This window comes from Pseudomonas sp. B26(2017) (assembly GCF_002113045.1).
Lineage (GTDB): Bacteria > Pseudomonadota > Gammaproteobacteria > Pseudomonadales > Pseudomonadaceae > Aquipseudomonas.
In genome coordinates, this window is the sequence record NZ_NEJJ01000005.1 from 284,292 (window position 1) to 329,557 (window position 45,266).

At 56.4% G+C, this 45,266-nt stretch carries 54 protein-coding genes, 4 tRNA genes and 1 rRNA gene (1 of these 59 only partly in view); 6 read left to right on the forward strand and 53 right to left on the reverse strand.

Going from position 1 to position 45,266, the window contains the following annotated elements; genetic code table 11:
• The 5 genes from CAF79_RS10030 to CAF79_RS10050 all read left to right on the forward strand — a co-directional run.
• A protein-coding gene (locus tag CAF79_RS10030) for a PspA/IM30 family protein (RefSeq protein ID WP_007955625.1) crosses the window boundary here: on the forward strand, nt 1-209 show its 3' end. It extends 490 nt beyond the left edge of the window; 209 of the gene's 699 nt are visible here — the last part of the coding sequence; its start codon lies off the left edge, out of view; it ends in the stop codon at nt 207-209.
• Nucleotides 210-332: 123 nt separating this feature from the next.
• A complete protein-coding gene (locus tag CAF79_RS10035) occupies nt 333-983 on the forward strand; it encodes a DUF2491 family protein (protein ID WP_085697670.1) in 651 nt (216 codons plus the stop codon).
• 13 nt (nt 984-996) lie between these two features.
• Nucleotides 997-1,422 carry a DUF350 domain-containing protein gene (locus CAF79_RS10040; RefSeq protein ID WP_085697671.1) on the forward strand — a complete coding sequence of 142 codons (426 nt, stop codon included), beginning with the start codon at nt 997-999 and terminating at the stop codon, nt 1,420-1,422.
• A gap of 17 nt (nt 1,423-1,439) precedes the next feature.
• Nucleotides 1,440-2,132, forward strand: a complete 693-nt coding sequence (locus tag CAF79_RS10045) for a DUF1190 domain-containing protein (RefSeq protein ID WP_085697672.1) — start codon at nt 1,440-1,442, stop codon at nt 2,130-2,132.
• 2 nt (nt 2,133-2,134) lie between these two features.
• Nucleotides 2,135-3,292: a glutathionylspermidine synthase family protein gene (locus tag CAF79_RS10050; protein ID WP_085697673.1), complete on the forward strand. Its 1,158-nt coding sequence runs from the start codon at nt 2,135-2,137 to the stop codon at nt 3,290-3,292.
• A 76-nt stretch (nt 3,293-3,368) separates the two neighbouring features.
• Here CAF79_RS10050 and CAF79_RS10055 read toward each other — a convergent pair whose 3' ends face one another.
• On the reverse strand, nt 3,369-3,887 hold the full coding sequence (locus tag CAF79_RS10055) for a single-stranded DNA-binding protein (protein WP_007966163.1): 519 nt from the start codon (nt 3,885-3,887) through the stop codon (nt 3,369-3,371).
• Nucleotides 3,888-3,896: 9 nt separating this feature from the next.
• The gene (locus tag CAF79_RS10060) at nt 3,897-5,294 is read right to left on the reverse strand and encodes an MFS transporter (protein WP_085697674.1); all 1,398 of its coding nucleotides are present in this window, start codon (nt 5,292-5,294) and stop codon (nt 3,897-3,899) included.
• Between the two features lie 191 nt (nt 5,295-5,485).
• Between CAF79_RS10060 and uvrA the strand changes: the two genes are divergently transcribed.
• A complete protein-coding gene (gene uvrA / locus CAF79_RS10065; protein ID WP_085697675.1) occupies nt 5,486-8,320 on the forward strand; it encodes an excinuclease ABC subunit UvrA in 2,835 nt (944 codons plus the stop codon).
• A gap of 65 nt (nt 8,321-8,385) precedes the next feature.
• Here uvrA and bfr read toward each other — a convergent pair whose 3' ends face one another.
• The 51 genes from bfr to rrf form a co-directional block, all read right to left on the reverse strand.
• A complete protein-coding gene (gene bfr, locus CAF79_RS10070; protein ID WP_085697676.1) occupies nt 8,386-8,853 on the reverse strand; it encodes a bacterioferritin in 468 nt (155 codons plus the stop codon).
• Between the two features lie 149 nt (nt 8,854-9,002).
• The gene (locus CAF79_RS10075) at nt 9,003-10,457 is read right to left on the reverse strand and encodes a catalase (RefSeq protein WP_085697677.1); all 1,455 of its coding nucleotides are present in this window, start codon (nt 10,455-10,457) and stop codon (nt 9,003-9,005) included.
• Between the two features lie 238 nt (nt 10,458-10,695).
• Nucleotides 10,696-11,082, reverse strand: coding sequence for a 50S ribosomal protein L17 (rplQ, locus tag CAF79_RS10080; RefSeq protein ID WP_007955635.1), 387 nt, complete (start codon nt 11,080-11,082; stop codon nt 10,696-10,698).
• Nucleotides 11,083-11,124: 42 nt separating this feature from the next.
• Nucleotides 11,125-12,126 carry a DNA-directed RNA polymerase subunit alpha gene (gene rpoA / locus CAF79_RS10085; protein WP_003186012.1) on the reverse strand — a complete coding sequence of 334 codons (1,002 nt, stop codon included), beginning with the start codon at nt 12,124-12,126 and terminating at the stop codon, nt 11,125-11,127.
• A 22-nt stretch (nt 12,127-12,148) separates the two neighbouring features.
• Nucleotides 12,149-12,769 (reverse strand): 30S ribosomal protein S4, encoded by a 621-nt coding sequence (gene rpsD, locus CAF79_RS10090; RefSeq protein WP_003176404.1) that lies wholly within the window; start codon nt 12,767-12,769, stop codon nt 12,149-12,151.
• 18 nt (nt 12,770-12,787) lie between these two features.
• Nucleotides 12,788-13,177: a 30S ribosomal protein S11 gene (rpsK, locus tag CAF79_RS10095; RefSeq protein WP_002555466.1), complete on the reverse strand. Its 390-nt coding sequence runs from the start codon at nt 13,175-13,177 to the stop codon at nt 12,788-12,790.
• A gap of 30 nt (nt 13,178-13,207) precedes the next feature.
• Nucleotides 13,208-13,564 carry a 30S ribosomal protein S13 gene (gene rpsM / locus CAF79_RS10100; RefSeq protein ID WP_009045849.1) on the reverse strand — a complete coding sequence of 119 codons (357 nt, stop codon included), beginning with the start codon at nt 13,562-13,564 and terminating at the stop codon, nt 13,208-13,210.
• A gap of 130 nt (nt 13,565-13,694) precedes the next feature.
• On the reverse strand, nt 13,695-13,811 hold the full coding sequence (gene rpmJ / locus CAF79_RS10105) for a 50S ribosomal protein L36 (protein WP_002555468.1): 117 nt from the start codon (nt 13,809-13,811) through the stop codon (nt 13,695-13,697).
• Nucleotides 13,812-13,838: 27 nt separating this feature from the next.
• The gene (secY, locus tag CAF79_RS10110) at nt 13,839-15,167 is read right to left on the reverse strand and encodes a preprotein translocase subunit SecY (protein ID WP_003228718.1); all 1,329 of its coding nucleotides are present in this window, start codon (nt 15,165-15,167) and stop codon (nt 13,839-13,841) included.
• Nucleotides 15,168-15,605, reverse strand: a complete 438-nt coding sequence (gene rplO / locus CAF79_RS10115) for a 50S ribosomal protein L15 (RefSeq protein ID WP_011336169.1) — start codon at nt 15,603-15,605, stop codon at nt 15,168-15,170.
• Nucleotides 15,606-15,608: 3 nt separating this feature from the next.
• Nucleotides 15,609-15,785, reverse strand: coding sequence for a 50S ribosomal protein L30 (gene rpmD, locus CAF79_RS10120; protein WP_003176408.1), 177 nt, complete (start codon nt 15,783-15,785; stop codon nt 15,609-15,611).
• A 2-nt stretch (nt 15,786-15,787) separates the two neighbouring features.
• The gene (rpsE, locus tag CAF79_RS10125) at nt 15,788-16,288 is read right to left on the reverse strand and encodes a 30S ribosomal protein S5 (protein ID WP_007955637.1); all 501 of its coding nucleotides are present in this window, start codon (nt 16,286-16,288) and stop codon (nt 15,788-15,790) included.
• A 3-nt stretch (nt 16,289-16,291) separates the two neighbouring features.
• Nucleotides 16,292-16,642: a 50S ribosomal protein L18 gene (gene rplR / locus CAF79_RS10130; protein WP_003186037.1), complete on the reverse strand. Its 351-nt coding sequence runs from the start codon at nt 16,640-16,642 to the stop codon at nt 16,292-16,294.
• Between the two features lie 10 nt (nt 16,643-16,652).
• A complete protein-coding gene (gene rplF, locus CAF79_RS10135) occupies nt 16,653-17,186 on the reverse strand; it encodes a 50S ribosomal protein L6 (protein ID WP_085697678.1) in 534 nt (177 codons plus the stop codon).
• A gap of 12 nt (nt 17,187-17,198) precedes the next feature.
• Nucleotides 17,199-17,591: a 30S ribosomal protein S8 gene (gene rpsH, locus CAF79_RS10140; RefSeq protein WP_011336171.1), complete on the reverse strand. Its 393-nt coding sequence runs from the start codon at nt 17,589-17,591 to the stop codon at nt 17,199-17,201.
• A 208-nt stretch (nt 17,592-17,799) separates the two neighbouring features.
• Nucleotides 17,800-18,105: a 30S ribosomal protein S14 gene (rpsN, locus tag CAF79_RS10145; RefSeq protein ID WP_007955639.1), complete on the reverse strand. Its 306-nt coding sequence runs from the start codon at nt 18,103-18,105 to the stop codon at nt 17,800-17,802.
• 13 nt (nt 18,106-18,118) lie between these two features.
• Nucleotides 18,119-18,658, reverse strand: coding sequence for a 50S ribosomal protein L5 (gene rplE / locus CAF79_RS10150; RefSeq protein WP_003194642.1), 540 nt, complete (start codon nt 18,656-18,658; stop codon nt 18,119-18,121).
• A gap of 20 nt (nt 18,659-18,678) precedes the next feature.
• On the reverse strand, nt 18,679-18,993 hold the full coding sequence (rplX, locus tag CAF79_RS10155; protein ID WP_003186046.1) for a 50S ribosomal protein L24: 315 nt from the start codon (nt 18,991-18,993) through the stop codon (nt 18,679-18,681).
• An 11-nt stretch (nt 18,994-19,004) separates the two neighbouring features.
• Entirely contained in the window at nt 19,005-19,373 is a 369-nt protein-coding gene (rplN, locus tag CAF79_RS10160) for a 50S ribosomal protein L14 (RefSeq protein ID WP_002555479.1), read from the reverse strand.
• A 23-nt stretch (nt 19,374-19,396) separates the two neighbouring features.
• The gene (rpsQ, locus tag CAF79_RS10165) at nt 19,397-19,663 is read right to left on the reverse strand and encodes a 30S ribosomal protein S17 (protein ID WP_003194644.1); all 267 of its coding nucleotides are present in this window, start codon (nt 19,661-19,663) and stop codon (nt 19,397-19,399) included.
• A 2-nt stretch (nt 19,664-19,665) separates the two neighbouring features.
• Nucleotides 19,666-19,857 (reverse strand): 50S ribosomal protein L29, encoded by a 192-nt coding sequence (gene rpmC / locus CAF79_RS10170; RefSeq protein WP_002555481.1) that lies wholly within the window; start codon nt 19,855-19,857, stop codon nt 19,666-19,668.
• Nucleotides 19,857-20,270, reverse strand: coding sequence for a 50S ribosomal protein L16 (gene rplP, locus CAF79_RS10175; RefSeq protein ID WP_003228729.1), 414 nt, complete (start codon nt 20,268-20,270; stop codon nt 19,857-19,859). Before rplP ends, rpmC begins: the two co-directional genes overlap by 1 nt.
• 12 nt (nt 20,271-20,282) lie before the next feature.
• Nucleotides 20,283-20,969, reverse strand: coding sequence for a 30S ribosomal protein S3 (gene rpsC, locus CAF79_RS10180; protein ID WP_085688068.1), 687 nt, complete (start codon nt 20,967-20,969; stop codon nt 20,283-20,285).
• 13 nt (nt 20,970-20,982) lie between these two features.
• The gene (rplV, locus tag CAF79_RS10185; RefSeq protein ID WP_003103908.1) at nt 20,983-21,315 is read right to left on the reverse strand and encodes a 50S ribosomal protein L22; all 333 of its coding nucleotides are present in this window, start codon (nt 21,313-21,315) and stop codon (nt 20,983-20,985) included.
• Nucleotides 21,316-21,326: 11 nt separating this feature from the next.
• On the reverse strand, nt 21,327-21,602 hold the full coding sequence (gene rpsS / locus CAF79_RS10190) for a 30S ribosomal protein S19 (protein ID WP_003228731.1): 276 nt from the start codon (nt 21,600-21,602) through the stop codon (nt 21,327-21,329).
• A 16-nt stretch (nt 21,603-21,618) separates the two neighbouring features.
• Nucleotides 21,619-22,443 carry a 50S ribosomal protein L2 gene (rplB, locus tag CAF79_RS10195; protein ID WP_007924198.1) on the reverse strand — a complete coding sequence of 275 codons (825 nt, stop codon included), beginning with the start codon at nt 22,441-22,443 and terminating at the stop codon, nt 21,619-21,621.
• A 14-nt stretch (nt 22,444-22,457) separates the two neighbouring features.
• Nucleotides 22,458-22,757: a 50S ribosomal protein L23 gene (gene rplW / locus CAF79_RS10200; protein WP_002555488.1), complete on the reverse strand. Its 300-nt coding sequence runs from the start codon at nt 22,755-22,757 to the stop codon at nt 22,458-22,460.
• On the reverse strand, nt 22,754-23,356 hold the full coding sequence (gene rplD, locus CAF79_RS10205; RefSeq protein ID WP_003228735.1) for a 50S ribosomal protein L4: 603 nt from the start codon (nt 23,354-23,356) through the stop codon (nt 22,754-22,756). Before rplD ends, rplW begins: the two co-directional genes overlap by 4 nt.
• A gap of 12 nt (nt 23,357-23,368) precedes the next feature.
• The gene (gene rplC / locus CAF79_RS10210; RefSeq protein WP_007955641.1) at nt 23,369-24,004 is read right to left on the reverse strand and encodes a 50S ribosomal protein L3; all 636 of its coding nucleotides are present in this window, start codon (nt 24,002-24,004) and stop codon (nt 23,369-23,371) included.
• 80 nt (nt 24,005-24,084) lie between these two features.
• Nucleotides 24,085-24,396 carry a 30S ribosomal protein S10 gene (gene rpsJ / locus CAF79_RS10215; protein ID WP_003186070.1) on the reverse strand — a complete coding sequence of 104 codons (312 nt, stop codon included), beginning with the start codon at nt 24,394-24,396 and terminating at the stop codon, nt 24,085-24,087.
• Between the two features lie 157 nt (nt 24,397-24,553).
• Nucleotides 24,554-25,747: an elongation factor Tu gene (gene tuf / locus CAF79_RS10220; RefSeq protein WP_028614144.1), complete on the reverse strand. Its 1,194-nt coding sequence runs from the start codon at nt 25,745-25,747 to the stop codon at nt 24,554-24,556.
• A 33-nt stretch (nt 25,748-25,780) separates the two neighbouring features.
• Nucleotides 25,781-27,928 carry an elongation factor G gene (fusA, locus tag CAF79_RS10225; RefSeq protein ID WP_085697679.1) on the reverse strand — a complete coding sequence of 716 codons (2,148 nt, stop codon included), beginning with the start codon at nt 27,926-27,928 and terminating at the stop codon, nt 25,781-25,783.
• 30 nt (nt 27,929-27,958) lie between these two features.
• Entirely contained in the window at nt 27,959-28,432 is a 474-nt protein-coding gene (rpsG, locus tag CAF79_RS10230) for a 30S ribosomal protein S7 (RefSeq protein WP_007957592.1), read from the reverse strand.
• A 109-nt stretch (nt 28,433-28,541) separates the two neighbouring features.
• Nucleotides 28,542-28,913, reverse strand: a complete 372-nt coding sequence (gene rpsL, locus CAF79_RS10235) for a 30S ribosomal protein S12 (RefSeq protein ID WP_003186084.1) — start codon at nt 28,911-28,913, stop codon at nt 28,542-28,544.
• A gap of 215 nt (nt 28,914-29,128) precedes the next feature.
• On the reverse strand, nt 29,129-33,328 hold the full coding sequence (gene rpoC, locus CAF79_RS10240) for a DNA-directed RNA polymerase subunit beta' (protein WP_085697680.1): 4,200 nt from the start codon (nt 33,326-33,328) through the stop codon (nt 29,129-29,131).
• A gap of 63 nt (nt 33,329-33,391) precedes the next feature.
• Nucleotides 33,392-37,465 carry a DNA-directed RNA polymerase subunit beta gene (gene rpoB / locus CAF79_RS10245; protein ID WP_085697681.1) on the reverse strand — a complete coding sequence of 1,358 codons (4,074 nt, stop codon included), beginning with the start codon at nt 37,463-37,465 and terminating at the stop codon, nt 33,392-33,394.
• 220 nt (nt 37,466-37,685) lie between these two features.
• Nucleotides 37,686-38,051 (reverse strand): 50S ribosomal protein L7/L12, encoded by a 366-nt coding sequence (rplL, locus tag CAF79_RS10250; RefSeq protein ID WP_003255496.1) that lies wholly within the window; start codon nt 38,049-38,051, stop codon nt 37,686-37,688.
• 79 nt (nt 38,052-38,130) lie between these two features.
• On the reverse strand, nt 38,131-38,631 hold the full coding sequence (gene rplJ, locus CAF79_RS10255; RefSeq protein WP_007957597.1) for a 50S ribosomal protein L10: 501 nt from the start codon (nt 38,629-38,631) through the stop codon (nt 38,131-38,133).
• Nucleotides 38,632-38,829: 198 nt separating this feature from the next.
• On the reverse strand, nt 38,830-39,525 hold the full coding sequence (rplA, locus tag CAF79_RS10260) for a 50S ribosomal protein L1 (RefSeq protein WP_011336175.1): 696 nt from the start codon (nt 39,523-39,525) through the stop codon (nt 38,830-38,832).
• A complete protein-coding gene (gene rplK, locus CAF79_RS10265; protein WP_003228756.1) occupies nt 39,525-39,956 on the reverse strand; it encodes a 50S ribosomal protein L11 in 432 nt (143 codons plus the stop codon). Before rplK ends, rplA begins: the two co-directional genes overlap by 1 nt.
• A 117-nt stretch (nt 39,957-40,073) precedes the next feature.
• Nucleotides 40,074-40,607 (reverse strand): transcription termination/antitermination protein NusG, encoded by a 534-nt coding sequence (gene nusG, locus CAF79_RS10270; protein ID WP_007957598.1) that lies wholly within the window; start codon nt 40,605-40,607, stop codon nt 40,074-40,076.
• Between the two features lie 9 nt (nt 40,608-40,616).
• Nucleotides 40,617-40,985: a preprotein translocase subunit SecE gene (gene secE, locus CAF79_RS10275; RefSeq protein WP_007957600.1), complete on the reverse strand. Its 369-nt coding sequence runs from the start codon at nt 40,983-40,985 to the stop codon at nt 40,617-40,619.
• Between the two features lie 45 nt (nt 40,986-41,030).
• Nucleotides 41,031-41,106, reverse strand: a tRNA-Trp gene (locus CAF79_RS10280).
• 53 nt (nt 41,107-41,159) lie between these two features.
• A complete protein-coding gene (gene tuf, locus CAF79_RS10285) occupies nt 41,160-42,353 on the reverse strand; it encodes an elongation factor Tu (protein ID WP_085697682.1) in 1,194 nt (397 codons plus the stop codon).
• 85 nt (nt 42,354-42,438) lie between these two features.
• A tRNA-Thr gene (locus CAF79_RS10290) sits at nt 42,439-42,514 on the reverse strand.
• 26 nt (nt 42,515-42,540) lie between these two features.
• Nucleotides 42,541-42,614 (reverse strand) — tRNA-Gly (locus tag CAF79_RS10295).
• A 25-nt stretch (nt 42,615-42,639) separates the two neighbouring features.
• Nucleotides 42,640-42,724: transfer RNA gene (locus tag CAF79_RS10300), tRNA-Tyr, on the reverse strand.
• A gap of 144 nt (nt 42,725-42,868) precedes the next feature.
• Nucleotides 42,869-43,309 (reverse strand): hypothetical protein, encoded by a 441-nt coding sequence (locus CAF79_RS10305; RefSeq protein ID WP_085697683.1) that lies wholly within the window; start codon nt 43,307-43,309, stop codon nt 42,869-42,871.
• 7 nt (nt 43,310-43,316) lie between these two features.
• Entirely contained in the window at nt 43,317-44,066 is a 750-nt protein-coding gene (locus tag CAF79_RS10310; protein ID WP_085697684.1) for a pantothenate kinase, read from the reverse strand.
• Entirely contained in the window at nt 44,056-45,009 is a 954-nt protein-coding gene (birA, locus tag CAF79_RS10315; protein WP_085697685.1) for a bifunctional biotin--[acetyl-CoA-carboxylase] ligase/biotin operon repressor BirA, read from the reverse strand. The genes CAF79_RS10310 and birA overlap by 11 nt, the downstream gene beginning before the upstream one ends.
• A 132-nt stretch (nt 45,010-45,141) precedes the next feature.
• A 5S ribosomal RNA gene (rrf, locus tag CAF79_RS10320) occupies nt 45,142-45,258 on the reverse strand.
• Nucleotides 45,259-45,266: the final 8 nt, after the last annotated feature.

Below are 45,266 nucleotides of genomic sequence, written 5' to 3' on the forward strand. Positions count from 1 at the left end.
ACGGCAAACTGGAAACCGCTGTCGGCACCCTTAACCGTCTGCAAGCCAAGCAGCAGCAACGCGCGGCCGAGCTGAGTGCTGCCGACGAACTGGCCGATGCGTCGACCGGCAACGACCTGGATCGCAAGCTGCGCGAAGCCGGCATCACGCCGAACGAAGGCAGCGCCAACGCTATCCTCGAGCGTCTGAAGCAGAAGTCCGCCCAGTAACGGCGGCAAGAAAAAAGAAGGGCACCGGGTGCCCTTCTTTTTTGCCTGCCGGTTTGTCACGACGCCGGTACACTAGCGGCGTTTTGCCAACGAATACCTCCACCCGCTTCAAGGAATGTACCCATGGGATGGTTCAAAGATTTGCTCGGCACCAGCAACTGGCAGTCGGCCGCACCGGCGTCCAGGTCTGCCGGCGGCCCGCTCGGACTGGCGCAGGGCAAGGCGATCCGCTTCGACACGACCCTCGGCCTGTTGCTGGAGGGCAGCACCTCGGTACGGGTTCCCGACGCCCAGGCCATCTGGAGCGCCGGCTGGATCGACCTCGGTCAGTCGAACAAACTGCATCGCTACTACCTGAACGATGAAGAATTCTGGGTACAGGTCCATGTCACCGGTGACGACCAGATCGAGTCGGTGACGCTGTTCAATTACGTCAGCTATGTGACGGTCAACAGTAACGCCGAACTGCAGCGTCTGGCCGGCCCGAACAGCCTGATCGGCCTGCCGACCTATCGCCATGAAGGTGTCGAATACACCCGTGAATGGGGCACCGAACGCGGCCAGACCGAACTGGTGCCGCTCACCGAACAGGTGATCAACCCCGACGAGTCCTACACCATCAACCATCACTCGATGCTCTACGCCCGGGAAACCGGCCTGACCGATCGCCGCGAGCTCTTGCTGTTCTCCGTCGAGCAGGACGAAGAAGGCACGGTCAGCCTGAGCACTTCGCTGGGCATCTCGCTGTACACCACCGACTTGAGCACTATTTAAAAGGAAGTTTTCCATGCTGGAAGCGTTGTCCATTTCCCTGAACAAAGCCGCACTGGTCGGTTTCGTCGCCTACCTGATCGGCGCCGTGCTGCTGTTCATGCTGTTTCAGTTCGTCTACACCCGCGTCACGCCGCACAAGGAATTCGAGCTGATCCGTTCCGGCAACGTTGCCGCCGCCATCGCTCTGTCCGGCGCAATCATTGGCTTCGCGATTCCGGCGAGCAACGTGATCGCTCACTCGATCAACGTCCTCGACTTCGTCCTCTGGGCGGTGATCGCGGCGGTGGTGCAATTGCTGGCCTTCCTGGCGACCGGGCTGGTGCTCAAGGGCACGTCCCAGCGTATTGCCAACGGTGAAATCGCCTCGGGCATTTATGTGGCGGCGGTGGCGATCAGCGTCGGTATGCTCAACGCCGCATGCATGACCCCGTCCTACTGATCGGCAGGAAGCCTGAGATGAAACGAAGCAAGTACGTTCAACTGTCGCTGGCCGCTTCGGTGGCCCTGGCGATTTCCGCTGAAGTGGCCGCCCAGGAACAGCAACGCAACTTCCAGAGCGTCGAACAATGCGTCGACGCCGAAGTGGCACCGGATGTCTGCTCGAACGCCTATGTCGCAGCCCTGGCCGAGCACCGCCGTATTTCCCCGGCCTACGACGACAAGGCTGCCTGCGACGCGGACTTTGCCGCTGACTGGTGTCAGAAAAATTCCGCCGGCCGTTTCGTGCCGAAACTCGGCGGCTTCAAGGTGCCGCAGGACGGTGAGCCGGCGCAGAACCTCGATGCGATCGCCAATGCCCAGATGCCCGCCGGCGACGCCGCCGCCGTGCAGAGCAATCAGACCAGCACTTCGCACTCGTCCAGCGGTGCAGGCAACGGCTGGCTCACCGGATGGCTGATCGGCAATGCCATGAGCAACAACCGCGCGAGCGACTCGCGGCCGGTTTACCGTGAGCGCAATACCCGCCAGACCTACGACACCTCGACGCTGAACCGCCGCATCGAATCGGCGCCGAGCCGCAGCCAGCGGGACTACGACAGCGATTACCGCAAACCGGTCAACGTCGCTGCGTCCACCTCCCGTGGCGGCTTCGGCAGCCAGTCCAGCGCACGCAGTGGTTGGGGCGGCTGGGGCCGTTCGAGCAGCTGACCATGAAGAAGATCCACTGCGCCGAGCGCCACGACTGGAAACAGACTGCCGAAAGCCTCGGCTTTCTGTTTCACACCATCGACGACGAGCCGTACTGGGACGAGAGCGCCTACTACCAGTTCACGCTCGCGCAGATCGAGAACGATCTGGAGGATCCAACCACCGAGCTGCACGAGATGTGCATGGACCTGGTCGACCGCGTCGTGCACAGCGAAGAACTGCTGGATCGTCTGAGCATTCCGACGCCGTACTACGACATGATCCGAACGTCCTGGCTGGAAGGTCATCCGCATCTGTACGGGCGCATGGACTTCTCCTACAGCGGCAACGGCCCGGCGAAGCTGCTCGAACTCAACTACGACACGCCCACCAGCCTTTATGAGGCGTCGGCGTTCCAGTGGGGCTGGCTGGAGCAATGCATCGAGCGCGGGCTGCTGCCGCGCCATGCCGACCAGTTCAACAGCATCGACACCCGTCTGCACGAAGCCTTTGCCCAACTGAAACTCACGCGGCCGTTTTACTTCGCCTCGATGAAAGACTCGGTGGAAGACAAAGGCACCACGGATTATCTGCGGCTGATCGCAGAGAAAGTCGGCATCGAATCGCGGCATATCGACATCGAAGACATCGGCCTGAGCGCTGACGGTCGTTTCGTGGATCTTGAGGATCGCTGGATCCCGCACCTGTTCAAACTGCACGCCTGGGAATTCATCTTCCACGAGCCGTTCGGCGCGGCGATTGCCGGGTGCGACACCCAGTTTTTTGAACCGGCGTGGAAGTCGATCCTCTCCAACAAGGGCGCCCTGCCCCTGCTATGGGAGTTGCACAAGGGCCATCCGAATCTGCTGGCCGCGCACCTCGACCCGAATCCGGGCAGCGCGGTGCCCAAGGGCTGGGTGCGCAAACCGTACTTCTCCCGGGAAGGCGCCAACATCGAGTTGCAGACCGCCGAAGGTCTGATCGTCAAAGAGGATGGGCCCTACACCGATGCGCCCTTCATCCTGCAGGAATTTGCCCCATTGCCGAAGTTCGACGACAGCTACACGTTGATTGGCTCATGGGTGATCGGCGATCAGGCGGCGGGGATTGGTGTGCGGGAAGACAACAGCCTGATCACCAAGGATTCGAGCCGGTTTCTGCCACATCTGATTCTCGATTGAAAAACCTGCGCGCATGAAAAAGGCCCGTCGCATTCAGCGACGGGCCTTTTTTGTCTGGAGCGGATTCAGCAGCGAATCAGAACGGAATGTCGTCATCGAAGCTGTCGAAATCCGGAGCCGGTTGCGGTGCGGCCTGCTGCGGAGCCGGGGCCGGACGCTGCTGAGGTGCCGACTGCTGCGGACGCGGAGCCTGTTGGCGTGGCGCCTGCTGCTGATAATTGTTGCCACCGCCTTGTTGGTCGCCCTGTTGTGGACGGCCGCCGAGCAGTTGCATGGTGCCTTGCATGTCGACCACGATTTCGGTGGTGTAACGCTTGATACCGTCTTTTTCCCACTCACGGGTCTGCAGCTTGCCTTCGATGTAAACCTGCGAACCCTTGCGCAGGTATTCGCCGGCGATCTCGGCAACCTTGCCGAACATCGATACGCGGTGCCACTCGGTCTTCTCGACCTTCTGACCGGTCTGCTTGTCGGTCCACTGCTCGCTGGTCGCCAGACTCAGGTTGGTCACGGCGTTACCGTTGGGCAGGTAGCGTACTTCGGGATCCTGGCCGCAAGTACCGACCAGAATGACTTTGTTAACCCCACGGGCCATAACGTTCTCCTAGGCTTCGCACGCAGTCTGCGCCGGGTTGTTCACCAGGCGTTCGAGAGTGGTGCGATCCATTAATTCGGTGTCCAGTTTGATGTAGATCGCCGCTTCATCAGCAACGATCACTGCATCAGTTACCCCTACGAGGGCCTTGAGACGCTCGACCAGACCCGCTTCGCGGATCGCTTCGGGCGACAGCGGCAGGCGCAGGCTCGTCACGTAGGGAGGTTCGCGCATGGTAACAGCAAAGGCCAGCCAAAGTGCAGCCAGCCCGGCACATCCGAGGAACACAACCGACAGACCGCCATGCTGGAACATCCAGCCGCCGAGAATCCCGCCGAGTGCCGAACCGAGGAACTGACTGGTGGAATACACGCCCATGGCCGTGCCCTTGCCACCCGCCGGTGAAACCTTGCTGATCAGCGACGGCAGCGAAGCTTCCAGCAGATTGAACGCAGTGAAGAACACCACCGTCCCGATCACCAGAGCCCGCAGGCTGTCGCCGAATTGCCAGAAGAATAGCTCAGTGAGCATCAGCGTCATCACGGCGCCGAGCAAAACTCGTTTCATTTTGCGTTTCTTCTCGCCGTAGATAATGAACGGGATCATGGCGAAGAAAGAGATCAGCAGGGCTGTGAGGTAGACCCACCAGTGCTGTTCCTTGGGCAGACCGGCCTTTTCGACCAGCGCCAGGGGCAGAGCGACGAAGCTCGACATCAACATCGCATGTAACACAAAAATGCCCAGATCCAGCCGCAGCAGGTCCGGGTGCTTGAGCGTCGGCATCAGCGCCTGGCGCGCAACACCGGACTCGCGATGACTCAGCGGCCCGGTGGATTTCGGCACCATGAACATCACGATCACGATCCCGAGCAGCGCCATGCCGCCGGTGGCAAGGAACAGGCCGGACAGGCCGAACGCACGGGTGAGCAGCGGGCCGACCACCATCGCCACGGCGAACGAGAGGCCGATGGTCATGCCGATCATGGCCATGGCCTTGGTGCGGTGCTGTTCACGGGTGAGATCGGAAAGCAGCGCCATGACCGCGGCGGAAATAGCACCGGCGCCTTGCAGGATCCGCCCGGCAATCACGCCCCAGATCGAATCGGCCTGAGCCGCCAGCACGCTGCCGAGGGCAAAGACGATCAGCCCGAGGTAAATCACCGGACGCCGGCCGATGCGGTCGGAAATGATCCCGAACGGAATCTGGAAAATCGCCTGGGTCAGGCCGTAAGCGCCGATCGCCAGCCCGATCAGGGCCGGGGTCGCTCCCGCCAGATCCATGCCGTAGGTGGCCAGTACCGGCAACACCATGAACATGCCAAGCATACGGAAGGCGAACACCAGGGCCAGACCGCTCGCCGCGCGGGTCTCGCTGCCACTCATGCGTTCGCTGTGGGGATCGTGCATGGAAAAACCTCGTGTGAACCGGCGGCGATTCTACCAGTCCCATCGAGAGACGGGGTATATCGCGACGCTTTGACGCGTACAGATGAAACTCTCTTCATGTAAGGCAAAAAACCCTTCATTTGATAGTGTGCATCCATCCAGTATTTGGCCGTATACTCCTGTGTTTTCGACGCCCGCCGAGCGAGGCCATTTTGGACAAGATCCTGATTCGTGGGGCCCGCACCCACAACCTGAAGAACATCGACCTGACCCTGCCACGGGACAAACTGATCGTCATCACCGGCCTGTCCGGATCCGGCAAGTCGTCCCTGGCCTTCGACACGCTGTACGCCGAAGGTCAGCGCCGCTATGTCGAATCCCTGTCGGCCTATGCCCGGCAGTTCCTGTCGATGATGGAAAAACCCGACGTCGACACCATCGAAGGCCTGTCGCCGGCGATCTCCATCGAACAGAAGTCGACTTCGCACAACCCGCGTTCCACGGTCGGCACCATCACCGAAATCTACGACTACCTGCGCCTGCTTTATGCCCGCGTCGGTACGCCGCGCTGCCCGGATCACGACATTCCGCTGGAAGCACAGACTGTCAGCCAGATGGTCGACCTGGTGCTGGCTCAGCCGGAAGGCAGCAAGCTGATGCTGCTGGCGCCGGTGATTCGCGAGCGCAAGGGCGAGCACTTGTCGGTGTTCGAGGAACTGCGCGCTCAGGGCTTCGTCCGTGCCCGGGTCAACGGCCGGCTCTGCGAGCTGGACGAACTGCCGAAACTGGATAAACAGAAGAAGCACACGATTGAAGTCGTGGTCGATCGCTTCAAGGTACGCGCCGACCTGCAACAGCGTCTGGCGGAATCCTTCGAGACCGCGCTGAAGCTGGCCGACGGCATCGCCCTGGTGGCGCCGATGGACGACGAGCCGGGCGAAGAAATGATCTTCTCCGCGCGCTTCGCCTGCCCGATCTGCGGCCATGCCATCAGTGAGCTGGAACCCAAGCTGTTTTCCTTCAACAACCCGGCCGGTGCCTGCCCGACCTGCGACGGTCTGGGCGTGAAGCAATTCTTCGACATCAAGCGCCTGGTCAACGGAGAACTGACCTTGGCCGAAGGCGCGATCCGCGGCTGGGACAGGCGCAACGTCTATTACTTCCAGATGCTCGGCTCACTGGCCGCACATTACGGTTTCAGCCTGGAGCAGCCGTTCAACGAGCTGCCGGCCGACCAGCAGAAATACATTCTGCACGGCAGCGGTTCGCAGAGCGTCGATTTCAAATACCTCAACGACCGGGGCGACATCGTCAAGCGCTCGCATCCGTTCGAAGGCATCGTGCCGAACCTCGAGCGCCGCTACCGCGAAACCGAATCGGCGAGCGTGCGCGAAGAACTGGCGAAGTTCCTCAGCACCCAGTCGTGCCCGGATTGCCGTGGCACCCGCCTGCGCCGCGAAGCGCGACACGTGTGGGTCGGCGAGAAAACCCTGCCGGCGGTGACCAACCTGCCGATCGGTGACGCTTGCGACTATTTCGGCGCGCTGAAGATGACCGGTCGCCGTGGTGAAATCGCCGACAAGATTCTCAAGGAGATCCGCGAGCGCCTGCAATTCCTGGTCAACGTCGGTCTCGACTATCTGTCGCTGGATCGTAGTGCCGATACCCTGTCCGGCGGCGAGGCACAGCGCATTCGTCTGGCCAGCCAGATCGGCGCAGGCCTTGTAGGTGTTCTCTATATCCTCGATGAACCCTCCATTGGTCTGCACCAGCGCGACAACGATCGCCTGCTCGGCACCCTCAAGCATCTGCGCGACATCGGCAATACGGTGATCGTGGTCGAACATGATGAAGACGCGATCCGTCTCGCTGACTACGTAGTGGATATCGGCCCCGGCGCCGGCGTTCATGGCGGGCAGATCGTCGCCGAAGGCACGCCGGACGAGGTCATGGCGCACCCGGACTCACTGACCGGTAAATACCTGTCGGGCCGCGTCAAGATCGAAGTGCCGGCCAAACGCACACCGCGCAACAAGAAGCAGGTGCTGTCGCTCAAGGGCGCGCGGGGCAACAACCTGCGCAACGTAGACCTGGAAATCCCGATCGGCTTGCTGACCTGCGTGACCGGTGTCTCCGGCTCCGGCAAATCGACGCTGATCAACAACACGCTGTTCCCGCTGAGCGCCACGGCACTCAATGGCGCGACCACCCTGGAGGCGGCAGCCCACGACAGCATCAAGGGCCTGGAACATCTGGACAAGGTCGTCGACATCGACCAGAGCCCGATTGGCCGTACGCCGCGCTCCAACCCGGCGACCTATACCGGTCTGTTCACACCGATCCGCGAACTGTTCGCCGGCGTGCCCGAATCCCGCTCCCGTGGTTACGGCCCGGGGCGTTTCTCGTTCAACGTCAAGGGCGGTCGTTGCGAAGCCTGCCAGGGCGACGGTCTGATCAAGGTGGAAATGCACTTCCTGCCGGACATCTACGTTCCGTGTGACGTGTGCAAGAGCAAGCGCTACAACCGCGAAACCCTGGAGATCAAATACAAGGGCAAGAACATCCACGAAACCCTCGAGATGACCATTGAGGAAGCTCGGGAGTTCTTCGACGCGGTACCGGCGCTGGCGCGCAAGCTGCAAACACTGATGGATGTGGGCCTGTCGTACATCAAGCTCGGGCAGTCGGCGACCACGTTGTCTGGTGGTGAAGCGCAGCGGGTCAAGTTGTCCCGTGAGCTGTCCAAGCGCGACACCGGCAAGACCCTGTACATCCTCGACGAGCCGACCACCGGTCTGCACTTCGCGGACATCCAGCAATTGCTCGACGTACTGCATCGCCTGCGCGACCACGGCAATACTGTGGTGGTGATCGAGCACAACCTCGACGTGATCAAGACAGCCGACTGGCTGGTGGATCTCGGTCCCGAGGGTGGTTCGAAAGGTGGGCAGATCATCGCCACCGGTACGCCGGAGGAAGTGGCCGAGATGAAGCAGTCTCACACCGGGCATTACCTCAAGCCGCTGCTGATCCGCGATCGCGCCTGATCGCCGGACATGAAAAAGCCCCTGTCACTTCGTCAGTGACAGGGGCTTTTTTGTATCCGTTGCGATCAGGAGGCGTGCGACTGCAGATAGTTCTGGATACCGATCAGCTTGATCAGACCCAGCTGCTTTTCAAGCCAGTAGGTGTGATCTTCTTCAGTGTCGTTGAGCTGAACGCGCAAGATTTCGCGGCTGACATAGTCGTTGTGTTGTTCGCACAGTTCGATGCCTTTGCACAGCGCGGCACGCACCTTGTACTCAAGGCGCAGATCCGCTTCGAGCATGGTCTCTACCGTGGTACCAACATCCAGGTCATCCGGGCGCATGCGCGGGGTGCCTTCGAGCATCAGGATCCGGCGCATCAGTGCATCGGCGTGACCGGCCTCTTCTTCCATCTCGTGGTTGATTCGTTCGTAGAGCTTGGTGAATCCCCAGTCCTCATACATCCGCGAGTGAACGAAATATTGGTCACGCGCGGCCAGTTCGCCGGTCAGCAACGTGTTGAGGTAATCGATAACGTCTGGGTGGCCTTGCATCGCCCTACATCTCCCTGCTTGAAAGTCCGTAGTTTGAACCAACCTGACTGGAAGGTCACCCACTTCGCGCAATAAAAGCGAAGATATCCTGAGAAAAGCAGCCTAAATAACGCAAAAACCGCCCGAATGAGGGCGGTTCTGCTTCTCGTTTAGACTTCGCTAAGCTGTACGTTAAGCAGCTTTGCGATTGCTTCTCCGTACGCCGGATCGGCCTTGTAGAAATGCTGCAACTGACGGTCGACGACATCACTCGACACACCTGCCATCGCGCCGGCGATATTGCTGACCAGCAACGCTTTCTGTTCCTCGCTCATCAAGCGGAAGAGCGCACCGGCGTGGCTGTAATAGTCAGTATCTTCACGGTGATCGTAGCGATCAGCCGCACCGTTCAACGCCAGCGCAGGCTCGGCATAGTGCGGCGCTTGTTTCGGCGACTCTACGTAGCTGTTCGGCTCATAGTTAGGCGCTGCGCCGCCATTGCTGCCAAAAGCCATCGAACCGTCGCGCTGGTAAGTATTCACCGGGCTGCGCGGGGCGTTCACTGGCAGTTGCTGGTGGTTGGTGCCTACGCGGTAGCGGTGGGCATCGGCGTATGCGAATACACGACCCTGCAGCATGCGATCCGGAGACAGACCTACGCCAGGCACCATGTTGCTTGGACCGAACGCTGCTTGCTCGACTTCAGCAAAGTAGTTGAGCGGATTACGGTTCAGTTCCAGCTCACCCACTTCGATCAGTGGAAACTCCTTCTGCGACCAGGTTTTGGTTACGTCGAACGGGTTCTCGTAGTGAGCAGCAGCCTGGGCCTCGGTCATGATCTGGATGCACACGCTCCATTTCGGGAAGTCACCACGCTCGATGGCTTCGAACAGATCGCGCTGGGCGTAATCGGGGTCTGTGCCCGCCAGACGTGCCGCGTCTGCCGGCGCGAGGTTTTTGATCCCTTGCTTGGTCTTGTAGTGCCACTTCACCCAATGCCGCTCGCCTTGAGCGTTGATAAGGCTGTAGGTGTGGCTGCCGAAGCCGTGCATGTGGCGATAGCCGTCCGGGATCCCGCGATCAGAAAACAGAATGGTGACCTGGTGCAGCGCTTCAGGCGAATGCGACCAGAAGTCCCACATCATCTGCGCGCTTTTCAGGTTGCTTTGCGGCAGGCGTTTCTGGGTGTGGATAAAGTCAGGAAATTTCAGCGGATCGCGAATGAAGAACACCGGCGTGTTGTTGCCAACGATGTCCCAGTTGCCTTCTTCGGTGTAGAACTTGAGGGCGAAGCCACGCGGATCGCGCTCGGTGTCGGCCGAGCCACGCTCGCCACCCACCGTCGAAAAACGCAGGAAGGTCGGCGTCTGTTTGCCGACAGCAGAGAACAGCTTGGCGCTGGTGTACTGCGTAATGTCGCGAGTGACCGTGAAAGTGCCGTATGCGCCCGAACCCTTGGCGTGCACACGACGCTCAGGGATGTTTTCCCGGTTGAAGTGAGCAAGCTTTTCGATCAGATGAAAATCATCGAGCAACAACGGACCACGAGGGCCGGCGGAGCGAGAGTTCTGGTTATCGGCGACAGGTGCGCCACTGGCGGTCGTAAGCGTCTTGTTCTGGCTCATGCGATCTTCTTCCTCTATCGGTCTTGAACTGCCGGCTAATCGGCTTGTTGGGGAGTATCGATCATCAATATGACAGCCACAAATTCATTAACTCGTGGTCAGCAATAGAGAAAAACTAACGACATATCCCCGCACATAGTGCAGACCCAAACAGGGTAGATGCTTGTACGAACGGCGCATTTCTTACAGGCACAAAAAACCGGGCACTGGGCCCGGTTCCTTGTTTCAGACTGATGTCTTACTCAGCGGATACAGCTTCACCGCCGACAGCACGATCAACCAGTTCGACGTACGCCATAGGCGCGTTGTCGCCAGCGCGGAAACCGCACTTGAGGATGCGCAGGTAGCCACCCTCACGGGTAGCGTAACGCTTGCCCAGGTCGTTGAAGAGCTTACCAACGATAGCTTTCGAACGAGTACGGTCGAAAGCCAGACGACGGTTAGCAACGCTGTCTGTCTTGGCCAGAGTGATCAGCGGCTCGGCAACGCGGCGCAGTTCTTTGGCTTTTGGCAGAGTAGTTTTGATCAGCTCGTGCTCGAACAGCGACACCGCCATGTTCTGGAACATGGCCTTGCGGTGCGAGCTGGTGCGGCTCAGGTGACGCCCACTTTTACGATGACGCATGGTTCATTCCTTACCAAACACTACGTTCGGTGATTACGACGATCAGGCAGTCGCCTTGTCGTCCTTCTTAAGACTTGCAGGCGGCCAGTTGTCGAGGCGCATGCCGAGGGACAGACCGCGGGAGGCCAGAACGTCCTTGATTTCAGTCAAGGATTTCTTGCCCAGGTTCGGAGTCTTCAACAGCTCTACTTCGGTACGCTGAATCAGGTCGCCGATGTAGTAGATGTTTTCCGCCTTAAGGCAGTTAGCCGAACGTACAGTCAGTTCCAGATCGTCAACCGGGCGAAGCAGGATCGGATCGATCTCGTCTTCCTGCTCGACAACCACTGGCTCACTGTCACCTTTGAGGTCGACGAACGCAGCCAGCTGCTGTTGCAGGATGGTTGCAGCGCGGCGGATAGCCTCTTCAGGATCCAGAGTACCGTTGGTTTCCAGATCAATAACCAGCTTGTCCAGGTTGGTACGCTGTTCGACACGGGCGTTTTCCACCACATATGCGATACGGCGAACCGGGCTGAACGAAGAGTCAAGCTGCAAGCGACCGATGCTGCGGCTTTCGTCTTCATCGCTCTGACGCGAGTCTGCTGGTTCATAACCACGACCACGAGCTACGGTGAGCTTCATGTTCAGGGCGCCGTTAGACGCCAGGTTAGCGATTACGTGATCGGGATTAACGATCTCGACATCATGATCCAGCTGAATATCGGCAGCGGTAACCACCCCCGAACCCTTCTTCGACAAGGTCAGCGTAACTTCGTCACGACCGTGCAGCTTGATGGCCAGACCTTTAAGGTTCAACAGGATTTCAATTACGTCTTCCTGTACACCTTCGATGGCGCTGTACTCGTGGAGCACACCGTCAATCTCGGCCTCGACTACTGCGCAGCCGGGCATTGAGGACAACAGGATGCGGCGCAGCGCGTTGCCCAGGGTGTGGCCAAAACCACGCTCGAGAGGCTCGAGAGTGATCTTGGCGCGGGTTGGACTGACAACCTGCACATCAATGTGGCGGGGTGTCAGGAACTCATTTACCGAAATCTGCATGGATGCACCTATTTTCTAGCCCTTACTTGGAGTAGAGCTCGACAATCAGGCTTTCGTTGATGTCGGCGGACAGATCACTGCGAGCAGGAACGTTCTTGAAAACGCCCGACTTCTTCTCAGTGTCTACTTCTACCCATTCTACGCGGCCACGCTGGGCACACAGATCGAGAGCTTGGACAATGCGAAGTTGGTTTTTTGCTTTCTCGCGAACAGCAACCACGTCACCAGCACGAACCTGGTAGGACGGAACGTTCACGGTCTGACCGTTAACGCTGATCGACTTGTGCGATACCAGCTGACGGGATTCGGCACGAGTCGAACCAAAGCCCATACGGTATACAACGTTGTCCAGACGGCATTCGAGCAGCTGCAGCAGGTTCTCACCGGTTGCACCTTTCTTGCCAGCAGCTTCTTTGTAGTAGCCGCTGAACTGACGCTCGAGAACGCCGTAGATACGACGGACCTTCTGCTTTTCACGCAGTTGGGTGCCGTAGTCGGACTGGCGACCGCGGCGTTGGCCGTGGATACCAGGTGCTGCTTCAATGTTGCACTTCGATTCGATCGCGCGCACGCCGCTCTTCAGGAAGAGATCGGTGCCTTCGCGACGAGCGAGTTTGCATTTTGGACCAATGTAACGAGCCATTCTTTACAATCTCCTGGATTACACGCGGCGCTTCTTCGGCGGACGGCACCCGTTGTGCGGGATTGGCGTCACGTCGGTGATGCTGGCGATCTTGTAGCCACAGCCGTTCAAAGCGCGGACTGCGGATTCACGACCTGGACCTGGACCCTTGACGTTCACGTCGAGGTTTTTCAGGCCGTATTCCAGCGCAGCTTGACCAGCACGCTCAGCAGCTACTTGAGCAGCGAACGGGGTGGACTTGCGGGAACCGCGGAAACCCGAACCACCGGAGGTAGCCCAGGAAAGAGCGTTACCTTGACGGTCGGTGATGGTCACGATGGTGTTGTTAAAAGAAGCATGGATGTGGGCGATGCCATCAACCACTGTCTTTTTAACTTTTTTACGAGGACGAGCAGCAGGTTTTGCCATGATTAAATTCCTGTCGATTCGCTGGGGCGATTACTTGCGGATCGGCTTACGCGGACCTTTACGGGTACGCGCGTTGGTCTTGGTACGCTGACCGCGTACTGGCAGACCACGACGATGACGCAGACCGCGATAGCAACCGAGGTCCATCAAGCGCTTGATTTTCATGTTGATTTCGCGACGCAGGTCACCTTCAGTGGTGAACTTCGCCACTTCGCCACGCAGCTGTTCAATCTGCTCGTCGCTCAGATCCTTGATCTTTGCGGCTGGGTTTACCCCAGTCTCTGCACAGATCTTCTGTGCAGTAGTGCGACCAACACCATAGATGTAGGTCAGCGAGATAACAGTATGCTTGTTATCTGGAATGTTAACGCCTGCAATACGGGCCATTCAGTGGGACTCCAATTGACAGCTACCTACGCCCCGGAAGCCAAGAAATAGGGCGCGAGATAATATCGCTGTAATAACAAATAATCAACCCGGTAGCGCACTAGCTACCGGGCTTGAAGCACAATCACACTCAGCCTTGGCGCTGTTTGTGACGCGGTTCCGCGCTGCAAATTACTCGAACAACACCTTCGCGGCGAATAATCTTGCAGTTACGGCACAGCTTTTTCACCGATGCACGAACTTTCATCACCAACTCCTCGAACCTTATGGGTACTCAGCGCAACATGCCGCTGCCGTAACCCTTCAGGTTGGCTTTCTTCATCAGGGATTCGTACTGGTGCGAAACGAGGTGCGATTGTACTTGGGACATGAAGTCCATCACAACCACGACCACGATCAGCAACGAGGTCCCGCCAAGGTAGAACGGAACGTTTGCTGCTACCACCAGGAACTGGGGCAACAAGCACACGGCCGTCATGTAAAGAGCACCGAACATGGTCAAGCGAGTCAAAACGCCATCAATATAGCGCGCGGACTGCTCACCTGGACGGATGCCCGGAATAAAGGCACCGGACTTCTTCAGGTTTTCCGCTACGTCTTTCGGATTGAACATCAACGCCGTATAGAAGAAGCAGAAGAAAATAATCCCTGCACTAAACAGCAGAATATTCAACGGCTGACCAGGAGCGATCGACTGCGAGATGTCCTGCAACCAGCCCATACCTTCAGACTGACCGAACCAGGCACCCAACGAAGCCGGGAACAGCAAAATGCTGCTCGCGAAAATAGCCGGAATAACACCGGCCATGTTCACCTTCAGCGGCAAGTGGCTTGTCTGCGCAGCAAAAACCTTGCGGCCCTGCTGACGCTTGGCGTAGTGAACAGCGATACGACGCTGACCACGCTCAATGAACACCACGAAACCGATAATCGCTACTGCCAGCAAACCGATGGCAACCAAAGCGAAGATGTTGATATCGCCCTGACGCGCAGACTCGAAAGACTGCCCGATTGCTCTCGGAAGACCGGCGACGATACCCGAAAAAATCAACATCGAGATACCGTTGCCTACACCACGCTCAGTAATCTGCTCACCCAGCCACATCATGAACATCGCGCCAGCCACAAACGTGGAGACCGCAACGAAATGGAAGCCAAAGTCACCAGTGAACGCAACGCCCTGCCCCGCCAGACCAATGGACATGCCAATGGCCTGAACGAGAGCGAGGACGACGGTGCCGTAGCGGGTGTACTGGCTGATCTTGCGACGGCCAGCTTCACCTTCCTTCTTCAACTGCTCCAGCTGCGGGCTGACGGCGGTCATCAACTGCATGATGATCGATGCCGAAATGTACGGCATGATCCCCAGTGCAAAGATGCTCATCCGCTCCAGCGCGCCGCCGGAAAACATGTTGAACAAGCTAAGAATGGTCCCCTCATTCTGTCGAAACAGGTCCGCGAGTCGATCCGGGTTGATACCTGGAACCGGGATGTGTGCGCCTATTCGGTAGACGATAATCGCCAGGAACAGAAAACGCAGACGAGCCCAAAGTTCAGACATACCGCCTTTGCCGAGCGCAGAGAGAGCACCTTGCTTAGCCATTTATTCCTCGAACTTGCCGCCAGCTGCTTCGATAGCCGCACGCGCACCTTTGGTGGCGCCGATTCCCTTGCCGATAGTGACAGCGCGAGCCACTTCACCGGACAGCATGATTTTCACGCGCTGTACGTTGACGTTGATCACGTTGGCATCTTTCAGGGACTGCACGGTGACGATGTCGCCTTCCACTTTAGCCAGCTCGGACAGACGCACTTCTGCGCGGTCCATGGCTTTCAGGGAAACGAAACCGAACTTCGGCAGGCGACGATGCAGCGGCTGTTGACCGCCTTCAAAGCCTGGAGCGATGGTGCCACCGGAGCGGGAAGTCTGACCTTTGTGACCACGGCCACCAGTCTTACCCAAACCACTACCGATACCACGGCCCGGACGATGCTTTTCGCGACGGGAACCCGGCGCTGGACTCAGATCATTGAGTTTCATCGATTAACCCTCGACACGCAGCATGTAGTAAGCCTTGTTGATCATCCCGCGATTCTCGGGAGTATCCTGGACTTCTACAGTGTGACCGATGCGACGCAGACCCAGACCCTTAACGCACAGTTTGTGGTTAGGGATGCGGCCGGTCATGCTTTTGATCAGCGTAACTTTAACGGTAGCCATGATTACTTGATCTCCTCAACACGCAGGCCACGCTTGGCTGCAATGGATTCAGGAGACTGCATAGCTTTCAGACCCTTGAAAGTGGCGTGAACCACGTTTACTGGGTTAGTCGAGCCGTAGCACTTGGCCAGAACGTTCTGAACGCCAGCAACTTCGAGGACAGCACGCATAGCGCCGCCAGCGATGATACCGGTACCTTCAGAAGCAGGCTGCATGTACACCTTCGAAGCGCCATGGGCAGACTTCATTGCGTACTGCAGAGTGGTGCCGTTCAGATCAACCTGGATCATGTTGCGGCGAGCAGCTTCCATTGCCTTCTGGATCGCAGCAGGCACTTCACGCGACTTGCCACGGCCGAAGCCAACACGCCCTTTACCATCACCAACCACGGTCAACGCGGTGAAAGTGAAGATACGGCCGCCTTTAACGGTTTTGGCTACGCGGTTAACTTGAACCAGCTTCTCGATGTAGCCTTCGTCGCGCTTTTGGTCGTTATTTGACATAACTTAGAACTCCAGCCCAGCTTCACGAGCAGCATCAGCCAGCGCTTTAACGCGGCCATGGTACTTGAAGCCAGAGCGGTCGAAAGCCACCTGCGAGACGCCAGCGGCCTTAGCACGCGTAGCGACCAGCTGGCCAACCTTAGTGGCCGCGTCGATGTTGCCAGTGGCGCCATCACGCAGTTCTTTATCCAAAGTCGAGGCGCTTGCCAGGACTTTGTTGCCGTCGGCCGAAATGACCTGGGCGTAGATGTGCTGCGAAGAGCGGAACACGCAGAGACGCACGACTTCGAGTTCGTGCATTTTCAGGCGTGCTTTGCGAGCGCGACGCAGTCGAGTAACTTTTTTGTCGGTCATTTGCTATGCCCTACTTCTTCTTGGCTTCTTTACGACGGACGACTTCGTCCGCGTAGCGCACACCTTTGCCTTTGTACGGCTCTGGTGGACGGAAGTCGCGGATCTCGGCGGCCACTTGACCTACCAGCTGCTTGTCGATGCCCTTGATCAGGATATCGGTCTGGCTAGGAGTCTCAGCGGTGATGCCTTCCGGCAGTTCGTAATCCACTGGGTGCGAGAAGCCAAGAGCCAAGTTCAGCACCTGACCTTTTGCTTGCGCTTTATAACCAACACCGATCAGCTGGAGCTTGCGCTCGAAGCCTTGGCTTACGCCCTGGACCATGTTGTTTACCAACGCACGAGTGGTACCGGCCATTGCGCGAGTCTGCTGATCGCCATTGCGAGCAGCAAAACGCAGCTCACCGGCTTCTTCAACGATCTCAACGGACGAATGGACGTTCAGTTCAAGAGTACCCTTGGCACCCTTCACCGAAAGCTGTTGGCCTGCGAATTTTACTTCGACACCGGCTGGCAGCTTAACGGGGTTCTTAGCGACGCGAGACATGCTTATCCCCCCTTAGAACACAGTGCAAAGAACTTCGCCGCCGACACCGGCAGCGCGCGCAGCACGATCAGTCATCACACCTTTGTTGGTGGAGACGATAGACACGCCGAGACCGCCACGTACTTTTGGCAGTTCTTCGACGGACTTGTACTGACGCAAGCCTGGACGGCTAACGCGCTTGACTTCTTCGATAACCGGACGGCCTTCGAAATATTTCAGCTCGATAGACAGCAGTGGTTTGGTTTCGCTGCTGATCTGATAACCCGCGATGTAACCTTCGTCCTTAAGAACTTTAGCTACAGCCACCTTCAACGTGGAAGAAGGCATGCTTACGACGGACTTTTCAGCCATCTGGGCATTACGGATTCGAGTTAGCATGTCCGCTAACGGGTCCTGCATACTCATGGGCTAGACGCTCCTAATACAGAAAAATTAGCCTTGCGGCTACTACTTGTCGCCGAGAAATTCCGGGCAGAAAAACACGGGCTCAGGCGAGCCGGTCATTCTAGACACACCCCAGAAATGAATCAAGCCCCAAAAGGGGCTTGATTCATTTTCAAGGCCACCGATGGTCAGGTTCTTGCGACCCCAACCATCGAGACTTTGACAGCAATTACCAGCTGGCTTTAACCAGACCTGGAACGTCACCACGCATTGCAGCTTCACGCAGCTTGTTACGGCCCAGGCCGAACTTGCGGTAAACGCCGTGCGGACGACCGGTCAGACGGCAACGGTTACGCATGCGCGAAGCGCTAGCGTCACGTGGTTGCTTCTGCAGAGCTACGGTAGCTTCCCAACGCGCTTCTGGACTTGCGTTCAGATCGACGATGATAGCTTTCAGCGCTGCACGCTTGACGGCGTACTTGGCAACGGTGAGCTGACGCTTCAGCTCACGGTTTTTCATGCTCTTCTTGGCCATTTTCCTACTCCAATCAGTTGCGGAACGGGAATTTGAAAGCACGCAGCAGAGCGCGGCCTTCGTCATCGTTCTTGGCAGTGGTGGTCAGGGTAATGTCCAGACCGCGGAGAGCATCGATCTTGTCGTAGTCGATTTCCGGGAAAATGATCTGCTCTTTCACGCCCATGCTGTAGTTGCCACGACCGTCGAAGGACTTGGCATTCAGGCCGCGGAAGTCGCGAACCCGAGGCAGGGAGATCGACAGCAGACGATCCAGGAACTCGTACATACGCTCACGGCGCAGGGTCACTTTGACGCCGATCGGCCAACCTTCACGGACTTTAAAGCCAGCGATGGATTTGCGAGCGTAGGTCACAACGACTTTCTGGCCGGTGATCTTTTCCAGGTCAGCAACAGCGTGCTCGATGACTTTTTTGTCACCGATCGCTTCGCCCAGACCCATGTTCAGGGTGATTTTGGTAACGCGCGGAACTTCCATCACGTTGCCAAGCTTCAGTTCTTCCTTCAGCTTGGGAGCGATTTCCTTCCGGTAAATCTCTTGTAGTCGTGCCATGGTCTTCTACCTAGCAGTGTTCAAGCATCAACCGCTTTTTGGGTCGACTTGAAGACACGAATTTTCTTACCGTCTTCCACTTTGAAACCAACGCGATCAGCCTTGTTGGTTTCGCCGTTGAAGATGGCAACGTTGGAAGCGTGCAGTGGCGCTTCTTTCTCGACGATACCGCCCTGTACGCCCGACATCGGGTTAGGCTTGGTATGACGCTTGACCAGGTTCAGACCACCAACAACCAGACGGTTGTCAGCGAGAACCTTCAGCACCTTACCGCGCTTACCTTTGTCTTTGCCGGCGATCACGATGATCTCGTCGTCACGACGAATCTTTTGCATGTCGGATCTCCTTACAGCACTTCTGGGGCGAGCGAGACGATCTTCATGAACTTCTCGGTACGAAGTTCACGGGTCACTGGCCCAAAGATACGGGTGCCGATCGGCTCTTGCTTGTTGTTCAGCAGAACAGCAGCGTTGCCATCAAAGCGGATAATGGAGCCATCAGCACGACGTACGCCGTGACGAGTGCGGACTACAACAGCAGTCATCACTTGGCCTTTTTTCACCTTACCGCGAGGAATTGCTTCCTTCACGGTAACTTTGATGATGTCACCGATACCAGCGTAACGACGATGGGAGCCACCCAGCACCTTGATGCACATAACGCGGCGAGCGCCGCTGTTATCGGCCACATCGAGCATGGATTGAGTCTGAATCATATAATTTCTCCGACCCCTAGCCCTTAGACTTCCACAGCGCGTTCGAGAACATCAACCAGCGCCCAAGACTTGGTCTTGGCCATCGGACGAGTTTCACGAATAGTGACTTTGTCGCCGATGTGGCACTGATTGGTTTCGTCGTGCGCGTGCAGCTTAGTCGAACGCTTAACGTATTTACCGTAGATCGGGTGCTTAACGCGACGCTCGATCAGAACGGTGATGGTTTTGTCCATCTTGTCGCTGACAACACGGCCAGTCAGCGTACGGACAGTTTTTTCGGCTTCAGCCATGATCACTTACCTGCCTGCTGGTTGAGCACAGTCTTCACGCGAGCGATGTCACGCTTAACTTGCGAGAGCAGATGAGACTGCCCCAACTGGCCAGTTGCTTTCTGCATGCGCAGATTGAACTGGTCGCGCAGCAAGCCGAGCAGTTGCTCGTTCAGCTGCTGTGCGGATTTTTCACGAAGTTCATTCGCTTTCATCACATCACCGTCCGTTTAACAAAGGAGGTGGCGAGCGGCAGCTTTGCAGCAGCCAGGGCGAAAGCCTCACGCGCCAGCTCTTCAGAAACACCCTCGATTTCATACAGGACTTTGCCTGGCTGAATCTGGGCAACCCAGTATTCCACGTTACCCTTACCTTTACCCATACGAACCTCGAGAGGCTTCTTGGAGATCGGCTTGTCCGGGAATACACGGATCCAGATCTTGCCACCACGTTTTACGTGACGGGTCAGAGCACGACGCGCTGACTCGATCTGACGAGCGGTGAGACGACCACGAGCAACAGACTTCAGCGCGAACTCGCCGAAGCTGACTTTGCTACCGCGCAGTGCCAGACCACGGTTGTGGCCGGTCATCTGCTTGCGGAACTTCGTACGCTTTGGTTGCAACATTTGGCGTACCCCTTACTTAGCAGCTTTTTTACGAGGCGCTGGTGCTTGTGGTTTCAGTTCTTCTTGGCGACCACCAATTACTTCGCCTTTGAAGATCCAAACCTTTACACCGATCACACCGTAGGTGGTGTGAGCTTCGTAGGTGGCATAGTCGATATCGGCACGCAGGGTGTGCAGTGGCACACGACCTTCGCGATACCATTCAGTACGTGCGATTTCAGCACCGCCGAGACGACCGCTCACTTGGATTTTGATGCCTTTGGCACCAATGCGCATGGCGTTCTGTACGGCGCGCTTCATGGCGCGACGGAACATCACACGACGCTCCAGCTGCTGAGCTACGCTCTGGGCAACCAGCATACCGTCGAGCTCCGGCTTGCGGATCTCTTCGATATTGATGTGCACAGGCACACCCATTTGCTTGGTCAGGTCCTGACGCAGTTTTTCAACATCCTCACCTTTCTTCCCGATAACGATACCTGGACGAGCGGTGTGGATGGTGATGCGTGCAGTTTGAGCCGGGCGATGGATATCGATACGGCTTACGGACGCGCTTTTTAGTTTGTCTTGGAGATACTCACGCACCTTCAGATCTGCGAGCAAATAGTCCGCATAAGTCCGACCGTCTGCGTACCAGACGGAGGTGTGCTCCTTGACGATTCCCAGGCGAATGCCAATGGGATGTACTTTCTGACCCATCTCTTCGACTCCGTTACTTGTCAGCAACCTTGACAGTGATATGGCAAGACCGCTTGACGATGCGATCAGCACGGCCTTTGGCACGTGGCATGATGCGCTTCAGCGAACGCCCTTCGTTGACGAAAACGGTGCTGACCTTCAGGTCATCAACGTCTGCGCCTTCGTTATGCTCGGCGTTGGCTACGGCCGACTCCAGCACTTTTTTCATGATCTCGGCGGCTTTCTTACTGCTGAAAGCCAACAGGTTGAGCGCTTCGCCCACCTTCTTCCCGCGGATCTGGTCGGCGACCAAGCGGGCTTTCTGGGCGGAGATTCGAGCGCCCGACAACTTAGCGGCTACTTCCATTTCCTTACCCCTTAACGCTTGGCTTTCTTGTCTGCCACGTGCCCGCGATAAGTGCGGGTACCGGCGAACTCGCCCAGTTTGTGGCCGACCATGTCTTCGTTTACGAGAACTGGGACGTGCTGACGACCGTTGTGTACAGCGATGGTCAGACCGACCATTTGTGGCAGGATCATCGAACGACGCGACCAAGTCTTAATTGGTTTGCGATCGTTTTTTTCCGCCGCCACTTCGATCTTCTTCAGTAGGTGAAGATCAATAAAAGGACCTTTTTTCAGAGAACGTGGCACTGTCGTATCCCTCTATTTACTTGCGACGACGGACGATCATTTTGTCGGTACGCTTATTACCACGAGTCTTCGCGCCCTTAGTCGGGAAGCCCCATGGCGATACCGGATGACGACCACCAGAGGTACGACCTTCACCACCACCATGTGGGTGGTCAACCGGGTTCATGGCAACACCACGAACGGTTGGGCGAACGCCACGCCAGCGCTTGGCACCAGCTTTACCCAGCGAACGCAGGCTGTGCTCGGAGTTCGAGACTTCGCCCAGGGTCGCACGGCACTCAGCCAGTACTTTACGCATTTCACCGGAACGCAGACGCAGGGTCACGTAAACGCCTTCACGAGCGATCAGCTGAGCCGAAGCACCAGCGGAACGAGCGATTTGCGCGCCTTTACCTGGCTTCAGTTCGATGCCGTGTACGGTGCTACCAACTGGAATGTTGCGCAGTTGCAGAGCGTTGCCCGGCTTGATCGGCGCCAGAGCACCTGCGATCAGCTGGTCGCCAGCGCTCACGCCTTTAGGGGCGATGATGTAGCGACGCTCGCCATCTGCGTACAGCAGCAGAGCGATGTGAGCAGTACGGTTTGGATCGTATTCGATACGCTCGACAGTGGCAGCGATGCCATCTTTGTCGTTGCGACGGAAGTCGACCAGACGATAATGCTGCTTATGACCACCACCGACGTGACGAGTGGTAATGCGGCCATTGTTGTTACGACCACCAGACTTCGATTTTTTCTCGAGCAGCGGTGCGTGAGGAGCTCCTTTATGCAGCTCCTGGTTGACCACCTTGACCACAAAACGGCGGCCAGGGGAAGTCGGTTTGCATTTAACGATTGCCATGATGCACCCCTTCCTTACTCAGCACTGCTGCTGAAATCGAGATCTTGGCCTGGCTGAAGGGAGATAACTGCCTTCTTCCAGTCATTACGCTTGCCCAGACCGCGAGCGGTGCGCTTGCTCTTACCCAGAACGTTCAGGGTAGTAACACGCTCAACTTTCACGCTGAACAGGCTTTCGACGGCCTTCTTGATTTCCAGCTTGGTTGCGTCAGTAGCAACCTTGAAAACGAACTGGCCTTTCTTGTCTGCCAGAACCGTAGCCTTCTCGGAAACGTGCGGGCCAAGCAGAACTTTAAATACGCGTTCCTGGTTCATCCCAGCAGCTCCTCGAATTTCTTCACGGCCGACACGGTGATCAACACCTTGTCGTATGCGATCAGACTAACTGGATCGGAACCTTGCACGTCACGTACATCTACGTGTGGCAGGTTACGAGCAGCCAGGTACAGGTTCTGATCAACAGCGTCCGACACGATCAGAACGTCGGTCAGGCTCATGTTGTTCAGTTTGCCCAGCAGGTCTTTGGTTTTCGGAGTTTCAACTGCGAAATCCTGAACCACGACCAGACGATCAGTACGCACCAGCTCAGCAAGGATGGAGCGCATTGCTGCGCGATACATCTTCTTGTTCAGCTTCTGGGAGTGATCCTGTGGACGAGCTGCGAAGGTGGTGCCGCCGCCGCGCCAGATTGGGCTGCGGATAGTACCGGCACGAGCACGGCCAGTACCTTTCTGACGCCATGGGCGCTTGCCGCCACCACGAACGTCGGAACGGGTCTTCTGCTGCTTGCTACCCTGACGGCCGCCAGCCATGTAGGCCACGACTGCTTGGTGAACCAGCGTCTCGTTGAACTCGCCGCCAAATGTCAGTTCGGAAACTTCGATCGCTTGAGCGTCATTTACATTTAATTGCATGTCAGCTTCCCCTTAACCGCGAGCCTTGGCTGCCGGACGTACAACCAGGTTGCCGCCAGTAGCGCCAGGTACAGCGCCCTTGACCAACAACAGATTGCGTTCAGCGTCCACGCGCACTACTTCCAGGGACTGCACGGTCACGCGCTCAGCGCCCATATGACCGGACATTTTTTTGCCCTTGAATACACGACCAGGAGTCTGGCACTGGCCGATTGAGCCTGGGACGCGGTGGGATACGGAGTTACCGTGGGTGTTATCTTGCCCGCGGAAGTTCCAACGCTTGATCGTACCCTGGAAGCCTTTACCTTTGGACTGACCGGTTACATCAACCAGTTGACCAGCAGCGAAGATTTCAGCGTTGATCAGATCGCCGGCCTGGTACTCGCCTTCTTCAAGACGAAATTCCATAACGGTACGACCAGCGGCAACGTTCGCCTTGGCGAAGTGGCCAGCTTGAGCAGCTGTAACACGGGAAGCACGACGCTCGCCGACAGTGACTTGCACTGCACGATAGCCATCGGTTTCTTCAGTTTTGAACTGGGTGACGCGATTCGGCTCGATCTCAATGACCGTGACCGGAATGGAGACACCTTCTTCGGTGAAAATACGGGTCATACCCGCTTTACGACCGACTACACCAATAGTCATGTTGTAAACCTCATGAGTGTACGGGGCTTTCACCCGCTATGGCCGCCCATTTCAGAGCGTTACACGACCAAGACCGAGTCTTAGCCGAGGCTGATCTGCACTTCCACACCGGCCGCAAGATCAAGCTTCATAAGAGCATCAACGGTTTTATCCGTTGGCTGGACGATGTCCAGAACGCGCTTATGAGTGCGGATCTCGTACTGGTCACGCGCGTCTTTGTTGACGTGCGGGGAAACCAGAACGGTGAACCGCTCTTTACGGGTAGGCAGTGGAATTGGACCACGCACTTGAGCACCAGTACGTTTCGCGGTTTCCACGATTTCCTGGGTTGATTGGTCGATCAGGCGATGGTCAAAAGCCTTCAACCTGATACGGATTTGCTGATTTTGCATTGGATTTCAGACTCCGGCTGCTATTCCCACCGGGCGCAATACGCCCGTTAAAAGGAGGCGCAATTCTATAGACGCCCCCGATAGGTGTCAACCCAATAAAAAAGCCCCCGCTAAGCGGGGGCTTTTTCAACTCATCAAAGCTATCTCAACAAAGAGATCACTCGATGATTTTAGCTACGACGCCAGCACCAACGGTACGGCCGCCTTCACGGATAGCGAAACGCAGACCATCTTCCATCGCGATGGTTTTGATCAGGGTAACAGTCATTTGAATGTTGTCACCTGGCATTACCATTTCAACGCCTTCTGGCAGTTCGCAGTTACCGGTCACGTCAGTAGTACGGAAGTAGAACTGTGGACGGTAGCCTTTGAAGAACGGAGTGTGACGACCGCCTTCTTCCTTGCTCAGAACGTAAACTTCTGCGGTGAACTTGGTGTGCGGCTTAACCGAACCCGGCTTAACCAGAACCTGACCACGCTCAACGTCGTCACGCTTGGTACCACGCAGCAGAACGCCGCAGTTCTCGCCCGCACGACCTTCGTCCAGCAGCTTGCGGAACATCTCAACACCGGTGCAGGTGGTGGTAGTGGTGTCACGCAGACCAACGATTTCCAGCGGATCCTGAACGCGAACGATACCGCGCTCGATACGACCGGTCACAACAGTACCGCGACCCGAAATCGAGAACACGTCTTCGATTGGCATCAGGAACGGCTTGTCGATAGCACGCTCTGGCTCTGGGATGTAGCTGTCCAGAGTTTCCACCAGCTTCTTGACAGCAGTAGTGCCCATTTCGTTGTCGTCTTTGCCTTCCAGCGCCATACGAGCCGAACCGATGATGATCGGAGTGTCGTCGCCTGGGAAGTCGTAGGTGGACAGCAGGTCGCGAACTTCCATCTCAACCAGTTCCAGCAGCTCAGCGTCGTCTACCAGGTCAGCCTTGTTCAGGAAAACCACGATGTACGGAACGCCTACCTGACGGGACAGCAGGATGTGCTCACGAGTTTGTGGCATCGGACCATCGGCAGCCGAGCAAACCAGGATCGCGCCGTCCATCTGGGCAGCACCGGTGATCATGTTCTTCACGTAGTCAGCGTGACCTGGGCAGTCAACGTGAGCGTAGTGACGAATGTTCGAGTTGTACTCAACGTGCGCGGTGTTGATGGTGATACCGCGAGCTTTTTCTTCTGGAGCGCTGTCGATCTTGTCGAATTCAACTACGGCCGAACCGAAAACTTCGGAGCAGACGCGAGTCAGAGCAGCGGTCAGAGTGGTTTTACCGTGGTCAACGTGACCGATGGTGCCAACGTTTACGTGCGGTAGGGAACGATCAAATTTTTCTTTAGCCACGACAATTAACTCCTAGCCTAAAGGGGGGCTGAATCAGCCTTGTTTTTTAACGAGAGCTTCGACGATATTCGACGGAGCTTCGGCGTATTTGGAGAATTCCATGGAGTAGCTCGCGCGACCCTGAGACATGGAACGAACGTCGGTTGCGTAACCGAACATCTCTCCGAGCGGAACTTCAGCACGAACGACACGACCGGAAACCGAGTCCTCCATGCCCTGAACCAGACCACGACGACGGTTCAGGTCACCCATCACGTCACCCAGGTAGTCTTCCGGAGTAACAACTTCCACCTTCATGATCGGCTCGAGAACCACGCCACCACCCTTCTGGGCCAGTTGCTTGGTTGCCATCGAAGCAGCGACCTTGAACGCCATCTCGTTGGAGTCGACGTCATGGTAGGAACCGTCAAACACGGTAGCCTTCAGGCCGATCAGCGGATAGCCGGCAACAACGCCGTTCTTCATCTGCTCTTCGATACCCTTCTGAATCGCTGGAATGTATTCCTTAGGAACCACACCACCAACAACTTCGTTAGTGAAAACCAGACCTTCGGTGATGTTGCCTTTTTCGTCGGCATCCGGCTCGGAGAAGCGGATCCAGCAGTGACCGAACTGACCACGACCACCCGACTGACGAACGAACTTGCCTTCGATCTCGACGTTGGACTTGGTGATCTTCTCGCGGTACGAAACCTGCGGCTTGCCGATGTTGGCCTCGACGTTGAACTCGCGCTTCATGCGGTCAACGAGGATGTCCAGGTGCAGCTCACCCATACCGGAGATGATGGTCTGACCGGTTTCTTCATCGGTCTTGACGCGGAACGACGGGTCTTCCTGGGCCAGCTTGCCCAGTGCGATACCCATCTTTTCCTGGTCCTGCTTGGTTTTCGGCTCAACGGAGAGCGAAATCACAGGCTCAGGGAAATCCATACGCTCGAGGATGATCGGCTTGTCGGCGTTGCACAGGGTATCACCGGTGGTGACGTCCTTCATGCCGATCAGAGCGGCGATGTCGCCCGCACGTACTTCCTTGATCTCTTCACGCTGGTTGGCGTGCATCTGAACCATACGACCAACGCGCTCTTTCTTGCCCTTGACCGAGTTGATGACGGAGTCACCGGAGGTCAAGAAGCCCGAGTAAACGCGAACGAAGGTCAGAGTACCCACGAACGGGTCGGTGGCAATCTTGAACGCCAGCGCCGAGAACGGCTCGTCGTCATCAGCGTGACGCTCGTCGTACTGCTCTGGTTTGACTTCGTCTTTCGGCACGTCGATGAGATCAGGGTGGATACCCTTGATCGCAGGGATCTCGGTCGGAGCAGGCAGGAAGTCGATAACGGCGTCGAGAACCAGGGGAACACCCTTGTTCTTGAACGACGAACCGCAGACAGCCGGAACGATCTCGCTGGCCAGGGTGCGCGCACGCAGGCCTGCCTTGATCTCTTCGACGGTCAGCTCACCTTCTTCAAGGTACTTGTTCATCAGTTCTTCGCTGGCTTCGGCAGCCGCCTCAACCATGTTGTTGCGCCACTCGTTGGCCAGCTCTACCAGATTCGCAGGAATTTCTTCCTCACGATAGGTAGTGCCCTTGTCGTCTTCGTTCCAGTAGATAGCCTTCATCTTGATCAGATCAACCTGACCTTCGAAGTTATCTTCTGCACCGATGGCCAGCTGTACTGGAACCGGAGTATGACCCAGACGATTCTTGATCTGGCCGACAACGCGCAGGAAGTCCGCACCGGCACGGTCCATCTTGTTCACGTAAACAATACGTGGAACACCGTACTTGTTGGCTTGACGCCATACAGTTTCGGACTGAGGCTCAACACCGGAGGTACCGCAGAATACAACCACAGCGCCGTCAAGCACGCGCAGGGAACGCTCTACTTCAATTGTGAAGTCAACGTGACCCGGGGTATCGATAACGTTCACGCGATAGTTGTCATACTGACCACGGGAACCCTTCCAGAAAGTGGTAACAGCAGCGGAAGTAATGGTAATACCCCGCTCCTGCTCCTGCACCATCCAGTCGGTGGTCGCGGCGCCATCATGCACCTCGCCCATTTTGTGGCTCAGACCTGTGTAAAACAGGATCCGCTCGGTAGTGGTGGTCTTGCCCGCGTCAACGTGAGCACAGATACCAATGTTACGATAGCGGTTGATTGCAGTAGTACGAGCCATAAAGCCCTCGCAAAATTAGTGAAGCTAAAATTAGAAGCGGTAGTGCGAGAAAGCTTTGTTAGCTTCGGCCATACGGTGCACGTCTTCACGCTTCTTAACAGCAGCACCTTTACCTTCAGCAGCATCCAGCAGCTCGCCAGCCAAGCGCAGAGCCATAGACTTCTCGCCACGCTTGCGGGCGAAGTCTACCAACCAGCGCATTGCCAGAGCGTTACGACGGGACGGACGAACCTCGACCGGAACCTGGTAAGTAGCACCACCAACGCGGCGCGACTTCACTTCGACCAGCGGAGCGATGGCGTCGAGTGCTTTTTCGAAGAGTTCCAGGGGATCGGTGCCGGTCTTGCGAGCCGCAACGGTTTCCAGGGCACCATAAACGATACGTTCGGCAACGGCTTTCTTGCCGCTTTCCATAACGTGGTTCATGAATTTGGCGAGGATTTGGCTTCCGTATTTCGGATCGTCCAGAATCTCACGCTTTGCTGCTACGCGACGTCTTGGCATTGATAAGCCCTCAAACGGTCTTCAGGTTAGTTCGGGACAGATCCGCGAGGATGCGCGCCCGACCTTACTCTTATCGACTCAGTAAAATAAAAATCTGCAAAACGGCCGATTACTTCGGACGTTTGGTACCGTACTTCGAACGACCCTGGTTACGGCCTTTAACGCCCGAAGTATCCAAGGAGCCGCGAACGGTGTGGTAACGAACACCTGGCAAGTCTTTTACACGACCGCCACGGATCAGAACCACGCTGTGCTCTTGCAGGTTGTGGCCTTCACCACCGATGTACGAGGAAACCTCGAAACCGTTGGTCAGGCGCACACGGCATACTTTACGCAGTGCCGAGTTAGGTTTTTTCGGCGTAGTGGTGTACACACGGGTGCACACGCCACGACGTTGCGGGCAGTTCTGCAGCGCAGGTACGTCGGATTTCTCGACGATACGCTTACGCGGCTGACGTACCAGCTGGTTGATAGTTGCCATCTACTAGCTCCACTGTTGTCTTGCGACGCTATTGTCTTGCAAGAAAAGCAAAATGACAGGAACGGATTCCCGCCAAATTTAGGGGATCAAGAGTCTAAAGAGGATCTTGCCCCCAGTCAAGGCAAGGCCCCGACCTCCCCGCCCATCGAACTTCGACAAATTGTCTCGATTCGATGAACGGCGCGATCAGGGCCTCAGCTCATTTTTCGCAGAACTCAGTTACCGCTCGAGTTCAGCGCTTCGGTCAGTGCAGCTTCCACTTCACTGGCGCTTACGCGCAACGGTTTGTCCGCATCACGACGACGCTTGCGCTCGCTGTGATAAGCCAGACCGGTACCAGCCGGGATCAGACGACCCACGACCACGTTTTCTTTCAGGCCGCGCAGGTAATCGCGCTTGCCGGTTACCGCAGCCTCGGTCAGTACGCGGGTGGTTTCCTGGAAGGAAGCCGCCGAGATGAACGATTCGGTCGACAACGACGCCTTGGTAATACCCAGCAGAACACGGGTGAACTTGGAGACAAACTTGTCTTCCGCATTCAGACGCTCGTTCTCTACCAGAACGTGAGTCAGTTCCATCTGGTCGCCCTTGATGAAGCTGGAGTCGCCCGACTCGGAGATCTCAACTTTACGCAGCATCTGACGCAGGATGGTCTCGATGTGCTTGTCGTTGATCTTCACGCCTTGCAGACGGTAAACGTCCTGGATCTCGTTGACGATGTACTTGGCCAGCGCGCTGACACCCAGCAGACGCAGGATGTCGTGCGGATCGCTCGGACCGTCGGAGATAACTTCGCCGCGGTTTACCTGTTCGCCTTCGAACACGTTCAGGTGACGCCACTTCGGAATCAGCTCTTCGTACGGATCGCTACCGTCGTTCGGGGTGATGACCAGACGACGCTTGCCCTTGGTCTCTTTACCGAACGCGATGGTGCCGCTGACTTCAGCCAGAATCGACGCTTCTTTCGGACGACGAGCCTCGAACAGGTCGGCAACACGCGGCAGACCACCGGTGATGTCACGGGTTTTCGAAGTTTCTTGCGGGATACGAGCGATAACATCACCGATCGCAATCTTCGCACCGTCCGCAACACCGACCAGGGCGTTGGCCGGCAGGAAGTACTGAGCAATAACGTCAGTGCCTGGCAGCAGCAGATCCTTGCCGTTATCGTCGACCATCTTCACAGCAGGGCGGATGTCCTTGCCGGCGGCTGGACGATCTTTCGGATCAAGTACTTCAATGTTGGTCATACCGGTCAATTCGTCAGTCTGACGCTTGATCGTGATGCCTTCTTCCATGCCCACGTAGGTCACGGTACCTTTCATTTCGGTAACGATCGGGTGAGTGTGCGGATCCCACTTGGCCACGATGGCACCAGCGTCGACCTTGTCACCTTCTTTAACCGAAATCACGGCACCGTACGGCAGCTTGTAACGCTCGCGCTCACGACCGAAGTCGTCAGCAATCGCCAGCTCACCGGAACGGGACACGGCAACCAGGTTGCCATCCACGCGCTCAACGTGCTTCAGATTGTGCAGACGGACGGTACCGCCATTCTTCACCTGAACGCTGTCGGCTGCGGAAGTACGGCTTGCCGCACCACCGATGTGGAACGTACGCATCGTCAGCTGGGTACCCGGCTCACCGATGGACTGGGCAGCGATAACGCCGACCGACTCACCGATGTTCACCTGGTGACCACGAGCCAGGTCACGGCCGTAGCACTTGGCGCAGATACCGTAGCGGGTTTCGCAGCTGATCGGCGAACGCACGATCACTTCGTCGATGCTATTCAGCTCGATGAACTCGACCCACTTCTCATCTACCAGAGTGCCGGCAGGAACGATGACGTCCTCGGTACCCGGCTTGAATACGTCACGGGCAATGACACGACCCAATACGCGCTCACCCAACGGCTCTACAACGTCACCGCCTTCAATGTGCGGAGTCATTACCAGGCCGTGTTCGGTGCCGCAATCGATCTCGGTCACAACCAGATCCTGCGCCACGTCTACCAGACGACGAGTCAGGTAACCGGAGTTCGCAGTTTTCAACGCGGTATCCGCCAGACCTTTACGAGCACCGTGAGTCGAGATGAAGTACTGGAGTACGCTCAGACCTTCACGGAAGTTCGCAGTAATCGGCGTTTCAATGATGGAACCGTCCGGCTTGGCCATCAGACCACGCATACCGGCCAGCTGACGAATCTGTGCTGCGGAACCCCGCGCACCCGAGTCGGCCATCATGTACATCGAGTTGAACGATTCTTGCTCGACTTCGTCGCCGTGACGGTCGATGACTTTCTCTTTCGAGAGGTTGGCCATCATCGCCTTGGAGACTTCGTCGTTCGCTTTCGACCAAAGGTCGATCACTTTGTTGTACTTCTCGCCCTGAGTTACCAGGCCGGAGGCGTACTGGCTCTCGATTTCTTTCACTTCGTCGGTGGCAGCACCGATGATGCGGGCTTTTTCATCCGGGATAACGAAGTCGTTAACACCGATGGAAACGCCGGAAATGGTCGAGTAGGCAAAACCGGTGTACATCAACTGGTCAGCGAAGATCACGGTCTCTTTCAGACCAACCACGCGGTAGCACTGGTTGATCAGCTTGGAGATCGCCTTTTTCTTCATCGGCAGGTTGACGACGTCGAACGACAGACCTTTCGGTACAACCTGGAACAGCAGCGCACGGCCGACAGTAGTGTCGACGATACGGGTGTTGTCCACGCTGTTGCCGTCACGATCGTTCACGGTTTCGTTGATACGAACCTTGATCTTGGCGTGCAGTGCGGCTTCGCCGGCACGGAACACACGGTCAACTTCCTGCAGATCCGCGAACACACGACCTTCACCCTTGGCGTTGATCGCTTCACGAGTCATGTAGTACAGACCCAATACAACGTCCTGCGACGGAACGATGATTGGCTCACCGTTTGCTGGCGACAGAATGTTGTTGGTCGACATCATCAACGCACGCGCTTCGAGCTGGGCTTCCAGCGTCAGCGGTACGTGCACGGCCATTTGGTCGCCGTCGAAGTCGGCGTTGTACGCAGCACAGACCAGAGGGTGCAGCTGGATAGCCTTACCTTCGATCAGTACCGGTTCAAACGCCTGGATACCCAGACGGTGAAGGGTCGGTGCACGGTTGAGAAGAACCGGGTGTTCGCGAATCACTTCGGCGAGAACGTCCCAAACTTCCGGCAGCTCGCGCTCGACCATTTTCTTGGCCGCTTTGATGGTAGTCGCCAGACCACGCATTTCCAGCTTGCCGAAAATGAACGGCTTGAACAGCTCGAGAGCCATCTTCTTCGGCAGACCGCACTGGTGCAGACGCAGGGTCGGACCTACGGTAATTACCGAACGACCGGAGTAGTCAACACGCTTACCGAGCAAGTTCTGACGGAAACGACCTTGCTTACCCTTGATCATGTCAGCCAGGGATTTCAGAGGACGCTTGTTCGAACCGGTGATAGCGCGGCCACGACGACCGTTGTCGAGCAGTGCATCGACAGCTTCCTGCAACATACGCTTTTCGTTGCGCACGATGATGTCCGGAGCGGACAGATCCAGCAGGCGCTTCAAACGGTTGTTACGGTTGATCACTCGACGATACAGATCGTTGAGGTCGGAAGTCGCGAAACGACCGCCATCCAGCGGGACCAGTGGACGCAGATCCGGCGGCAGAACCGGCAGAACGGTCAGCACCATCCACTCTGGCAGGTTGCCGGAACCCTGGAAGGCTTCCATCAACTTCAGACGCTTGGACAGCTTCTTGATCTTGGTTTCGGAGTTGGTTTGCGGAATCTCTTCACGCAGACGGCCAATCTCATGTTCCAGGTCGATAGCGTGCAGCAGTTCGCGGACAGCCTCGGCACCCATGCGGGCGTCGAAATCGTCACCGAACTCTTCCAGCGCTTCGAAGTACTGCTCGTCGTTCAGCAGCTGACCTTTTTCGAGAGTGGTCATGCCCGGGTCGATAACGACATAGCTCTCGAAGTAGAGAACGCGTTCGATATCACGCAGGGTCATGTCCATCAGCAGGCCGATACGGGACGGCAGCGATTTCAGGAACCAGATGTGGGCAACCGGCGAAGCCAGTTCGATGTGCGCCATGCGCTCACGACGAACCTTGGCCAGTGCAACTTCAACGCCGCACTTCTCGCAGATCACACCACGATGCTTCAAGCGCTTGTACTTACCGCACAGGCACTCGTAATCCTTTACCGGGCCAAAGATCTTGGCGCAGAACAGACCGTCACGCTCGGGTTTGAACGTACGGTAGTTGATGGTTTCCGGCTTTTTAACTTCACCGAACGACCACGAGCGGATCATCTCAGGCGAGGCCAATCCGATACGGATGGCGTCGAACTCTTCGACTTGACCCTGGTTTTTCAGCAAATTCAGTAGGTCTTTCAAGGCCTTTCCTCCTGGCGGAGCAGAGAGCGGGCAATCCTGCCCCGCTCTCGATCGCGTCACGTGTTATTCGGTTTCCAGATCGATATCGATGCCGAGGGAACGAATTTCCTTGATCAACACGTTGAAGGACTCGGGCATGCCCGGCTCCATACGGTGATCGCCGTCCACGATGTTTTTGTACATCTTGGTCCGACCGTTCACATCGTCCGACTTCACTGTGAGCATTTCTTGCAGAGTGTAAGCAGCACCGTATGCTTCCAGTGCCCAGACCTCCATCTCCCCGAAACGCTGACCACCGAACTGCGCCTTACCACCCAGCGGCTGCTGAGTAACCAGGCTGTACGAACCGGTAGAACGCGCGTGCATCTTGTCGTCTACCAAGTGGTTCAGCTTCAGCATGTACATGTAGCCAACGGTAACTGGACGCTCGAACTTGTTGCCGGTACGGCCGTCGGTCAGCTGCATCTGGCCGCTTTCTGGCAGATCCGCCAGTTTCAGCATGGCCTTGATTTCAACTTCCTTGGCACCGTCGAACACCGGAGTGGCCATAGGAACGCCGCCACGCAGGTTCTTCGCCAGATCCAGGATTTCCTGATCGGAGAAGCTGTCCAGATCTTCGTTACGACCGCCGATCTGGTTGTAGATCTCGTCCAGGAAGGTACGCAGTTCAGCAACTTTGCGCTGCTCTTCGACCATCCGGTTGATCTTCTCGCCCAGACCTTTGGCCGCGAGGCCGAGGTGGGTTTCAAGGATCTGACCAACGTTCATACGCGAAGGTACGCCCAGCGGGTTGAGGACCACGTCAACCGGGGTGCCATTGGCATCGTGCGGCATGTCTTCAACCGGCATGATCACGGAGACCACACCTTTGTTACCGTGACGACCGGCCATCTTGTCGCCCGGCTGGATGCGACGACGGATTGCCAGGTAAACCTTGACGATCTTCAGCACGCCTGGAGCCAGGTCATCGCCTTGCTGCAGTTTGCGCTTCTTGTCTTCGAACTTGTCGTCCAGCAGACGGCGACGATCAACGATGTAGGCCTGAGCCTTCTCGAGCTGCTCGTTCAGAGCATCTTCAGCCATGCGCAGCTTGAACCACTGACCATGCTCGAGACCGTCGAGCACTTCGTCGGTGATGTCCTGGCCTTTCTTCAGACCCGCGCCGCCTTCAGCCTTGTGGCCTACCAGAGCGGAACGCAGACGCTCGAAGGTTGCGCCTTCAACGATGCGGAACTCTTCGTTCAGATCCTTGCGGATCTCGTCCAGCTGGGACTTTTCGATCGACAGGGCACGGCTGTCGCGCTCAACGCCATCACGGGTGAAAACCTGAACGTCGATGACAGTACCTTTGGTGCCGGTCGGCACGCGCAGGGAAGTGTCTTTAACGTCGCTGGCCTTCTCACCGAAAATTGCGCGAAGCAGCTTTTCTTCCGGGGTCAGTTGAGTCTCGCCTTTCGGAGTGACTTTACCGACCAGAATGTCGCCCGGGCCGACTTCGGCACCTACATAAACGATACCGGCTTCGTCCAGCTTGTTCAGTGCAGCTTCACCCACGTTCGGGATGTCCGCAGTGATTTCCTCTGGGCCAAGCTTGGTGTCACGAGCCACACAGGTCAGTTCCTGGATATGGATCGTGGTGAAGCGGTCTTCCTGAACCACACGCTCGGACAGACAGATGGAGTCTTCGAAGTTGAAGCCGTTCCATGCCATGAACGCGATGCGCATGTTCTGACCCAGAGCCAGTTCACCCATGTCGGTGGACGGACCGTCGGCCATGATGTCACCACGCTGAACACGATCACCCTTGCTCACCAGCGGACGCTGGTTGATGCAGGTGTTCTGGTTCGAGCGGGTGTACTTGGTCAGGTTGTAGATGTCGACACCCGCTTCGCCGGTTTCAACTTCGTCATCGGCAACGCGAACCACGATACGGCTGGCATCAACGGAGTCGATCACGCCGCCACGACGAGCCACGACGCAAACGCCGGAGTCGCGAGCCACGTTACGCTCCATGCCGGTACCGACCAGCGGCTTGTCAGCGCGCAGGGTAGGTACAGCTTGACGCTGCATGTTCGAACCCATCAACGCACGGTTGGCGTCGTCGTGCTCGAGGAACGGAATCAGCGACGCTGCAACCGAAACTACCTGCTTCGGCGAAACGTCCATCAAGGTGACGTCTTCCGGCGCCTTAACGGTGAATTCGTTCAGGTGACGTACGGCCACCAGTTCGTCGATCAGGACTTTCTGCTCATTCATGGTCGCCGAAGCCTGCGCGATCACATGATCGGCTTCTTCAATGGCGGACAGGAACACGATGTCGTCGGTGACCACTCCCTCTTTCACCACACGGTACGGACTCTCGAGGAAGCCGTACTGGTTGGTGCGAGCGTAAGCGGCCAGGGAGTTGATCAGACCGATGTTCGGGCCTTCCGGCGTTTCAATCGGGCAGACACGACCGTAGTGAGTCGGGTGTACGTCACGGACTTCGAAGCCCGCGCGCTCACGAGTCAGACCGCCAGGGCCGAGTGCGGAGACACGACGCTTGTGGGTGATCTCGGACAGCGGGTTGTTCTGGTCCATGAACTGCGACAGCTGGCTGGAACCGAAGAACTCTTTCACCGCCGCAGCCACTGGCTTGGCGTTGATCAGGTCTTGCGGCATCAGGCCTTCGCTTTCAGCCATCGACAGACGCTCTTTGACCGCACGCTCAACACGTACCAGGCCAACGCGGAACTGGTTCTCGGCCATTTCGCCCACGCAGCGAACACGACGGTTACCCAGGTGGTCGATGTCGTCGACGATGCCTTTACCGTTACGGATGTCGACCAGAGTCTTCAGTACCGCGACGATGTCTTCCTTGCATAGCACGCCCGAACCTTCGATCTCGGTACGACCGATACGACGGTTGAACTTCATCCGGCCGACCGCAGACAGGTCGTAACGCTCAGGGCTGAAGAACAGGTTGTTGAACAAGGTCTCGGCAGCGTCTTTGGTTGGCGGCTCGCCTGGACGCATCATGCGATAGATCTCGACCAGCGCTTCCAATTGGTTGCTGGTGGAATCGATCTTCAGCGTGTCGGAGACGAACGGACCGCAGTCGATGTCGTTGGTGTACAGAGTTTCGATGCGTACGACGCCAGCCTTGGCGATTTTCGCCAGGATTTCGGTCGACAGCTCGGTGTTGCACTCTGCCAGGATTTCACCTGTAGCCGGATGCACGATGGCCTTGGCGGTGGTACGACCCAGAACGTAATCCAGAGGCACGTCCAGCTCTTTGATCCCGGCTTTTTCCAGCTGGTTGATGTGGCGGGCAGTAATACGACGGCCCTGCTCAACGATCACCTTGCCTTTGTCGTCCTGGATATCAAGAACCGCAACTTCACCACGCAGGCGCTGGGGCACCAGCTCCAGGCTCAGGCCTTCGCCTTTTACGTGGAATACGTTGGTGGTGTAGAACGCGTCCAGTACTTCCTCGGTGGTATAACCGAGCGCGCGCAACAGTACCGAGGCCGGCAGCTTGCGACGACGGTCGATACGCACGAATACGCAGTCTTTCGGGTCGAACTCGAAATCCAGCCACGAACCGCGGTAAGGAATGATGCGCGCGGAGTACAGCAGTTTGCCGGAGCTGTGCGTCTTGCCACGGTCGTGGTCGAAGAACACGCCCGGGGAACGGTGCAGCTGGGAAACGATAACACGCTCGGTACCGTTGATTACGAAGGTACCGTTCTCAGTCATCAATGGGATTTCGCCCATGTAGACTTCTTGCTCTTTGATGTCCTTGATCGCTTTGTTCGACGATTCTTTGTCGAAAATGATCAGGCGCACTTTTACCCGCAAAGGTACGGCGAAAGTTACACCGCGCAATACGCATTCTTTGACATCAAATGCCGGTTCGCCCAGGCGATAACCGACGTACTCCAGCGCAGCATTGCCGGAGTAGCTGATGATCGGGAAAACGGATTTGAAGGCCGCATGCAGGCCCACGTCGCGGAACTGATCTTTAGTCGCTCCCGCTTGCAAGAATTCACGATACGAATCCAGCTGGATGGCCAGGAGGTAAGGCACATCCATGACGTCCGGCAACTTGCTAAAGTCCTTGCGGATACGTTTTTTCTCAGTATATGAGTAAGCCATCAGCGTTCCCCAGCTTGGTCACCTGCTTGTTTGGCCCCTCCCGACGGGAGCAGCCAGAAAATCGTGCAAACCCCATGGTTTGCGCCACCACATCGGGTGGTTACAGCTCGCTATCGGCACCGACCCAGTCGGCTGCCAATAACGGAAAAAGGCCGGTGGCAAGAGCCACCAGCCATCAGCCTGTCGCTTGACGCTCGGGCTGGAGGAGCAAAGTCGATGCTTACTTCAGCTCGACTTTAGCGCCTGCTTCTTCCAGCTTCTTCTTAGCGTCTTCAGCAGCTTCTTTCGAAACGCCTTCAGCTACAACCTGAGGAGCGCCGTCGACTTTCTCTTTGGCTTCTTTCAGGCCCAGACCGGTCAGTTCACGAACTGCCTTGATCACGTTTACTTTCTTGTCGCCGGCTTCAACCAGAACAACGTTGAACTCGGTTTGCTCTTCAACAACAGCGGCAGCAGCAGCTGGACCAGCAGCAGCAACAGCAGCGGTCACGCCGAAGGTTTCTTCCATTGCTTTGATCAGCTCAACAACTTCCAGAACGGTTTTCTGGCCGATTGCTTCGATGATTTGTTCGTTAGTCAGAGACATGACTCAATTCCTGATTTGGTGGACAGCCTGTACGGCCGTCGAAATAAACAAAAATACGCGAGAGTGGAAACGCTCAGCCTCAGGCTGCAGCTGCTTCTTTCTGATCGCGAATTGCCGCCAGAGTACGAGCCAGCTTGCTGGTAGCGCCTTGAATCACGCTCATCAGTTTCGCAATAGCTTCGTCGCGAGTTGGCAGGCTTGCCAGCACGTCGATCTCATTCGCTGCGAGGAACTTGCCCTCGAACGAAGCTGCCTTGATCTCGAACTTATCCTGACCCTTGGCAAATTCCTTGAACAGACGAGCAGCAGCGCCCGGGTGTTCGTTGGAGAATGCAATCAGGGTCGGGCCGGTGAACACGTCGTTGAGGACACTGTAAGGAGTGTCAGCAACAGCGCGCTTGAGCAGGGTGTTACGTACAACACGTACGTAAACGCCAGCTTCACGAGCCTCTTTACGGAGTCCGGTCATTGCGCCTACTGTTACGCCACGGGCATCAACCACGACAGCGGACAGAGCGACTTTGGCAGCCTCGTTGACTTCAGCGACGATGGCCTTCTTGTCTTCGAGATTAATTGCCACGGGTTTAACTCCTGCTTGTTACCGTTTCATTCGATCGGAACCGAATGTCGTTTTGGTGTCTGATTCGGTAAGGAACCGGGAGCACCATCTGCGTAGGCTTGAGGTTTAAGACTTGCGTCGCCTACGGTCTTGGATAGCCCCCGCCAGGCAGGGACCCCAATCTTTCAATTGGCGCAGTCAACTGCGCCAATTTTTGTCTTAAGCGTCCAGCGAGCTCTGGTCGATAACCAGACCTGGGCCCATAGTGGTGCTCAGGGTAACGCGCTTGACGTAGATACCTTTCGAAGAAGCTGGCTTGATACGCTTCAGATCAGCGATCAGAGCTTCAACGTTTTCCTTCAGCTTGACGGCATCGAAGCCGATCTTGCCAACGGAAGTGTGGATGATGCCGTTTTTGTCGGTGCGATAACGAACCTGACCAGCCTTGGCATTTTTAACCGCGGTAGCGACGTCTGGGGTAACAGTGCCGACTTTCGGGTTAGGCATCAGACCACGTGGACCAAGGATCTGACCCAGTTGACCTACAACGCGCATTGCATCCGGGGACGCGATCACTACGTCATAGTTCAGGTCGCCGCCTTTCATTTCTGCAGCCAGCTCGTCCATACCTACACGGTCAGCGCCTGCAGCCAGAGCGGCCTCAGCAGCTGGACCCTGGGTGAAAACAGCAACGCGAACAGTCTTGCCAGTGCCGTGCGGCAGCACAGTAGCGCTACGAACGACCTGGTCGGATTTACGCGGGTCTACACCCAGGTTTACAGCTACGTCGAACGACTCGACGAATTTGGCAGCTGGCAGCGAAGCCAGCAGAGTTGCGGCCTCTTCGAAGTTGTAGGACTTGCCCGCTTCGATTTTTTCAGCGATAGCCTTTTGGCGCTTGGTCAGCTTAGCCATTACACACCCTCCACGTTAAGGCCCATGCTACGAGCAGAACCGGCGATAGTGCGCACGGCTGCATCCATATCAGCTGCAGTCAGATCCGCGTTTTTGGTTTTCGCGATTTCTTCCAGCTGAGCACGGGTAACAGTGCCAACCTTAACGGTGTTCGGACGAGCGGAACCGCTGGTCAGACCGGCCGCCTTCTTCAGCAGAACCGAAGCAGGGGTGGATTTGGTTTCGAAAGTGAAGCTACGGTCGCTGTAGACAGTGATGATCACTGGAGTCGGCAGACCAGCTTCCAGGCCCTGGGTACGGGCGTTGAAAGCTTTGCAGAATTCCATGATGTTCACGCCGTGCTGACCCAAAGCAGGACCAACAGGTGGGCTTGGGTTAGCCTGAGCGGCCTTCACTTGCAGCTTGATGTAAGCGGTAATCTTCTTGGCCATGAGGCACTCCAATTACGGGTTCGAACGCCTCGAAAGGCTCCCCGGTTACTTGCGCGTTTATCCCAGTGACGACAAAACCCCACAGCCTAGGGCTGCGGGGTTGGGATGCTTGTTCAGTTAGACCTTTTCGACCTGACTGAACTCCAACTCTACCGGAGTAGAGCGTCCGAAAATAAGCACTGCCACTTGGATCCGGCTCTTTTCGTAGTTAACTTCTTCGACAACACCGTTAAAGTCAGCGAACGGCCCGTCATTGACTCGAACGGTTTCGCCTGGCTCGAACAGAGTCTTCGGTTTCGGCTTGTCGCTACCATCGGCAACGCGACGCAGAATCGCCTCAGCTTCTTTATCGGTGATTGGCGCCGGCTTATCAGCAGTACCGCCAATAAAACCCATCACCCGAGGAGTATCCTTGACCAAGTGCCAAGTACCCTCGTTCATATCCATCTGGACCAGCACATAACCTGGGAAGAATTTGCGCTCGCTTTTGCGTTTCTGGCCATTACGCATTTCAACCACTTCTTCAGTGGGAACCAGAATTTCGCCGAAGCCATCTTCCATGCCAGCCAGCTTTACGCGCTCGATTAACGAACGCATGACATGCTTCTCGTAACCCGAGTAAGCATGCACAACGTACCAACGCTTAGCCACGGGACACCCTTAGCCAACAATCAAGGAAACAAGCCAGCCGAGCAGGGAATCAAGCCCCCACAACAGCAACGCCATAACCAGGACAACAGCCACAACTATCAGCGTGGTCTGCGTGGTTTCTTGGCGAGTTGGCCAAACGACTTTACGAATCTCGGTGCGAGCTTCCTTAACCAGTACAAAGAAAGACTTGCCCTTGGCAGTCTGCAGGCCTACAAAGGCAGCCACAGCAGCAATGACAAGCAATGCGAGTACACGGTACAGGATCGGCGAAGCAGCGTAATACTGATTGCCGACAACGCCAACAATTACCAAAGCGACTACTACCAGCCACTTGAGCAAATCGAAGCGAGAGCCTTGAGCTTCAGCTTTAGGAGTCATCTATGAAGATCCTGTGAAAAGAAAGCCAGAAACACCGAGTGAATCTGGCAGGTCAGGAGGGAATCGAACCCCCAACCTACGGTTTTGGAGACCGTCGCTCTGCCAATTGAGCTACTGACCTAAAACAAAATCAGGCCGACCATTATGCCGGCCCGAAAAAGACATTACAACTGTTTACTCGATGATCTTGGCAACGACGCCAGCACCAACGGTACGGCCGCCTTCACGGATAGCGAAACGCAGACCATCTTCCATCGCGATGGTTTTGATCAGGGTAACAGTCATTTGAATGTTGTCACCTGGCATTACCATTTCAACGCCTTCTGGCAGTTCGCAGTTACCGGTCACGTCAGTAGTACGGAAGTAGAACTGTGGACGGTAGCCTTTGAAGAACGGAGTGTGACGACCGCCTTCTTCCTTGCTCAGAACGTAAACTTCTGCGGTGAACTTGGTGTGCGGCTTAACCGAACCTGGCTTGACCAGAACCTGACCACGCTCAACGTCGTCACGCTTGGTACCACGCAGCAGAACGCCGCAGTTCTCGCCCGCACGGCCTTCGTCCAGCAGCTTGCGGAACATCTCAACACCGGTGCAGGTGGTAGTGGTGGTGTCACGCAGACCAACGATTTCCAGCGGATCCTGAACGCGAACGATACCGCGCTCGATACGACCGGTCACAACAGTACCGCGACCCGAAATCGAGAACACGTCTTCGATTGGCATCAGGAACGGCTTGTCGATAGCACGCTCTGGCTCTGGGATGTAGCTGTCCAGAGTTTCCACCAGCTTCTTGACAGCAGTGGTGCCCATTTCGTTGTCGTCTTTGCCTTCCAGCGCCATACGAGCCGAACCGATGATGATCGGAGTGTCGTCGCCTGGGAAGTCGTAGGTGGACAGCAGGTCGCGAACTTCCATCTCAACCAGTTCCAGCAGCTCAGCGTCGTCTACCAGGTCAGCCTTGTTCAGGAAAACCACGATGTACGGAACGCCTACCTGACGGGACAGCAGGATGTGCTCACGAGTTTGCGGCATCGGACCATCGGCAGCCGAGCAAACCAGGATCGCGCCGTCCATCTGGGCAGCACCGGTGATCATGTTCTTCACGTAGTCAGCGTGACCTGGGCAGTCAACGTGAGCGTAGTGACGAATGTTCGAGTTGTACTCAACGTGCGCGGTGTTGATGGTGATACCGCGAGCTTTTTCTTCTGGAGCGCTGTCGATCTTGTCGAATTCAACTGCGGCCGAACCGAAAACTTCGGAGCAGACGCGAGTCAGAGCAGCGGTCAGCGTGGTTTTACCGTGGTCTACGTGACCGATGGTGCCAACGTTGACGTGCGGCAGGGAACGATCAAATTTTTCCTTAGCCATCGATATCACCCCTAACAGAAGAAATTGAGCAAACAACACAAGCCATTAAAACAAAGGCAGATATTTTCATATCTGCCTTGTCATATGGAGCTCTTGAGCGGATTTGAACCGCTGACCTCACCCTTACCAAGGGTGTGCTCTACCAACTGAGCTACAAGAGCGTAACACTTTGCACAACCTGCAAACTTGGAGCGGGTAGCGGGAATCGAACCCGCATCATCAGCTTGGAAGGCTGAGGTTCTACCACTAAACTATACCCGCGGAGCCTGCAGCTCACGCTAAAATCTGGTGGAGGGAGAAGGATTCGAACCTTCGAAGTCGTAGACGTCAGATTTACAGTCTGATCCCTTTGGCCGCTCGGGAACCCCTCCTAATCAGGCCGGCATTCTATACTATGCCAAACCCCTGTCAAGCATTTTCTCATTTAAAAAACATGAGGTTAGCTGCATTGACATCACCCCACCGCAGTGACCTTTTCAGGTCTTCGCTGTGGAGCGGGCGCCATTCTATGCAAACTACTCAGTAGGTGCAACCCCCTCGCACAGCATTATTTTATGTTTTAACTCATTGAATTCCTTAGAAAGGTTTTGCAGCTGAGCATCACCCAGCAAACGCTGGGTTTCGGGCGTAATCTGGAACCAATACGAACTGCCGGAAGACTCTTTGGCCGAAGGAAGAGCTTTTACCCCAAGCCCTGCCAAACGCTGCTCCAATGCCTGGGCGGGCTCAGGGCGACTCAAACCACCTATATATAGACACTGACCATCAGGCTTTCCTCCAGTCCTTTTTTCACTAGAAGCATCACCACCTGCCTCACTCAGCAAGCGAATATCCTGTTGCGAGCTACGATAGAGACTGAGCGGCGTGACATCCTTTGCGCGTAGCGGCGCCTCCTGCTGATGCCAGACGTAATAAAAAACATTGAGTACCAGGAGCAGAAGGAACAACCAACGCATACAAACCTCAGGACAAAGGACACGCCATAGCCAAACCCACGAATACCAAATCGGGAACAACCCTAGCCTCAGGCGCGATATCCGAGACTAGCTCGGCGTCCCCCCCCGTAATGTAGACACTGTAGTCATCACCCCAGTAGGCACGCGCCATCTCCAACTGCGTCAGTACGAATCCTCTGAGCATCAACGCACAACCACGCTCGACAGCCTCAGCCGTATTGCGTCCAGGCTCCTGACTCGTCAATGCCCGCTCCGCTGCGAGGTCTCCATAGCGAATTTTTCGAGTATGAGTACGCAGCTGATTACGCATTAGCGGCATGCCAGGACAAATGAAACCTCCTAGATGCTCACCTTCCGACGAGATGAAATCAGCAGTCACCGCAGTGCCAAAATCAAGAACCAGACAAGCCCCTTTAGCCAAGTGAAAACCACCAAGCATTGCCAACCAGCGATCAAGGCCAAGGCGCTCATAATCGTCGTAACCATTCTTAACACCGGACATCTCGCGAGCCGGCGCCGCACAAACAACGGAAACGCCGAACTCATGTTTGAGCACGCCAATCAGCAAATTAGTCTCATCTTCAGTTCTTACGCTGACGAGACGGCACTTATCGAGAGACACCTTCTCTAGCGATCGAAGACTGCTTACCAATGCCTCATCAGAGTCGGCCACACCTTCCGCGATCACGGTACCCGCCTCAACGCGCAGCACACGCCACTTGATAAAGCTGTTTCCACAATCGAGCTCAAGAATCATCACGCAACCTCAAGCTGAGCTCACCGCCACTAAAGACTTTTTCCACGCCATCTACCTTCAGCCGCAGCGCGCCTTGATTATCGATTCCCAGCACCACACCATCCACCTGGTTGACACCAGCAGTGAGGGAAACCGGCTGCCCTTGCCACAAGTGGCTCGCCTCCCATTCCGCCTGTAGCGCAGCGAAGCCGTCCGATTGGTGACGCTGCAAATAAAGCTGCAGCTGCTTACTTAGCTCAATCGCCAGAATATTGCGATCACACGCCCGTCCCGACTCCAAACGCATTGAAGTCCATTGCTGATCGACTTCATCCGTAGTCTGCATGTTCACATTGATGCCTATACCCAACACTACGTGACACACGTCAGCAGGATCCCCAACCAGCTCCAACAGAATCCCGGCGATTTTTTTTCGCCCGACCAATACATCATTGGGCCACTTCAAACCTGCACCTGGCACTCCAAGCGCATGCAAGGCTTGCATGACGGCGAGCCCGACAACAAGACTCAGCCCCTCAAGCTGACGCATCCCACCATCAATACGCAACACGAGGCTGTAATAGAGATTTTCAGCGAACGGGCTCACCCATTTACGGCCTCTGCGCCCACGCCCTGAGCTCTGGCGCTCAGCCAATACAATAAAGGGAGCCGCCCGCCCCCCATCCACCGCGCGCAGCGATTCAGCATTAGTAGAGTCGACAGAATCGAAGATACTGACAGACCAGCCGCAAAGGCCTTCCTCTATCTTGAGCACGTCAAGCAATGTCAATGGCGAGGCCAATTGATAGCCCCTTCCCCGAACTTTATGTATGGACAATCCAAGCTCAGCCTCTAGGTGTTGAAGCTGCTTCCACACCGCACTTCGACTAACTCCCAAGGCAGCACCCAAAGCCTGACCGGAATGGAATCGACCATCCTTCAGGAGATTCAACAACGTCAGCATGCAGGTCTCGCCTCTGAATGAGGCCCGAATAATAGCTATGCACCGGGCCGTTGCATAGAATTCAAAAAATCCACTTTCCTGCGGGCAAAACAAAACCCCAACTGCCTTCGCAATTGGGGTTTCGGAATTTAATCTTGACGATGACCTACTCTCACATGGGGGAAACCCCACACTACCATCGGCGATGCATCGTTTCACTTCTGAGTTCGGGATGGGATCAGGTGGTTCCAACGCTCTATGGTCGTCAAGAAATTCGG

What these genes read in the sequence shown, in the direction of transcription:
- CAF79_RS10035 (WP_085697670.1), top strand. Translation starts at nt 333, where the DNA reads ATGGGATGGTTCAAAGATTTGCTCGGCACCAGCAACTGGCAGTCGGCC.
- CAF79_RS10040 (WP_085697671.1), top strand. Translation starts at nt 997, where the DNA reads ATGCTGGAAGCGTTGTCCATTTCCCTGAACAAAGCCGCACTGGTCGGT.
- CAF79_RS10045 (WP_085697672.1), top strand. Translation starts at nt 1,440, where the DNA reads ATGAAACGAAGCAAGTACGTTCAACTGTCGCTGGCCGCTTCGGTGGCC.
- CAF79_RS10050 (WP_085697673.1), top strand. Translation starts at nt 2,135, where the DNA reads ATGAAGAAGATCCACTGCGCCGAGCGCCACGACTGGAAACAGACTGCC.
- CAF79_RS10055 (WP_007966163.1), bottom strand. Translation starts at nt 3,887, where the DNA reads ATGGCCCGTGGGGTTAACAAAGTCATTCTGGTCGGTACTTGCGGCCAG.
- CAF79_RS10060 (WP_085697674.1), bottom strand. Translation starts at nt 5,294, where the DNA reads ATGCACGATCCCCACAGCGAACGCATGAGTGGCAGCGAGACCCGCGCG.
- bfr (WP_085697676.1), bottom strand. Translation starts at nt 8,853, where the DNA reads ATGCAAGGCCACCCAGACGTTATCGATTACCTCAACACGTTGCTGACC.
- CAF79_RS10075 (WP_085697677.1), bottom strand. Translation starts at nt 10,457, where the DNA reads ATGAGCCAGAACAAGACGCTTACGACCGCCAGTGGCGCACCTGTCGCC.
- rplQ (WP_007955635.1), bottom strand. Translation starts at nt 11,082, where the DNA reads ATGCGTCATCGTAAAAGTGGGCGTCACCTGAGCCGCACCAGCTCGCAC.
- rpoA (WP_003186012.1), bottom strand. Translation starts at nt 12,126, where the DNA reads ATGCAGATTTCGGTAAATGAGTTCCTGACACCCCGCCACATTGATGTG.
- rpsD (WP_003176404.1), bottom strand. Translation starts at nt 12,769, where the DNA reads ATGGCTCGTTACATTGGTCCAAAATGCAAACTCGCTCGTCGCGAAGGC.
- rpsK (WP_002555466.1), bottom strand. Translation starts at nt 13,177, where the DNA reads ATGGCAAAACCTGCTGCTCGTCCTCGTAAAAAAGTTAAAAAGACAGTG.
- rpsM (WP_009045849.1), bottom strand. Translation starts at nt 13,564, where the DNA reads ATGGCCCGTATTGCAGGCGTTAACATTCCAGATAACAAGCATACTGTT.
- rpmJ (WP_002555468.1), bottom strand. Translation starts at nt 13,811, where the DNA reads ATGAAAGTTCGTGCATCGGTGAAAAAGCTGTGCCGTAACTGCAAGATT.
- secY (WP_003228718.1), bottom strand. Translation starts at nt 15,167, where the DNA reads ATGGCTAAGCAAGGTGCTCTCTCTGCGCTCGGCAAAGGCGGTATGTCT.
- rplO (WP_011336169.1), bottom strand. Translation starts at nt 15,605, where the DNA reads ATGAAACTCAATGATCTGAGTCCAGCGCCGGGTTCCCGTCGCGAAAAG.
- rpmD (WP_003176408.1), bottom strand. Translation starts at nt 15,785, where the DNA reads ATGGCTACCGTTAAAGTTACGCTGATCAAAAGCATGACCGGCCGCATC.
- rpsE (WP_007955637.1), bottom strand. Translation starts at nt 16,288, where the DNA reads ATGTCAAATAACGACCAAAAGCGCGACGAAGGCTACATCGAGAAGCTG.
- rplR (WP_003186037.1), bottom strand. Translation starts at nt 16,642, where the DNA reads ATGACCGACAAAAAAGTTACTCGACTGCGTCGCGCTCGCAAAGCACGC.
- rplF (WP_085697678.1), bottom strand. Translation starts at nt 17,186, where the DNA reads ATGTCTCGCGTCGCTAAGAACCCCGTTAAGCTGCCAGCCGGTGTCGAA.
- rpsH (WP_011336171.1), bottom strand. Translation starts at nt 17,591, where the DNA reads ATGAGTATGCAGGACCCGTTAGCGGACATGCTAACTCGAATCCGTAAT.
- rpsN (WP_007955639.1), bottom strand. Translation starts at nt 18,105, where the DNA reads ATGGCCAAGAAGAGCATGAAAAACCGTGAGCTGAAGCGTCAGCTCACC.
- rplE (WP_003194642.1), bottom strand. Translation starts at nt 18,658, where the DNA reads ATGGCACGACTACAAGAGATTTACCGGAAGGAAATCGCTCCCAAGCTG.
- rplX (WP_003186046.1), bottom strand. Translation starts at nt 18,993, where the DNA reads ATGCAAAAGATTCGTCGTGACGACGAGATCATCGTGATCGCCGGCAAA.
- rplN (WP_002555479.1), bottom strand. Translation starts at nt 19,373, where the DNA reads ATGATTCAGACTCAATCCATGCTCGATGTGGCCGATAACAGCGGCGCT.
- rpsQ (WP_003194644.1), bottom strand. Translation starts at nt 19,663, where the DNA reads ATGGCTGAAGCCGAAAAAACTGTCCGTACGCTGACTGGCCGTGTTGTC.
- rpmC (WP_002555481.1), bottom strand. Translation starts at nt 19,857, where the DNA reads ATGAAAGCGAATGAACTTCGTGAAAAATCCGCACAGCAGCTGAACGAG.
- rplP (WP_003228729.1), bottom strand. Translation starts at nt 20,270, where the DNA reads ATGTTGCAACCAAAGCGTACGAAGTTCCGCAAGCAGATGACCGGCCAC.
- rpsC (WP_085688068.1), bottom strand. Translation starts at nt 20,969, where the DNA reads ATGGGTCAGAAAGTACATCCCATTGGCATTCGCCTGGGAATCGTCAAG.
- rplV (WP_003103908.1), bottom strand. Translation starts at nt 21,315, where the DNA reads ATGGAAGTAGCCGCTAAGTTGTCGGGCGCTCGAATCTCCGCCCAGAAA.
- rplB (WP_007924198.1), bottom strand. Translation starts at nt 22,443, where the DNA reads ATGGCAATCGTTAAATGCAAACCGACTTCCCCTGGCCGCCGTTTTGTG.
- rplW (WP_002555488.1), bottom strand. Translation starts at nt 22,757, where the DNA reads ATGAACCAGGAACGCGTATTTAAAGTTCTGCTTGGCCCGCACGTTTCC.
- rplD (WP_003228735.1), bottom strand. Translation starts at nt 23,356, where the DNA reads ATGCAATTAAATGTAAATGACGCTCAAGCGATCGAAGTTTCCGAACTG.
- rplC (WP_007955641.1), bottom strand. Translation starts at nt 24,004, where the DNA reads ATGACTATTGGTGTAGTCGGTCGTAAAGCGGGTATGACCCGTATTTTC.
- rpsJ (WP_003186070.1), bottom strand. Translation starts at nt 24,396, where the DNA reads ATGCAAAATCAGCAAATCCGTATCAGGTTGAAGGCTTTTGACCATCGC.
- fusA (WP_085697679.1), bottom strand. Translation starts at nt 27,928, where the DNA reads ATGGCTCGTACTACTGCAATCAACCGCTATCGTAACATTGGTATCTGT.
- rpsG (WP_007957592.1), bottom strand. Translation starts at nt 28,432, where the DNA reads ATGCCAAGACGTCGCGTAGCAGCAAAGCGTGAGATTCTGGACGATCCG.
- rpsL (WP_003186084.1), bottom strand. Translation starts at nt 28,913, where the DNA reads ATGGCAACTATCAACCAGCTGGTACGTCAGCCGCGTAAGCGTATCGTC.
- rpoB (WP_085697681.1), bottom strand. Translation starts at nt 37,465, where the DNA reads ATGGCTTACTCATATACTGAGAAAAAACGTATCCGCAAGGACTTTAGC.
- rplL (WP_003255496.1), bottom strand. Translation starts at nt 38,051, where the DNA reads ATGTCTCTGACTAACGAACAAATCATCGAAGCAATCGGCCAGAAAACC.
- rplA (WP_011336175.1), bottom strand. Translation starts at nt 39,525, where the DNA reads ATGGCTAAGCTGACCAAGCGCCAAAAGGCTATCGCTGAAAAAATCGAA.
- rplK (WP_003228756.1), bottom strand. Translation starts at nt 39,956, where the DNA reads ATGGCCAAGAAGATTACCGCTTACATCAAGCTGCAAGTGAAGGCCGCT.
- secE (WP_007957600.1), bottom strand. Translation starts at nt 40,985, where the DNA reads ATGACTCCTAAAGCTGAAGCTCAAGGCTCTCGCTTCGATTTGCTCAAG.
- tuf (WP_085697682.1), bottom strand. Translation starts at nt 42,353, where the DNA reads ATGGCTAAGGAAAAATTTGATCGTTCCCTGCCGCACGTCAACGTTGGC.
- CAF79_RS10305 (WP_085697683.1), bottom strand. Translation starts at nt 43,309, where the DNA reads ATGCGTTGGTTGTTCCTTCTGCTCCTGGTACTCAATGTTTTTTATTAC.
- CAF79_RS10310 (WP_085697684.1), bottom strand. Translation starts at nt 44,066, where the DNA reads ATGATTCTTGAGCTCGATTGTGGAAACAGCTTTATCAAGTGGCGTGTG.
- birA (WP_085697685.1), bottom strand. Translation starts at nt 45,009, where the DNA reads ATGCTGACGTTGTTGAATCTCCTGAAGGATGGTCGATTCCATTCCGGT.